The sequence below is a fragment of the Grimontia kaedaensis genome, assembly GCF_023746615.1.
Lineage (GTDB): Bacteria > Pseudomonadota > Gammaproteobacteria > Enterobacterales > Vibrionaceae > Enterovibrio > Enterovibrio kaedaensis.
Window position 1 is genome coordinate 1,669,888 of record NZ_CP082276.1, and the last position, 57,671, is coordinate 1,727,558.

At 49.5% G+C, this 57,671-nt stretch carries 46 protein-coding genes (2 of these 46 only partly in view); 24 read left to right on the forward strand and 22 right to left on the reverse strand.

From position 1 onward, the window contains the following. The 11 genes from K6Q96_RS24505 to K6Q96_RS24555 form a co-directional block, all read left to right on the forward strand. Positions 1 to 144: the final stretch of an ester cyclase gene (locus K6Q96_RS24505; protein ID WP_251882385.1), read on the forward strand. 903 nt of this gene lie to the left of the window's left edge; the window shows 144 of its 1,047 coding nt (coding positions 904–1,047); its start codon lies off the left edge, out of view; it ends in the stop codon at positions 142 to 144. Then, on the forward strand, positions 141 to 911 hold the full coding sequence (locus tag K6Q96_RS24510; protein ID WP_251881069.1) for an SDR family NAD(P)-dependent oxidoreductase: 771 nt from the start codon (positions 141 to 143) through the stop codon (positions 909 to 911). Before K6Q96_RS24505 ends, K6Q96_RS24510 begins: the two co-directional genes overlap by 4 nt. Beyond that, positions 911 to 1,930, forward strand: a complete 1,020-nt coding sequence (locus tag K6Q96_RS24515) for a LacI family DNA-binding transcriptional regulator (protein WP_251881071.1) — start codon at positions 911 to 913, stop codon at positions 1,928 to 1,930. The genes K6Q96_RS24510 and K6Q96_RS24515 overlap by 1 nt, the downstream gene beginning before the upstream one ends. Then, positions 1,927 to 2,895 (forward strand): nuclear transport factor 2 family protein, encoded by a 969-nt coding sequence (locus K6Q96_RS24520; protein WP_251881073.1) that lies wholly within the window; start codon positions 1,927 to 1,929, stop codon positions 2,893 to 2,895. The genes K6Q96_RS24515 and K6Q96_RS24520 overlap by 4 nt, the downstream gene beginning before the upstream one ends. A gap of 37 nt (positions 2,896 to 2,932) precedes the next feature. Continuing rightward, a complete protein-coding gene (locus tag K6Q96_RS24525) occupies positions 2,933 to 3,895 on the forward strand; it encodes a cupin domain-containing protein (protein ID WP_251881075.1) in 963 nt (320 codons plus the stop codon). After that, positions 3,892 to 4,587: an alpha/beta fold hydrolase gene (locus K6Q96_RS24530; RefSeq protein WP_251881078.1), complete on the forward strand. Its 696-nt coding sequence runs from the start codon at positions 3,892 to 3,894 to the stop codon at positions 4,585 to 4,587. Before K6Q96_RS24525 ends, K6Q96_RS24530 begins: the two co-directional genes overlap by 4 nt. Next, a complete protein-coding gene (locus tag K6Q96_RS24535; protein WP_251881080.1) occupies positions 4,587 to 5,282 on the forward strand; it encodes an RraA family protein in 696 nt (231 codons plus the stop codon). The genes K6Q96_RS24530 and K6Q96_RS24535 overlap by 1 nt, the downstream gene beginning before the upstream one ends. 90 nt (positions 5,283 to 5,372) lie before the next feature. Further along, the gene (locus K6Q96_RS24540) at positions 5,373 to 6,356 is read left to right on the forward strand and encodes a TRAP transporter substrate-binding protein (RefSeq protein ID WP_251881082.1); all 984 of its coding nucleotides are present in this window, start codon (positions 5,373 to 5,375) and stop codon (positions 6,354 to 6,356) included. Positions 6,357 to 6,439: 83 nt separating this feature from the next. Further along, the gene (locus tag K6Q96_RS24545) at positions 6,440 to 6,940 is read left to right on the forward strand and encodes a TRAP transporter small permease (RefSeq protein WP_165012585.1); all 501 of its coding nucleotides are present in this window, start codon (positions 6,440 to 6,442) and stop codon (positions 6,938 to 6,940) included. Beyond that, positions 6,937 to 8,235 (forward strand): TRAP transporter large permease, encoded by a 1,299-nt coding sequence (locus K6Q96_RS24550; RefSeq protein WP_251881084.1) that lies wholly within the window; start codon positions 6,937 to 6,939, stop codon positions 8,233 to 8,235. The genes K6Q96_RS24545 and K6Q96_RS24550 overlap by 4 nt, the downstream gene beginning before the upstream one ends. A 275-nt stretch (positions 8,236 to 8,510) precedes the next feature. After that, positions 8,511 to 10,463 (forward strand): LTA synthase family protein, encoded by a 1,953-nt coding sequence (locus K6Q96_RS24555; protein WP_251881086.1) that lies wholly within the window; start codon positions 8,511 to 8,513, stop codon positions 10,461 to 10,463. A gap of 148 nt (positions 10,464 to 10,611) precedes the next feature. On the opposite strand, the gene K6Q96_RS24560 is transcribed toward K6Q96_RS24555, so the two are convergent. Then, positions 10,612 to 11,331, reverse strand: coding sequence for an SDR family oxidoreductase (locus K6Q96_RS24560; protein ID WP_251881088.1), 720 nt, complete (start codon positions 11,329 to 11,331; stop codon positions 10,612 to 10,614). Positions 11,332 to 11,431: 100 nt separating this feature from the next. Here K6Q96_RS24560 and K6Q96_RS24565 point away from each other — a divergent pair, with 100 nt between their 5' ends. Continuing rightward, a complete protein-coding gene (locus K6Q96_RS24565; RefSeq protein WP_251881090.1) occupies positions 11,432 to 12,352 on the forward strand; it encodes a LysR family transcriptional regulator in 921 nt (306 codons plus the stop codon). Here the strand turns inward: K6Q96_RS24565 and K6Q96_RS24570 are convergent. Then, the gene (locus tag K6Q96_RS24570) at positions 12,349 to 12,975 is read right to left on the reverse strand and encodes a putative periplasmic lipoprotein (RefSeq protein ID WP_251881092.1); all 627 of its coding nucleotides are present in this window, start codon (positions 12,973 to 12,975) and stop codon (positions 12,349 to 12,351) included. The two genes, K6Q96_RS24565 and K6Q96_RS24570, sit on opposite strands and share 4 nt — an antisense overlap. A gap of 229 nt (positions 12,976 to 13,204) precedes the next feature. After that, entirely contained in the window at positions 13,205 to 14,116 is a 912-nt protein-coding gene (locus K6Q96_RS24575; protein ID WP_251881094.1) for a DMT family transporter, read from the reverse strand. Positions 14,117 to 14,232: 116 nt separating this feature from the next. Here K6Q96_RS24575 and K6Q96_RS24580 point away from each other — a divergent pair, with 116 nt between their 5' ends. The 3 genes from K6Q96_RS24580 (at position 14,233) to K6Q96_RS24590 (ending at position 18,940) form a co-directional block, all read left to right on the forward strand. Then, positions 14,233 to 15,123: a LysR family transcriptional regulator gene (locus tag K6Q96_RS24580; protein ID WP_251881096.1), complete on the forward strand. Its 891-nt coding sequence runs from the start codon at positions 14,233 to 14,235 to the stop codon at positions 15,121 to 15,123. Positions 15,124 to 15,313: 190 nt separating this feature from the next. Continuing rightward, positions 15,314 to 15,943, forward strand: coding sequence for a hypothetical protein (locus tag K6Q96_RS24585; protein ID WP_251881098.1), 630 nt, complete (start codon positions 15,314 to 15,316; stop codon positions 15,941 to 15,943). Positions 15,944 to 15,949: 6 nt separating this feature from the next. After that, on the forward strand, positions 15,950 to 18,940 hold the full coding sequence (locus tag K6Q96_RS24590) for a methyl-accepting chemotaxis protein (RefSeq protein WP_251881100.1): 2,991 nt from the start codon (positions 15,950 to 15,952) through the stop codon (positions 18,938 to 18,940). Positions 18,941 to 19,051: 111 nt separating this feature from the next. On the opposite strand, the gene K6Q96_RS24595 is transcribed toward K6Q96_RS24590, so the two are convergent. The 4 genes from K6Q96_RS24595 to K6Q96_RS24610 all read right to left on the reverse strand — a co-directional run bounded on the left by K6Q96_RS24595 (position 19,052) and on the right by K6Q96_RS24610 (position 24,020). Next, a complete protein-coding gene (locus tag K6Q96_RS24595) occupies positions 19,052 to 21,484 on the reverse strand; it encodes a methyl-accepting chemotaxis protein (protein ID WP_251881102.1) in 2,433 nt (810 codons plus the stop codon). A 186-nt stretch (positions 21,485 to 21,670) separates the two neighbouring features. Then, positions 21,671 to 22,510, reverse strand: coding sequence for an isopenicillin N synthase family dioxygenase (locus tag K6Q96_RS24600; RefSeq protein WP_251881105.1), 840 nt, complete (start codon positions 22,508 to 22,510; stop codon positions 21,671 to 21,673). 163 nt (positions 22,511 to 22,673) lie between these two features. Next, positions 22,674 to 23,441, reverse strand: coding sequence for an alpha/beta fold hydrolase (locus K6Q96_RS24605; RefSeq protein ID WP_251881106.1), 768 nt, complete (start codon positions 23,439 to 23,441; stop codon positions 22,674 to 22,676). Positions 23,442 to 23,456: 15 nt separating this feature from the next. Next, complete coding sequence (locus K6Q96_RS24610) at positions 23,457 to 24,020, reverse strand: GNAT family N-acetyltransferase (RefSeq protein ID WP_251881109.1); 564 nt, start codon at positions 24,018 to 24,020, stop codon at positions 23,457 to 23,459. A 582-nt stretch (positions 24,021 to 24,602) separates the two neighbouring features. Between K6Q96_RS24610 and K6Q96_RS24615 the strand changes: the two genes are divergently transcribed. Beyond that, on the forward strand, positions 24,603 to 25,016 hold the full coding sequence (locus K6Q96_RS24615; RefSeq protein WP_251881111.1) for a globin family protein: 414 nt from the start codon (positions 24,603 to 24,605) through the stop codon (positions 25,014 to 25,016). Here K6Q96_RS24615 and K6Q96_RS24620 read toward each other — a convergent pair. From K6Q96_RS24620 to K6Q96_RS24640, 5 genes are all read right to left on the reverse strand, one after another. Then, complete coding sequence (locus tag K6Q96_RS24620) at positions 25,013 to 25,693, reverse strand: SOS response-associated peptidase (RefSeq protein ID WP_251881113.1); 681 nt, start codon at positions 25,691 to 25,693, stop codon at positions 25,013 to 25,015. The genes K6Q96_RS24615 and K6Q96_RS24620 overlap by 4 nt on opposite strands. A 279-nt stretch (positions 25,694 to 25,972) precedes the next feature. Then, positions 25,973 to 28,450, reverse strand: coding sequence for a trimethylamine-N-oxide reductase TorA (gene torA / locus K6Q96_RS24625; RefSeq protein ID WP_251881115.1), 2,478 nt, complete (start codon positions 28,448 to 28,450; stop codon positions 25,973 to 25,975). Between the two features lie 13 nt (positions 28,451 to 28,463). After that, positions 28,464 to 29,642, reverse strand: a complete 1,179-nt coding sequence (gene torC / locus K6Q96_RS24630; protein WP_251881117.1) for a pentaheme c-type cytochrome TorC — start codon at positions 29,640 to 29,642, stop codon at positions 28,464 to 28,466. Positions 29,643 to 29,683: 41 nt separating this feature from the next. Continuing rightward, entirely contained in the window at positions 29,684 to 29,863 is a 180-nt protein-coding gene (locus K6Q96_RS24635; protein WP_251881120.1) for a periplasmic nitrate reductase, NapE protein, read from the reverse strand. 265 nt (positions 29,864 to 30,128) lie between these two features. Continuing rightward, positions 30,129 to 31,832 carry a PAS domain S-box protein gene (locus tag K6Q96_RS24640; protein WP_251881122.1) on the reverse strand — a complete coding sequence of 568 codons (1,704 nt, stop codon included), beginning with the start codon at positions 31,830 to 31,832 and terminating at the stop codon, positions 30,129 to 30,131. A gap of 250 nt (positions 31,833 to 32,082) precedes the next feature. On the opposite strand from K6Q96_RS24640, the gene K6Q96_RS24645 reads away from it, so the two are divergent. Both K6Q96_RS24645 and K6Q96_RS24650 read left to right on the forward strand, forming a co-directional pair. Continuing rightward, the gene (locus tag K6Q96_RS24645) at positions 32,083 to 33,699 is read left to right on the forward strand and encodes an alpha-amylase family glycosyl hydrolase (RefSeq protein ID WP_251881124.1); all 1,617 of its coding nucleotides are present in this window, start codon (positions 32,083 to 32,085) and stop codon (positions 33,697 to 33,699) included. A 152-nt stretch (positions 33,700 to 33,851) separates the two neighbouring features. Continuing rightward, positions 33,852 to 35,393 carry a glutamate synthase-related protein gene (locus K6Q96_RS24650; RefSeq protein WP_251881126.1) on the forward strand — a complete coding sequence of 514 codons (1,542 nt, stop codon included), beginning with the start codon at positions 33,852 to 33,854 and terminating at the stop codon, positions 35,391 to 35,393. Between the two features lie 231 nt (positions 35,394 to 35,624). Here the strand turns inward: K6Q96_RS24650 and K6Q96_RS24655 are convergent, their stop codons facing one another. From K6Q96_RS24655 to K6Q96_RS24685, 7 genes are all read right to left on the reverse strand, one after another. Continuing rightward, complete coding sequence (locus K6Q96_RS24655) at positions 35,625 to 36,758, reverse strand: ABC transporter ATP-binding protein (RefSeq protein WP_251881134.1); 1,134 nt, start codon at positions 36,756 to 36,758, stop codon at positions 35,625 to 35,627. Positions 36,759 to 36,775: 17 nt separating this feature from the next. Next, a complete protein-coding gene (locus K6Q96_RS24660; RefSeq protein WP_251881136.1) occupies positions 36,776 to 38,398 on the reverse strand; it encodes an alpha-glucosidase in 1,623 nt (540 codons plus the stop codon). An 8-nt stretch (positions 38,399 to 38,406) separates the two neighbouring features. After that, positions 38,407 to 39,237: a carbohydrate ABC transporter permease gene (locus tag K6Q96_RS24665; protein WP_002542581.1), complete on the reverse strand. Its 831-nt coding sequence runs from the start codon at positions 39,235 to 39,237 to the stop codon at positions 38,407 to 38,409. A gap of 1 nt (position 39,238) precedes the next feature. Next, complete coding sequence (locus K6Q96_RS24670) at positions 39,239 to 40,159, reverse strand: carbohydrate ABC transporter permease (RefSeq protein WP_251881138.1); 921 nt, start codon at positions 40,157 to 40,159, stop codon at positions 39,239 to 39,241. A 60-nt stretch (positions 40,160 to 40,219) separates the two neighbouring features. Then, positions 40,220 to 41,482, reverse strand: a complete 1,263-nt coding sequence (locus K6Q96_RS24675; protein ID WP_251881140.1) for an ABC transporter substrate-binding protein — start codon at positions 41,480 to 41,482, stop codon at positions 40,220 to 40,222. Between the two features lie 29 nt (positions 41,483 to 41,511). Next, on the reverse strand, positions 41,512 to 41,871 hold the full coding sequence (locus K6Q96_RS24680; protein ID WP_251882386.1) for a hypothetical protein: 360 nt from the start codon (positions 41,869 to 41,871) through the stop codon (positions 41,512 to 41,514). Positions 41,872 to 42,284: 413 nt separating this feature from the next. After that, complete coding sequence (locus K6Q96_RS24685) at positions 42,285 to 44,267, reverse strand: replication initiator protein RctB domain-containing protein (RefSeq protein ID WP_251881142.1); 1,983 nt, start codon at positions 44,265 to 44,267, stop codon at positions 42,285 to 42,287. A 1,340-nt stretch (positions 44,268 to 45,607) separates the two neighbouring features. On the opposite strand from K6Q96_RS24685, the gene K6Q96_RS24690 reads away from it, so the two are divergent. The 6 genes from K6Q96_RS24690 to K6Q96_RS24715 all read left to right on the forward strand — a co-directional run bounded on the left by K6Q96_RS24690 (position 45,608) and on the right by K6Q96_RS24715 (position 53,251). Then, positions 45,608 to 46,816, forward strand: coding sequence for an AAA family ATPase (locus tag K6Q96_RS24690; RefSeq protein WP_002542587.1), 1,209 nt, complete (start codon positions 45,608 to 45,610; stop codon positions 46,814 to 46,816). Positions 46,817 to 46,819: 3 nt separating this feature from the next. Further along, positions 46,820 to 47,788 carry a ParB/RepB/Spo0J family partition protein gene (locus K6Q96_RS24695; RefSeq protein ID WP_251881144.1) on the forward strand — a complete coding sequence of 323 codons (969 nt, stop codon included), beginning with the start codon at positions 46,820 to 46,822 and terminating at the stop codon, positions 47,786 to 47,788. Between the two features lie 130 nt (positions 47,789 to 47,918). Next, complete coding sequence (locus K6Q96_RS24700) at positions 47,919 to 49,964, forward strand: GNAT family N-acetyltransferase (RefSeq protein WP_251881147.1); 2,046 nt, start codon at positions 47,919 to 47,921, stop codon at positions 49,962 to 49,964. 9 nt (positions 49,965 to 49,973) lie between these two features. After that, positions 49,974 to 50,744 carry a phosphatase gene (locus K6Q96_RS24705; protein ID WP_251881149.1) on the forward strand — a complete coding sequence of 257 codons (771 nt, stop codon included), beginning with the start codon at positions 49,974 to 49,976 and terminating at the stop codon, positions 50,742 to 50,744. A gap of 174 nt (positions 50,745 to 50,918) precedes the next feature. Further along, positions 50,919 to 51,302, forward strand: a complete 384-nt coding sequence (locus tag K6Q96_RS24710; RefSeq protein ID WP_251881152.1) for a PilZ domain-containing protein — start codon at positions 50,919 to 50,921, stop codon at positions 51,300 to 51,302. Between the two features lie 284 nt (positions 51,303 to 51,586). Further along, the gene (locus K6Q96_RS24715) at positions 51,587 to 53,251 is read left to right on the forward strand and encodes a flagellar assembly protein A (RefSeq protein ID WP_251881154.1); all 1,665 of its coding nucleotides are present in this window, start codon (positions 51,587 to 51,589) and stop codon (positions 53,249 to 53,251) included. Between the two features lie 104 nt (positions 53,252 to 53,355). Here the strand turns inward: K6Q96_RS24715 and K6Q96_RS24720 are convergent, their stop codons facing one another. The 3 genes in view from K6Q96_RS24720 to K6Q96_RS24730 are tightly spaced (at most 6 nt apart) and all read right to left on the reverse strand, a layout consistent with a single transcriptional unit that may run on beyond the window. Continuing rightward, a complete protein-coding gene (locus K6Q96_RS24720; RefSeq protein WP_251881156.1) occupies positions 53,356 to 55,473 on the reverse strand; it encodes a type I secretion system permease/ATPase in 2,118 nt (705 codons plus the stop codon). Next, a complete protein-coding gene (locus tag K6Q96_RS24725; RefSeq protein ID WP_251881158.1) occupies positions 55,466 to 57,397 on the reverse strand; it encodes a bifunctional diguanylate cyclase/phosphodiesterase in 1,932 nt (643 codons plus the stop codon). The genes K6Q96_RS24720 and K6Q96_RS24725 overlap by 8 nt, the downstream gene beginning before the upstream one ends. 6 nt (positions 57,398 to 57,403) lie before the next feature. Continuing rightward, a protein-coding gene (locus K6Q96_RS24730) for a transglutaminase-like cysteine peptidase (protein WP_062663311.1) crosses the window boundary here: on the reverse strand, positions 57,404 to 57,671 show its final stretch. 401 nt of this gene lie beyond the right edge of the window; 268 of the gene's 669 nt are visible here — the last part of the coding sequence; the start codon falls outside the window, past its right edge; its stop codon occupies positions 57,404 to 57,406.

Below are 57,671 nucleotides of genomic sequence, written 5' to 3' on the forward strand. Positions count from 1 at the left end.
GATGGGAAGATCGCTGAAAACTGGGTTTTGGTCGACCTTTTAGATGTTTACGCCCAGCTCGGCGTAGACGTTTTTGGCAGACTGAAGGAATTCAACAAAGCCAGACCGCACCGTGCGGTCGAATTACCAAAGGAAGTATTATGACCATTGCCCTGCCCAAAACCCCTTCATTTGATCTCATTGGCATGCGTGCATTAGTCACGGGCGCGTCGTCAGGTATTGGTCTCGCGTGCGCCACGGCTCTGGCGCGAGCAGGTGCACATGTCACCTTGATGGCACGAAGAAAAGACCAGCTAGTGGCCCTTCAGCAAGCCATGGCTGACGAAGGGTTACATGCAGAAGCGCTGCCCTTGGACATGACAGATCTTGCTGCGCTAGAGCGTGAAATGAACGCCCGCGAGCCTTTTGATGTGGTACTCAACTCAGCAGGCTTGGCCAAGCACTCACCCGCTGTTGATACCCAGTCCGATGACTACGACCAGGTCTTCAACCTCAATGTGAAAGCGGCCTATTTCCTGTTCCAGTTTGCTGCCAAAAAGCTCATTGCCGCGGGCAAGCCGGGCAGCCTGATTTCGATTTCCAGCCAGATGGCACATGTCGGTGGTCTTGATCGCGCCGTTTACTGCGCCAGCAAACATGCCGTCGAAGGGTTTACCAAAGCCATGGCAATCGAGTGGGGTAAAGAAGGCATTCGCGTGAACACCGTTTGCCCCACCTTTATCAAAACCGACCTCACTGCATCGACGTTTGCGGACCCGGAAAAGCGCGCCTGGATAGAAAGCCACATCAAACTCGACCGCGTTGGTGAAGTGGAAGATTTGATGGGCGCTGTGGTTTATCTCGCTTCAAATGCCTCAGCCATGGTGACAGGAACCTCGCTGAAAGTAGACGGAGGTTGGACAGCAGAATAATGGCAAACGATAAAGTGACCTCAACCGACGTCGCCAAACGTGCAGGCGTCAGCCAGTCCGCCGTCAGCCGGGTGTTTACACCGGGCGGTTCGGCGTCGAAAAAAACCATCGAGAAGGTCAAAAAGGCCGCAGAAGAGCTCGGATACAGGCCAAACGTTTTAGCTCGCGCCATGGTCTCGGGCAAAAGCCGGGTCATTGGCTTGGTTGTCGCTTACCTCAATAACCAGTTCTATCCCGAAGCGCTGGAAAAGCTCTCCAATCAGCTACAGGAGCAGGGCTACCATGTCCTGATCTTCATGGCGAACAACTCGGATAGTGTTATCGAGGAAGTCATTGAAGAGATCCTGGATTATCAGGTCGATGGCATCATCGCCGCATCCGTCGATTTATCCTCGGAACTTGCTGCACGCTGTCGCTCAGTGGGTGTACCTATCGTTCTCTTTAACCGCTCTCAACAAGGCGATGATTTCTCTTCTGTCACCTCTGACAATTTCAGTGGCGGCATTGCTGCTGCAGAGTTTCTTGTCGCCGGTGGCCATAAAAAAATTAGCTACATTGCCGGGCTAGATTGCACATCCACCCAACGTGACCGGGAAATTGGCTTCCGTGCCGGATTGCAGCAGGCAGGTATTGATGTTCACTCCCGAGGCGATGGCATGTTCGACATGGACAAAGCTCGTGAAGCAACCCGCGCGATGTTCAAGAACGATCCGCCCGACGCTGTGTTTGTGGCCAATGATCACATGGCCTTGGCCGTCATGGACACCATCCGTTTTGAGCTCGGCCTTCGCGTTCCAGAAGACGTGTCCGTGGTTGGGTTTGACGATGTTCCCGCCGCTTCATGGCCTGCTTACAACCTCACCACACTGGCGCAACGCGCCGACATCATGGTGAGTGAAACCGTCAGAATTTTGCTGCAACAGATCAGCCATGAGAACGATGCACCTCAGAAGGTTGCCATTGGTTCGCCGTTGATCGTCCGCGGCTCAGCCAGATTACCGAAGGGATACACATCATGAAGGGCTTTAACGAAAAGTTTGTCGACTTTCCGGACTACATCATCTCAATAACGCATGAAATTTGGGAAGGGCGCAATCTCGCTTCGCTTCATGATTACTATGGTGAAGACATCATCGTCCGCTCCCCTGCCGGACTGACCATTGGCAACAAAGATGTGATTGCCCAAACGGCTGGCACACTCAATGAATTCCCAGACAGAACCTTGTATGGCGAAGATGTTATTTGGAGCGGAACGCCAGAAGACGGCATGCTCTCATCACACCGTATTTTGTCCGAAGCAACGCACATGGGCGATGGACAATTCGGCGCAGCAACGGGCAAAAAGCTTCGTTACCGCATCATTGCTGACTGCCACGCCATCAACAATCAAATTAACGACGAATGGCTCATCCGGGATCTGGGTGCCATCGTGCGTCAGTTAGGGCACGACCCCAAAACTTTCGCTATTCAGCAAATCGCCGATCAGGGGGGACAAGAACATTGCGCCCGCCCCTTCACGCCCGCGATGGACAAGCAAGGCCCTTATCTCGGTAAGGGTAACGACAACGAATGGGGACAGCGTTATGCCGAGGTGTTAACCCGCATGATGAATGCCGAGTTTTCCTGCATTCCCGATGATTATGACCGCGCTTGTCAGGCGGAATATCCAGGTGGGCTGACAGTCAACTCATGGGGCGCAATCGACCAATTCTGGATTGGCCTTCGCGCCAGCTTCCCCAATGCCACATTCAAGATTGAACACCAGATTGGGCGCGACGACCCAATGATGCCACCCCGCGCGGCGATCCGCTTTTCCCTTCACGGAAAGCATGAGGGTTGGGGCCACTTCGGTCAGCCAAGCGGTGCAGATGTTTACTTGATGGCAGCAGCGCATGTGGAATTTGGCCCTTACGGTATCAGACGCGAATTCGTGTTGTTTGATGAAACGTCTATCTGGAAACAAATCGCCCTGCACACAGATTGAAGTCAGTTATCAGGCTCGCGCCTACAAGGAGAAAATAATGGAACAGCCTCAATGGGTGAGATTCGGCGAATTGATCCCGTGTCGTACAGCCTTTATCGATGCACATACACCGGGTTCCTCCGAAAAGGAGAACTTCACCATTATTGGCGGTGGTGTGTCGGAAAGCCCTGATCAGCACGTACACATCAACGCCACGCCGGGCTTCAATATTGGCGCGGCAGGCCAACCTCCCCGCTGTTTCAACTCTCTGCACTCCCACAATACGGCGGAGGTGTTCTTTGTCTTGAAAGGACGCTGGCGTTTCTTTTGGGGAGAAACAGGCGAAGACGGTGAAGTCATCCTCGAAGAAGGGGACATTTTCAACATTCCTACCCGCTTATTCCGTGGCTTTGAAAACATCGGTAGCGATTACGGAATGATCATGTCGATACTGGGTGGCGATGATGCCGGCGGCGGCGTCATTTGGGCACCGCACGTCCGCGAGGCCGCTCAGGAACATGGCTTAATCCTCAGTGAAACAGGCCGACTTTACGATGCCAAGCGCGGTGAGTCGCTGCCAAGTGGAGAGAATGAAATGCCTCTTCCTCAGCAGGACTGGCTTGACACTCTACTCCGCCCAGATGCGACGACCGTGGTGAAGTATTACGTCGCCCGCTACTGGGACATGATGGCAATGTCTGCCCAAGGCGCTGTGAGTGTCATTGGCGAGCATGGCTTATTGATCGACAAACCGGGTTTTGAAGTCGACTTTCTTTCCCGTCAGTCACCGCTACCCGAAACACTTCACGCAGAAAAAGATGTGGTCCTAATGGTGATGCGAGGACATTGGTCTGTCAGTTGGCAAGACAAGACAGAAATCTTCAATCCTGGTGACACTATTTGGCTTCCCGGAGGCACCGATTACTCACTCAAGGTCACTGCCTCCGGTGAAGCCAGCCTTTTTCGTGTCACGCGCACTGATGACCCTGCTGGCCTGACTTGGACTGGGGAAGACGTATGAATGAGCCATTAGTCCTGCTTCCCGGCATGATGTGCGATCACCGCCTGTTTGAGCATCAGGTTGCTTCATTGGGTGAAGATAGAGAAGTGATCGTGATGAATATCGAAGGTCATGACAGCATGTCAGCGCTCGCAGCGGAAGTATTGGAAAACGCCCCCGAGAAGTTCGCGCTGGGTGGGCTTTCAATGGGCGGCATATTGGCAATGGAAGTCTTCCATCAGGCACCGGAGCGTATCACCCGACTCGCTTTGATGGACACCAACCCCCGCGCTGAGCTCGAAGAAGTGAAAGAGGGCAGAAAAGCGCACCTTGCCCGCACCGCTAACGGTGAAATGTTGGACGTGATGCAGGAGGTCATGATCCCCAAATACGTTCACCGCGACATCCCGCGTCCTGATATCGAAAAGCTATGCCTTGAGATGGCAGCCAACCTCGGTGATACCTGCTTTGTTAACCAGTCCCTCGCCCTTCGCGATCGCCCGGATCAGCAGGACACACTGCGCACGGTAACTGTTCCTACCCTGATACTGATGGGAGAAGACGACCAGCTCTGTCCGAGAGATCGACACGACACCATGAAGTCGCTCATTCCCCATGCTGATTTCATCATTATTCCTTTTGCCGGGCATTTGCCCACACTTGAAAAACCGGAGGCAACCACACGTGTCCTGCACGCTTGGTTGAACGCTTAATGGATAAAAAGCTCTATAAACTCTTACTGAGTGTCGACACACCCACAGTCTGTAATGCAATAGAAGTGGCGCAGGGAGCGCGCGGTTTTGACCAGTTTACACGAGGTACACTGCTTGCTTCCGACCCCACCAGCAAAGCCATGGTCGGCTATGCGAAAACCGCGCAGATTGCCGCCATTGAACCTTCCAGCTTACCGCCGGAAGACGTTAAAGCGCTGCGCATGCAGTACTACAAATATATGTCCGAAGGCCCATTCCCTTCCGTCACTGTGATTGAAGATACGGATTACCCCGACGCTATCGGTGCCTTTTGGGGGGAAATCAATACCAATGTCCACAAAGGCTTTGGCATTTCAGGCGTCTTGACCAATGGCGTGATGCGCGATTTAGGCGATTTACCAGAAGATTTCCCTGTGCTGGCCGGTTCTATCGGCCCCAGCCACGCCTTTGTACATGTTGAATCAATAGCACAACCCGTCAACGTCTTTGGCTTAACGGTCAATGAAGGTGACCTTATCCACGCTGACCGACACGGCGCAGTGGTGATTCCAAAAGACGTGATTCCCAAACTGGAACAAGCCATCCAAACCTTGCTCAAAAACGAACAAATTGTGTTGCAAGCTTCGAAGGAAGACGGCTTCGACTTTGCGCGGTTTGAACAGGCCTGGGCGGAGTTCGAACGGGTCAGAACCTAACACCTTTCAGCTGCGCATTCCGCGTGGCTTTTTCCTCGCGCTTTCATGCGCGTCAATGAATGCGACACGGCTAAAAACAAGGAGTACACCATGAAGTTGTCAATGTTGATCACTGTCATAGCCGGACTTTTTACTGCTAGCGCCTCAATGGCTGATACCACCATCCGAATTGGGCATGCCACACCGGAAGTCTCACCAATTCATCAATCGCTGCTCTATTTTGAAAAGGAAATCGAGAAGCGTTCCAACGGTGACATTGAGGTCGAAATATACCCTGGCGGCCAGCTTGGCGGCGTAAGGGAAATGACGGAGCTCGTGCAATCTGGAAACATCACCATGGCAACCGGCGCGTCCGTGCATTTGTCATCCACCGTTAACGAACTCGCGGTGCTGGATCAGTTCCTGTTGTTTGCTGATGAAGAAACCGCGCGCAACGTGCTGGATGGCAAAGCCGGTGAGTCCCTCGGCAAGGCCATGGAAAAGCAAGGCCTCAAGTCAATGGGCTTTATGGAACTGGGCTTTCGAAGCTTTACCAACAACCGCGCGCCACTGGACAGCTATGAAGCGTTTGAAGGCTTGAGAATGCGTTCAGCGGATAACCCGATTGCGATTAAAGCGTGGCGCTCTGTTGATGCCGTGCCGATTGCGCTGGCATGGGGTGAGATCTACTCATCGCTTCAACAAAACCTCATTTTCGGTCAGGAAAGTGCGTTGTCTTCTATGCTCGTTGAGCGCTTCTTCGAAGTACAGGATTACGTATCTCTCACCAACCACATCTACTGGCCTGAGCTTTGGATGGCAAACCTTGAGTGGTACCAGGATCTCAGCGATAAAGACCGCAAACTCATTGATGAAGTCGCCCGCGAAACCATTTTGCTTCAGCGCGATCTTACCCTGAAAACCAACAATGAAACGCTGGCAGCACTGAAAGAAAAAGGGCTGAAAGTGAATGAGCTTCCTCTTGCTGACCGCGAGCGCTTGGGTAAAACCATGAATGCGGCGATAGAAAGTGACATTCGCGAGAAAGTCGGCAGCGATTTCTACGACGAATTCATGTCCAACCTACAGCAATGATAAGCGCATAGGATCTGTTGACCCTAGGAGTTGGTCAACGCCAGCTCCTTGCTCTGCCCTGCAAAACGTAAAAGGAAGTCTGTATGTTCCGATTTCTGGAAAAGTACTTCGAACCGACCGTGATTGTTGCCAGTCTGGTGACCATCATCATCACTGTGTTCGCTGACGTGATAGCAAGGTTCGCTTTTTCCACCTCTATCGTCGTGGCGAATGAGATTGCAAGGCTGTGCTTTGTGTACCTCATCTACTTTGGCATCAGCTATGCCATCCGTGAACACAGACACATGCGAGTGACCTTCTTCGTGGACAAATTCCCTTCGCAGTTCAAACGCCTCATCTTGTTTGTCAGCGAGTCAATTTTCCTCGTTTACTCTGTGACGGTCTGCGTGCTGGGTGTCGAAATCACACAGCAGGCTATCGCTCGCGGAAAAACACTCTCTGCAACTCAGTGGCCAACATCCATCCTTTACGCCGCGATTATCTTTTCCGGCCTACTGTGCTCACTAAGACTCCTCTACTCCCTTTACCAAATTGGCGTAAAGGGCGACATTTCGCTTTACCAAAATGAGGAGATGCCACAATGACGTCACTGATCCTCTTCCTCAGTTTCTTCGGTATGTTGCTAATAGGTGTGCCCATCGGCATCGCGCTGGGTTCAGCGTCGTTGATAGCCATCATGTACATCCCTTTCCTCAAACCTGATTTGTATGCGCTCGGCCTTGTCAGCGGCATCAACAGCTTCACGCTGATCGCTGTGGTGCTCTTTACACTCGCCGGGAACATCATGAGTAAGGGCGGTATTTCCAAGCGTTTAATCGCAGTCGCTGATACCCTATTTGGCCGTGCGCCGGGGGACTTAGGCACGGTGACCATCATGGCATGCCTGTTCTTCGCCGCCATTTCAGGTACGGGCTCTGCCACTGTGGCAGCAGTCGGGTTAGCCATGATTCCAGCCTTGGTTAAACGTGGCTATGACCGTGCCTATGCCGGTGCCATGGTCGCCAGTGCCGGTGGTTTGGGTGTGATGATCCCACCCTCTGTGGTGATGATTGTGTATGCGGTAGCGGCAGGGGTATCAGTGACCGCCCTATTTATGGCAGGGATCCTGCCGGGGCTTGTTATTGCTTTAACCTTGATGACCTACAACTACCTGTATCGCAAGCAGGCCACACAGGTAACCATGGCAGAGCAACGGCCAGCCGCCACTGGGAAAGAGATTTTCCACGTGCTAAACGAAGCGAAGCTAGCGCTGATTATGCCCGTGGTGATTCTGGGCGGGATCTACGGCGGTATTGTCACCCCCACGGAGTCATCTGCCGTGGCAGTCGTCTATGCCTTGGTGGTGTCTTGTCTGGTTTATCGCGAATTACCGCTCAAAGCACTGCCAAAGATAATGCTGGAATCAGCCATGTTGGTGTCAGCGGTGCTGGTGATCATCGGTGCGTCTGTGGCGTTCGGTCGTATCATCGCGCTGGAGAAAATTCCGACAGAGCTGGCACAGTTTGTTCTTTCAATCACAGAGAACAAATACTTGGTGCTGGTGGCGATTTTGGTCTTACTGCTGATTATCGGTACCTTCCTCGAAACCCTCGCTTCCATTGTCATCCTAACGCCAGTGCTGTTGCCTGTGTTAACCAAGCTACAGGTTGATTTGGTGCACTTTGGTATTGTGATGATCGTGGCGCTCGCCATCGGCTTTGTTACTCCACCCTTGGGGGCAAACCTCTTTATGGCCGCACAGGTTGGGGAAATACCCTTCGAGCGGATAGCCAGGCGTATTTTGCCTTGGGTGGCCGTGTTAATAGGCGCACTGCTTATCATCACCTTTGTACCCGCAATATCGCTGATACTCCCTACGCTCTTTCTCGGGTATGGGTAGCCCATAAGCGATAACAAAATATCTTTAAGAAGCCATCCGTGAAGGTGGCTTTTTTTACGGTTATAGCAACCCTGCCATCTCACTTTGCCCAATTCGACCTCCGCTAAGAAGAGCCCGTCGAGCGCCCAACAAAACCATAGAACGTATTTTCGGTATTTCTAATAACCGCTGACATCTTATTTATGGAGCGTGTGATTCATTCATATCCAAATTATCGTGAATGTATGGTGCGCAGTTTCATTTCTCGCAGTTTATGAAGTGCTATGAGTATTCTGATGAACAAATTCAAAAAGTACCTAGGGCCTTTATACCCCATTGCTGCAACAGCACTCGTCGTTTTATTACTGATGTTCATCTCCAGAATGGCACTCGCAGTCTGGCAGATAGATAGAGTCAATGCAGCACAGGGATGGGGGCACCTTCTGGTAAGCGGACTTCGTATTGATATTTCAAGTGTTTCCTATCTGCTCATCCTGCCTTCACTACTATCTTCGTTACTTTCAGGTGAGCATTTATTGGGGAGGATATGGCATTTCACCCTGCGTATCTGGATCACTGCCGGACTTTGGCTTGTGGTTTACATGGAAGTCGCCACCGTTCCGTTTATCATTGAATATGACCTACGCCCCAACCGCCTCTTTATCGAATATCTGATTTATCCCAAAGAAGTGTTTGGCATGCTTTGGAGTGGCTACAAATTAGAACTCTTCATCGGCTTGGTCGTGTCAGTCTCTACGGTAATACTGGGCTGGCGCTGGTCAAAGCGCTTAGTCAGTCACCTCTCTTATCCCAAATGGTACTGGCGCCCTCTGATAGCGCTTTGTGTGGTTGCTATTGGCGTCATGGGAGCGCGATCCAGCTTCGGACATCGTCCCCTTAATCCAGCCATGGTGTCATTTTCAACCGATCCACTAATCAATGACCTCACACTCAACTCATCCTATTCCCTGATATTTGCCGCCAAACAAATGAGTTCAGAAGCCAATGCATTCAAGTTTTACCCACCAATGGATGAAGAACAAATCATTAGAGAAGTACAACAAAATATGCTGGTGAAGAACGAAGCGTTTATTTCAGCGAATGCCCCTACGCTTACAAAGCGTACGGCTTCCTATCAAGGGAAACCCAAGAACATCGTTATCCTGCTGCTTGAAAGTCATGGTTCCCGATATATCAGCCGTTTAGGAGGCATAAATACGTCACCCTATCTTGACCAACTGATTGATGAGAGTTGGGCGTTCAGCCGTATGTATGCCACTGGCACCCGTTCTGTCAGAGGTATTGAAGCTTTGACAACAGGTTTCTCACCGACACCCGCGCGATCCGTGGTCAAACTAGGAAAAAGTCAGACCAACTTTTTCACTATCGCTGATTTACTAAAATCTCAGGGGTATCACACTCAATTCATCTATGGTGGGGAAAGCCATTTCGACAACATGAAGAACTTTTTCCTAGGAAACGGGTTTACTGATATTCAGGACTTTCCAACATTCGACGCGCCAAAGTTTGTTGGATCTTGGGGGGCTTCAGACGAAGATCTCTATGATAAAGCAGATACTCTGTTTACTCAGTTAGAGGAACAGGACAAACCCTTCTTCAGTTTGGTGTTCTCCTCTTCGAATCACAGCCCTTTTGAGTATCCTGATGGCAAGATAACACCATTTAACAGTCCCAAAAACACGGTGGAGAACGCCGTGAAATATGCAGACTATGCAGTGGGCAAATTTATTGAACGATCCAAAAAGTCAAACTACTGGAACAATACCATCTTCCTGATTGTGGCAGACCATGATGCTAGGGCAACCGGAGATCTGCCAGTCCCCATCGGTCACTTCAGGATCCCCGCTATTATTCTTGGTGGCGGCATTGAGCCAAGGTTTGACTCCCGTTTAACCAGCCAACTTGATCTACCCCCGACACTACTGTCACTCGCTGGTATCAGCAGCATCAATCCAATGATAGGTTACGACCTCACCAAAGACGTTCCTACAAAAAATCAACGTGCCATGATGCAAAGGGGTAAAAATTTCGGTTGGATGACGGCAGATAATAAAGTCGTTGTTCTGAGGCCCGAACTAGGGATATCTACTTATCAGTATCACCCAGAATCAGACACGCTGACTGAAGATTTCGTGGATGAAAAAACGGTAATTTGCGCTCACGCTCATGCTATGTGGGGCAGTTTGGCGTTCAACGAGGACTTCTATCGCGCTCAGCCAACTTACTGAGGAGGGACACACCAATACTCAGGTTCTTTTAAACTCGCACGATATCACTCCAAACTAAGATGAAATCAGCGTTGAAAATCTGCATACCTTCCCCTTTGTATTGATAGCGCCACAATCAGTGGCGCTGCGAAACTCCTAGACTTTCCAGTTAAGGCTGCTGACGGGTAGCGGTGATCACAATCTCACGCACACACACGTTTTGTGGGAAGGAATACGCATAGCAAACGGTGCTGGCGATATCATCTGCAGCCAGAACGCCGCCCATTTCGTCTTTCCAGCTGTCGTAACCTGATTTTATTTCATCGCTGGTGGTATGGGAAAGCAGCTCGGTTTCTACCGCGCCAGGAGCGATGGTGATGACACGAACATTGGCATCCGCTACCTCTTCACGCACATTTTCAGAAATCGCGTGAACCGCAAATTTAGTGCCGCAGTAAGCCGCATGATTCGGGAAGGTTTTACGACCAGCCACTGAGCTGATATTCACAATAGTGCCGCCGTTGCGCGCTTTCATTGGTTCAAGCACTGCCTGCATACCATTTAGCAAGCCAACCACGTTCACGTTGAACATAGTTTGCCACTCTGCTGCGTTCTGTGTCGCGACATCACCCAGCAACATCACACCTGCATTGTTGACCAGCAGATCTACCTCGCCATATTCCGCTTCTGCTTCTTTAATTGCCGCTTCGAATGCGGCTTTGTCAGTCACATCGACTTTACGACACAGAGTGTTCGGCAGGTCCAGCGCTTCCAAGCGATCAACACGGCGAGCAACCAGCAGCAGCGGGTGACCCAGTGCAGACAGTTGTTTTGCAATCGCTTCGCCGATACCTGAACTTGCACCAGTAATAACAGCCAACTTTTTCATGATGTTCTTCCTCAAAGACCTTGTTGTTTTGGTTGAGGCTGCATTCTAAATTTGTCATCATTGTTGATATATATGTCACAATAAAACTCAGTGTTACCAAATGAACACCAATAAAGAAATCCTCGGCGAAAGCCTGAGTGACATCCGTGCCTTTGTTGCTATCGCAGAAACTGGCAGCTTCTCTAAAGCTGCAGAATCGCTGAATGCTTCCCGCGCTCATATGTCTCGCCAGTTAAGCCAATTGGAAGCGAGACTGGGGGTACAGCTAATCATCCGCACTACCCGCTCCCAACGCTTAACCGCGGCAGGAGAAACCTTCTTTAGCCGCTGCCGGGCTGCTCTTTCGCAACTAGATGAGGCGATTACTCTCGCCAGCAACGATGCTGATAAGATGCGCGGCCATATCGCGGTGAACTGTGTTGGCGGTATCTTGGGAGAGTCTTTGATTGGCGATGTGATTCATGCCTTCTGCGCTCGAAACACGGAGATCAGTATCGAGCTTGATTTCAGCTCAGAACGGGTTGATCTGGTGCAGTCCCGTTTTGACTTGGTGCTTCGAATGGGCGCGTTGGCCGACTCACTGTTGATTGGCCGTGAGCTCGGAGAAATTAAGATAGGCACCTACGCTTCACCAGACTATTTCGCACGCAAAGGTAGGCCATCACATCCCAAAGAACTGCAGCAGCATGACTGTCTGACCGGGTCTGTCACCAAGTGGCGATACGTGAAATCCGACGACCCAGAGCAGCATACCGATGTGGAAGTACACGGCCATTTACAATGTAAAAACGGTCACGTGCTTTTGAACGCGGCGCTTCAGGGGAACGGGATATGTCGCTTGCCCGCACTATATTGCACGTCTTATGAAGCAGAAGGAAAACTCGAGTCGGTGTTTACAGAATGGAAGGTGGATAAGGTGCCACTCTATTTGCTGTATCACAGAGACAGGCACCAACCCGCCAGATTGAAAGCGCTCATTAGTTACTTGGTCGCTAACATTCCGGCGAAATTAAAGGATTAGAAGCGGCCTGCGCTCAACTCAATACGTTGGGCTGCGTTGTCTTCATTCAGATCTTCAGGAGTACAAAGGTAAGGGCCTTTGCGGGCAAACACATCAATCGCGGCTTTGGCTTCATCGTCAAACACCGACACAGTGCATAGGCCGTCTTCCAAGCTGAATTTATGGTTCACTGTGTAGCTTTTCCCTTCATCGACGTTGAAGGTAAAGGTGTTCACACAAGACGCACCACCCGCGGCAAAGCTGTTAGCGTGGAAAGACACATTCAACGTTACTTTCTCGCCCCGCGGCATGGTCATGCTCTTGGTGCCCAGACTGTCCATGTTCAGCCCCATCGGGTCTTTACATTCAAGGTGATCGGTAAAGAGGGTGACTTCGTGGTCGCCGTTGGCAATGAACAGCTTCTGTTGATTGGTTTTCTGTGTGGCGTCCCATTCAGGATCGTAATCTTGTGAGTCGTTACTACCCACAAAATACAAAGAAGAAGGTTCAGGCAGTACCTCTCCTTTTTTCACCGCTTCCTGCTCTTTCTCCTGCTGAGCTGCGATATCAAAGGTCGGTTTTTCTGAAGACGAGCAGCCAGCCAAGATCACTGGCAATAACGCTGCGAAGACGTATTTATACATGAGAGATTCCTTTGCCAACCGTGTGAAGGAGTTATCCCTACCCTCACTTTTCTTTTGTTTTACCTCACTTTATTGACTGTCTTCTGGCAGTTCAACCAATCTGCCCGGCATTTCACCTTCCAGTATTCAAATTAAGAAAAATGCATTTCATTTTGCGGCTGGGCATAAAAAAATGCTCCCCCGGTTTTGCAAGCGGGGGAGCGTTTTAGGTTCTCTGTTCTTCGTTCAGTTATGCTGGCTCAGCAATCTCTTCTGGCGCTTTTGCCATTGCAGCCGCTTTGGCTTTGCGGGACTTTCGTTTCTCACGTCCTGCCAGCCAAAGCAGAGGTACAACAATCAGGGTCGTACCCACCACCATCAGCATGTCTGGCACTTCACCGAAGAAAACCAAACCCACACCAACAGCACACACCAAGCCGCTGTATTCGGCGCTGGCAATCTTGTTGCTTTCCGCTGCGCGATACGCAATCACACAGGTTGCAGCGTAGACCAGAATGAAAGCGGTCGAGCCAGCAGCACGCCAGAACAAGTCCAGGCTGAAAGGCATGCCTTCATAAAGTGCCAATGCAAACGCCACTGGAATACCAATCAGGTTATGCAGCAGCAGAGTTTGTGGCACCGTCTGAATGCGCGGGATTTTCGGGATCAACAGGTTGTTGATGGCCAGCGTCACCGCCACAATCAGTGCGGACATTGCCGCCCAGCTAAACTCGGTTGGACGCACCAGAATTAATACACCAATAAACCCCACCACGGCAGCAATGATAGATGCTACTGAGAGTTTCTCTCTCAAAAAGATTGCCGCAAGCGGAAGCATTATCAAGGGTGCCGCATAGAAAATCGCATTCGCTGTTGCCAGTGGCATGGTCGTGAGTGCCACAATCGCAAAGAACACACCAAGCAACCAAATGTGCGCGCGCAGTGCGTGCCATTTCAGTCCCAACGTCAAATTCTTCATAGGTGCCGTCAAACAGAAAGGCAGCAAAATGAGCACGGCAGATACCTGACGAAACAGCGCGAACTGGAAGATGGCACCATCTGGCCCTCCTTCCATGGTTTTGACCAGCGCATCGGAAAACGTTGCGCTGAGGTTTCCTATCACCAACAACGTCATGGCGAAACCTACTGAGATATTGCGCATACCTAAGGCCTCCTTTAAGCGAGAAAAAGCAACGTGGCTCACAGAATCCTCATAGTAGCGGCACTTTTTCATGACGTATAATGATGATTATTCGGGTTCTATGAGTTTTTTAGATAATGAAACTTCCACCGCTCCGAGCCGTTCAATATTTTGAAGCCACTGCGCGCTTAAACAGCTTCTCGCGGGCAGCAGAGTCTTTGAACGTGACCCAAAGTGCCGTCAGCCATCAGATCCGTTTATTGGAAGATTTTCTGGGAGAGTCCCTATTTGAACGCCAGGGACGGAATTTGCATTTAACCCCGGTGGGACAACGTTACTATGACGATATAGGCGATCCGCTCCAGGCGATTGCCCGCGCCAGTCTTCAGGTTCGGGAAGGGGTTTCTGGCAATCTTCGCTTGGCAGTGTTTAGCTCGCTCGCGGTGAAATGGCTCATGCCCCAGCTTTCGGACTTTCGCACCAAGCACCCTGAAATCGATCTTTCCCTTGAGATGTATGCTCACCGCCCGGATCTCTCAGACAAAATGGGCGACTGCTTTATCACCGACTTTGCGCCCGGCAAAAACTACGAATACGAGCTTTTGTATACCGAATACATTTACCCAGTATGCAGCACCAAAATCTGGCAACAAATCAAAGACAAACCCCTACCTGATGTGCTTTGGGAGTACCCTTTATTGTCTGTAAGATCCTTGATGGAAAACGACTGGAAAGAATGGTGCAAGGTCGGGGGTTACTCCCTACCAAGAGACGTGAAAATTCACACCTTCAGCCATATGTTGCTCGCGACAGAAGCAGCGCGCTATTCCCATGGTGTCACCCTGCTCAACCACTACTTTATGAACGAGATTGACCGCGAGCAGTTGGTACGCATTCCCCTGCATGAAATTCCGACGGGCGATAGCCTCTATTTCGTGTACAAAAAGCACCGCGCAAGACAACCTGAAATCCTGAAACTCGGACGCTGGCTACAACAAATCGCTGCGGCTGACGAGGCCGCTTTTTAAAGCGACTTCTTCGTTTCTTCATCCGCACTTATTCATATTTCCCTCACCAGCCCCTCGAACCATTCTGAAACAGGTAGTTAGGTGGTCACCCGCTGCCACACGTTTCGTCATATCGGTCTAGACTTAAATGTGAGTCAAAATCACGATTTCACTCACTTCGTCTCGTTATTGAATCAGGGTAACTGCCATTGTGAAGGATGCTTGGCGCTTATTTATTTCAAAGTCCGGTGACACACTGTCGCCCCGCAGGTCGAAAACATCACTGATAACGGCAGGTTTACTCGCGCTCAATTTCCTTGTTTCGTCTACTGTGGACGCAGAGACACAAGACGCCAAGGCATATGGTTATTCCGACCGCTATGGCGAGCTTACCCCCACAGAAGTCTTCTCACTGGTTAAAAACCTTGATGCCATCCTGATGCATTACGCCTATCGCTATAAACCTCAATTAACGAGCTCCCTGCCCAGAAAGATTATTCCTGTCCAAGGTTACTCACCTGACCGCGTTTTCGTCGCCCTTACTGGCTTATCAAAAAGACTCAATGTGTTAGCCGATGACTACGGTGTTCCAAGAGTGCAGAAGGTCCTGAGAGAGCAAGACAAAGCCATTCCGGCAGAGGTTTTCCTGCTAGCAGGCTATTGTCTGGATACCCTGGCTCACATCCTCTCTGTGATGGAGCCGGAAAACAGTTTTGGCGATTTCTATAACAACCGAACCTATCGCCGTCCGAAAACACCGTCGGATGTCTATGCCTTGGTCGATTTGATTGACCGCAAACTGATTGTGTTGCTTGGTGAACAAGTGCAGCAAATAGAGTGAGCACAGATGAAACACAAAATATTTCGTATCACCATAGGTAAACGCCTGGCCTTCGGCTTCGGGCTTATCCTCGCCATTCTTGTCACGGCAGTGGTTATCTCCAACGACAGGTTGCGGAATCTTCAAAAGCTGGAACTTGAACTGGTCAACTCCACTTTCCCTTCAACGCTGGCTGCCAGTGAACTGGTGGGCGAAATCAACAAGTCACTGGCGATATTGCGTGGCTACCTGGTGCTTGGTGACGAAGAGTTGATCACACAGCGTCAGGATGTTTGGGAAAACATCGATAACCAAATGGTGGTTCTCAAAGAAAACAAACTGAACAATCAACATATCGTGGGTTACGCAGAAAAGCTTTCCGCACTTGATGTCAGCCTGAAGCAATACCGAGGCGCGCAAGATGAAGCAGAGCAGGTTGCCCACACCGAGGACGAGCAACCGGCAATGAAAATGTACAAACAAGACATTGCCCCTATCGTGATGAGCCTTCTGCAAGACATTAATCAACTCGCTCAATTGGAACAATCTCTCCCAGCTACACCGGAGCGGAAAAAGCTTCTGGGCGTATTTGCCAACTCCAGCGCTTCCCTATCACTTGGCCTGGCCTCTGCGCGCTCTTATCTCATCGGCGGGGATGAAAACTACAAAGCAACCTACTTTCAGCATTGGACCACCAACAGCAGCGCGTTCTATGAAATCGAAAGCAAACGCCACCTTCTGACACGTGAGCAACGTGAACTCTTTGACAGCTACTCATCGGTGCGTGATCGCTTTGCCAATGAAGTCGAAAAAATGTTTAAGCTGCGTGAGTCCAAACGCTGGAACATGTCGCAATACCTCCTTGGAACAAAGGCTGCACCGCTTTCTGTTTTGTCACTGCAACTGGTTCAGGACCTCGATGCCTTACAACGCGCACAACTGAAAAAAGAAGTGGCTCAGTTAGATGAAATGAATGCTTCCATCTCCGAAGTGCTGAAGCTCACCGGTATTATTGGCATCTTCGTGGGTATATTTATTGCGTTCATCATTACCCGTTCGGTGACACGCCCTATTATTGGGATGACACGCAGCCTAAAAAGTGTCGCGCGGGAAGGTGACTACTCTATTCGCCTCCCCGTGAGAGGGTCTGATGAAGTATGTCAGTCAGCCATTGCTTTCAACAACCTGATGTCAGAGACCCAAAACGCGCTCAACGAGATTAACCAGGTCATGGAGCGTATTGCCGAGGGAGATCTGAGCCTTCGTATCAACGGCGATTACAAGGGCGATCTGCTATCGATTAAAGAGTCGACAAACGCTTCACTCATTAACGCCGAAAAGGCTGAGTATGTGAAGCAGTCTTTCCAAAACGAAGCACGAAGAGTGGCTGAAGAAAATGCCCGTGTCAGACAAGCTTTGGATAGCGTTTCCAACAACATCATGATGGCCAATAGCGAGCAACAGGTCATCTACATCAACAATGCAGCACAAGAGATGCTGATTAACGCGAAGGAGGATTTCAAACAAGAACTCCCCCACTTCGATCCAGAGGATGTGGTTGGCCACTCTATCGATTTGTTCCACAAAGACCCTCACCATCAACGTCAGATCTTAGAAGGCATAACAGAATCTTTCACCAGTGAGTTCTTTGTCGGCAATAAGGTTATGGCAATCAATGCCCAGCCCATGTTTGACAATGAAGGAGAGCGTATTGGCACTGTCATTGAGTGGATGGATCGTACCGATGAAGTGGCCATTGAACGGGAAATAGATAACGTGATTTCCTCTGCCGCTCACGGCGATTTCAGCACACGCATTGAAATGGAAGGAAAACAAGGTTTCTTTTATAACCTCGCCGAAGGCCTAAATACCCTCACCAGCAACATTGACCATTCGTTGGCTGATATGCAGCGGATTCTTGCTGCCATGGCGAAAGGCGATCTGACTGAACGCATGGAGAAAAACTACGCTGGTAGATTGGGCCTTCTCAAACAAGACACCAACCAGACAATTGATAAGCTTACAGATGTTATCCGACGAATCCGCGAAACCGCTTCAACGGTCTCTGTCTCCTCAAGGGAAATCGTATCCGGCAACCAGGATCTCAGCATGCGCACTGACGAGCAGGCAACTTCGCTGCAAGCGACTGCAACCAGTATGGAGGAGATGACAAGCACGGTGAAACAGAGCGCCGAAAACGCCTTCTCCACCAAGCTGGTCAGCATGAAAGCACGGGCAAAAGCCAGAGAAGGTGGTGAGGCTATCACACGCACGATCAACGCCATGGAAGACATCAGCACGGCCAGCAGCGAGATTGGGGAAATCATAGGCGTGATCGACGAAATAGCATTCCAGACCAATCTTCTTGCCCTGAATGCCGCCGTTGAAGCTGCACGTGCGGGTGAGCAGGGGCGTGGCTTTGCCGTCGTCGCTGGGGAAGTAAGAAGCCTCGCTCAACGCTCAGCCAGCGCAGCAAAAGAGATTAAAGAACTGATTGAAGCCAGCAACAAGAAAGTGGCTGTCGGGGCAGAATATGTCAGCAATTCAGGCAAAACACTGGCAGAGATTGTCTCTATGGTTGAAGAGATGGGTGGCAAAATGGCTGAAATTTCCGATGCGGCTCAGGAGCAAAGCATTGGTATCGAGCAGGTAAACCTTTCCATCACCAAAATGGACACTGTCACCCAGAAAAACGCTGTGTTGGTAGAAGAAGTGACCACAGCCAGCGAAGGCATGTGGAGCCTTTCTCAAGACATGACAGAGATGGTCGCCTTTTTTAACCTTAGCGAGGAAGACGACACGGACCTCATCGCTCAAGGTGCATCTCAAGACCTTAATGACGATGAATTCCTCGAATTCAGCGATGACAGCTATCGCGACCCGAATGACGGTATCGAGGAGGCGCAAAGCCCATCTGAAAAACCAAAGTTCCAGTTTGCATCTAAGAAAAAAGACGATTTGGAAGACGATGACGACGACATTGAATTCGAGTTCTATGATGGCGATAACGACAAATAAACGTTGGGACCACTAGATGCAGAGAGCATCGACAAACTGGACTCGTCAATCAACTGCCAGCCAATAAAAAAGCCGGACATAAGTCCGGCTTTTATCGTGATGAACAAAAGGTCAGGCAGTACGGGTTTTAAAGAAGCTTACCAGTTCCTGTAGGTTTTCCGCTTCAACCAACATATTTTCACTGGCAGCCGTGGCTTCTTCAGCAAGGCCAGCGTTTTGCTGGGTCATGTTGTCCATTTCGGTGATCACACGATTGATTTCACCAATACCCTGTGACTGTTCCTGTGTCGCTATGCTCATGTCATCAATCATGGAAGAGACACTGCGAATCGAATCCACAATCTCTACCAGATTCTCACCAGATTCGCGCACCAACTGGGTACCATCTTTCACCTTGTTAACGCTGGTATTGATAAGGTCTTTGATCTCAACTGATGCTTTGGCACTTCGCTGGGCCAGATTGCGGACCTCACCCGCTACTACGGCAAAACCACGCCCTTGTTCTCCGGCTCTCGCTGCCTCTACCGCTGCATTCAGTGCCAGTAGATTGGTCTGGAAAGCAATCTCATTAATTACGCCGATAATGTCTGATATCTGCTTACTGGACTCTTCGATTTCCGCCATCGAGTTGACCGCTTCCACCACTACTGTTCCTCCACGCTCCGCCCTCTTGGTCGCTTCGCTCGCCTGCTTTACTGCGCTTTGCGAGGTATCGGCATTTTGTTCAACCGTGGACGTCATTTCCTGCATGCTAGCCGCGGTTTCTTCGAGACTACTGGCTTGAGTTTCAGTGCGGTCGCTCAAATCACTGGTGCCCGTTCTGATCTCGCGGGCAGTATTGCTGACTGACGTTGCTGTGCGGTTGATATCCACCACCAGCTCATTCAGGCGCTCGATGGTGGAGTTCATCGCCTCTCTTACCGGCTCAAACTCATCATCCAGCTTCTCTGTCAGCGCGACGCTCAAATCCCCTTTCGACAACGACACCAGACAATCGCTGATTTTGGCTACAGCGCGTTTCTTAGCCGTAATGTCTGTCGCGTATTTCACGACTTTGAACGGCCTACCGTTTGCATCACAAATAGGGTTGTAGGACGCCTGAATCCAGACCTCCCGACCACCTTTTGCAAAGCGCAAAAATTCCGCAGATTCAAATTCGCCGCGATTCAGCTTCTCCCAGAAGGCTTTGTACTCATCTGAGTTTTTATAATCGGGGTCGACAAAAATCGAATGATGTCGCCCTTTCACTTCGCTCAATGAGTAGCCCATTGCATTCAGGAAGTTGTCATTAGCGTTGCGAATAGTGCCGTTCATATTGAATTCAATCACTGCCTGAGATTTACCAATTGCTTCAATCTGTCCTTCGTAGTCGGCATTTTTCAGTTTTTGATCAGTGATATCAGAGGCGTACTTCACGACTTTGAATGGCTTACCGTTGAGATCAAAAATGGGGTTGTAAGAGGCCTGAATCCAGATTTGGCGACCGCCTTTTCCGACGCGCTCAAATTCTCCGGAAAAGAATTCACCCGCAGCAAGCGATTTCCAGAATTCTTTGTATTCATGTGAATTTTTTAGCTCTGTCGTAGCAAAAATGGAATGATGCTTGCCCTTCACTTCTTCGAGGGTGTAACCAACGGTATTCAGAAAGTTTTCGTTAGCAGTGCGAATAGTGCCATCCAATTCAAACTCAATCACTGCCTGCGACTTACCGATGGCCCGGATTTGACCCGCAAAATTAGCATTACGCATTTTCTGTTCGGTCACGTCAGTCGCGAATTTCACGACTTTAAATGGCTTTCCGTTGTCATCGAAAATAGGATTGTACGATGCGCTGATCCAAATCTCTCTGCCACCTCTAGCGACGCGCTTGTAAACCGCGCTTTGATGTTCACCTTTGGCCAGTTTCTCCCAAAATGCTTTGTATTCACCAGACTGCGCCATTGCGGGCTCAACGAAAATAGAATGGTGCTTTCCCACCACTTCTTTTTCGTCGTAACCCATGACACCAAGAAAATTTTCATTCGCGCGAAGGATATTGCCTTTGAGGTCAAATTCGATCACCGCCTGGCTGCGGTTAATGGCATTAACTTGCCCAGTGGTATCGAGATTTTTGTTTTTGTCCTGAGTAATATCAGTCGCAAATTTCACCACTTTCTTAATGCCACCTTGAGGCGAATACACGGGGTTGTATGTTGCCTGAATCCAGACATCGATACCGTTTTTACCAATTCGCTTGAACTCACCGGACACAGACTTACCGTTGGCTAATCTTGCCCAAAAATCTCTGTACTCGCTGGAATTGACAAATGCCTTTTCCACGAACAGAGAGTGATGCTTACCGATGATTTCATCAGGGGCGTAACCCATGACCTTAAGAAAATTCTCGTTGGCCGAGAGAATATTACCTTTGGTATCAAATTCAATGATGGCCAGAGACCTATCCAAGGCGGCGATCTTGGCGTTCGCCTCCGCTTCTAGTTCTGCGTCGAAGCCAAAAATACTCCTGATGGCTCGTTTCAGTGGTGACATGAAAGAGTTTTGCATTTTTGAGACTCCTGTTCCTCTCATAGAATACTAGTTGAATAATCTCATTATTTCTCTTGTGGCATGCTAGTGATCGAAAAGGCTAACTTTATGGTTTCTTGAAGAAAGCAGCCTGATCTGGAGTAACAAAAAAGCCGGTGCACGAATCGTGTCACCGGCTTAGAGTTTCCCCGTTAAAAAGGAGGGCTATATCAAGCCCAACTCGCGCAGACGTTCCATAAGATAGCTGTTGGCCGTATAACGCTCAGACAACACCACTTCTGGCTTTGGATGCAGGAACAATGGAAGTGAAATACGCGATTTGGTCATATCCGCGCCATCAGGATTCACAACGCGGTGCGTGGTCGATGGAAAATAGCCACCAGATGCCTCTTGCAGCATGTCGCCAATGTTGACTATCAGGTAGCCAAAATCACATGGCACATCCAACCACTCGCCGTCTTTACCCATTACTTGTAGGCCAGGTTCATTAGCCGCAGGAAGGATAGTCAGCAGGTTGATGTCTTCATGAGCTGCAGCACGAATAGCGCCCGGGTCTTCATCACCTTTCATTGGTGGGTAATGCAGCACGCGAAGCAAAGTCTGCTCACTGCCATCCACCATGCTCGACAAGGATTGCGAGTACAGTGACGACACGTTTTCCGGCGAACGCTCTTCTACCCAGCCCAGTAGGGTTTTCGCCAGACCGTTTGCTTCGTCATAGTAGCCTTGCAGCTGATCTCTTAGATAATCTGGACACTGACCCCAAGGGTAGTAATGGAAAAACTCTTTGATGTCTCTCTTCTTGTGGCCTTTCGCCACCTCAGACACATTTGCCGGGAACAACCCGTCCTGTGTTTCTGGCTTAAATCGATATTGCATTTTATCTTCGCTATCGAAAAAGCCTTGCCAGTTCTCATACACTGACGACACCAGATCCTGACTGATTGGGTGATTTTTCAGGACACCAAATCCTGTTGAGCGTAGGGATTCAACAAAACGTTCAGCCGCGTCTGGCGCGTTGAAGTCGACTGCTTCCAATTTCATGGTGACTCTCTTGGTTTCTTTTTTTGTTTGGGTAGATACCCAAACAACGTGAAGATGCAGTATTCAGGTCGTTTGGGTATATATCGCACTTTCTTTGAAATGCGTTGCCAGAATACTAGCAGTTGAGTGAAGTAGAACAATCTTAAGGGGCGAGAAAGGTGCGCTAGGTTCGTTTAACCAACCAATGACCAAGTACTTCATTGAACTCAGTCGGCTTTTCAAGCGGAACAAGATGTCTTGCATTAGGAAGACAAGCAAATTCCCCATCAGGATAAAGGTAAGCGAGCACTTTTTTCGACGCGACAGGGGTGTAGTCAAACTCTGAGGTCAACATAAACAGCGGACATTTCAGCTTGGAAAGTTTGTTCAATGCGTCCCAGTTCACCACGGCATTAAAGGCCGCAATGTAGCTTTCCCTGTGGTTTTTCGACCAGCGACTGATCACCTCATCTCGGGTTTGAGCAAGAGCATCACCCGGTAGGAGTTGCTTTGCCATCAGCTTAGCAATGTTTTCCACACTGACAAACTTAAGCAGGAAGCGGCGGGAGCCGAGCATCCACCACTCATTGAGCTTTCTTGGACGACATTCTGCGAGCGCATTCACCACACATAGCCCCGCAACATACTTAGGAAATCGGGCTGCCAACTCAATACCGACCATACCGCCCATTGATACCCCCACGACCAACACATCGCGAAGTTCCAGTGTCTCAATCAGTGAAGCAATAATGACCGCGCAGTGCGGCAAACTGAAGGTATCAATATCGCCCGGTGAGGTACCGTGCAGCGGGAAGTCGGGCGCAATCACATCAAACCGGTCGCTGAATGCATCGATTTGATGCTGCCAATCTTCACTGCTCGAACCCAAGCCATGAAGAAGCAGGAGCGGTCTCCCCTGACCTTTGCGCAGATAGTGAATATGAGATTCCATGTTTACAGTGTAAAGCTAACCAACACAGCGAAGTGTTTTATCGCCTTTACTTTGCGCCTGCCACTCTTCGCGAAGCACGCCATAACGAAGCGAATCGTAATATTTCCCCTCAAAGAAACGTACGCTTCGAATCCTACCTTCTTCTTGCATGCCCAGTGCTTCGGCGCACTTCATCATGCGGGGATTGCCTGACCAGGTAGTCAGGCCAATACGGGCAACATCATAACGCTCAAAAAGATGGGTAATCCAAAGGGTCAGCGCTTTGCGTCCGAGTTTTTTGCCCCAGTATTGGGAGGTGAAAAGTGTGATTCCAACTTCTAGCCAGCGAGTAGATTGGTCTTCCCAATAACAAGAGAGATATCCAATAGCTTCACCGTTGTAGTCAATCACCATCGCGGTTTGTGCTTCTTTGAGGCGCTTGAAAAGATTGCGCCGGAATTGAAAGCGAGATTGGTGCTCGAGCGGAAAATAGGGAGCATCATGTGCCTTCCACTCGTTTTGTACATAAATGAAATGCCACAGATGATCGCGTTCATCATTCCTGGCTGGTCGCAAGCAAATATCTTCAAGCTTTAACATGCCTCTCCTTTTTCATGTCGCCGCATTTACGCAGTATTTTCTTTCTGTTTGTTCGAGAGTCAGAGTCAACTGACCCCAGTAATCAAGCTACAGCAGCCCTAAAAGGATAGCCAACAGAAAACGTTATTATTGATTATTATCAGCAGTAAACTGTGCTTCCCGACCCAAATACGCACCGTGTTTTATTTTATAGGCGATGTGATTCATTGAGACAGTTATCAATTGGACATGTGAGCAGGCTTTTCTAAGCTTGTTTATATGAATAAAGATCCATAGAAAATGCACCATCACTTTTAAAGGTCCGAGGGTCTGTTGACCTTTGGTGGTTAAATTTTGTTCTCGCCATAAGCGTTTTAGGCGCGGCGAGGTGTGTGCCGCCTAGTCATTCTATGCAAATACACCTCAACAAAGCATAAAACGTTTAGGGCAGAACCCTTCGGGTAGCGTTTGTTGGGAATTTATGCTGCGTTATCGGCTTCTCATGTAGGCTAGCTACACATCGAAGCCTCTGCCTTGCATAACATCCCCACAAACTGCTGCAAAAATCATCACCAAAGGTCAACAGACCCTGGGGATACTGCAATGTCGCTAACACAACAACAAATCAAACTGATCCAAACCAGTTTTAGCAAGGTGGAACCTATTTCTCTCAAAGCAGCAGAAATTTTCTACGATACCCTCTTTTCATATGACCCCTCTTTAAAAGCGCTGTTTAAAGGAGACATGAAACAACAGGGAAGAAAATTGATGGCAATGCTGAGTGCAGCCGTAAAAGGCTTGAACGATCTAGAGTCTTTAGTACCTGTACTTCACCAACTTGCACAGCGGCACGAAGGTTATGGCGTGAAAAAGAGCCATTTCACACCTGTCGGTAATGCACTACTGCGCACCCTCAAGGTGGGTCTGGGCGACGAATTTACGCCCGAGGTACGTGCTGCATGGGTCGCGCTGCTACACATTGTGGCAGATACCATGAAATCAAAAATGGCGGCCTAATCGGCCGCTAAGTGAACGCTTTCACCTATCGCGTTTCGCACTGACGCCTTTTCAATAGGTGTTACACTCAGTGGCAGCGGTAATTGCGGCGAAAGCATCTCTTCTAATTCCCCCACATTTGTTGCTGGGCAGTCTAGCCATTTCCTCTGCACTTCAGGATTGAGCGGCAGTATTAACGGCATCGACTTCGCATGGTACGGCTCGATTTTGGGATGCGGCGGCAAAGTAACGATTGAACATGACAGGACTTCTTCTCCCGTTGTTTCTTCGATCCAGCGCCGGAACAAACCGCCAAACGCTATCGCACTCCCGACAGGCTCCATCGCATAGGCATTGCCTTGTTGGGTTTCGACAAAACCTGACACCGGAATAATGCAGCGCGTCTGGCGAAAAGCGTCAAAGCCCGCGCTACCTTTGACATTGAGTTTATCGCTACGGGTATTGAAGCTGGCGTATTTGGTAAGTGGTCGAATGCATCCGTCTTCTTGATGCATCAACAGCCACCAGCAGGCGTTTTTCAATACCATCTCTTCCCCATTCGACACCACGATGCTGACCGTATCGGTTGGTGCAATGTTGTTGCTTGCCCTAATCGGCAGCCGACCTAAATCCACACCCAAGCTGTCTAACAGCAAATGCATGTAAGGATCATCGGTGACGTTAAAACGTCCGCACATTGCATATCCTTTACCTTTCAGTATTCAATAAAGTGTATACCCAAATAACCTGAAGATGCTCGAATTCAGAGGCCATCAATTCGTTCAATTCGAGGCAAATTTCGTGAGGAATAGTGGTTCTATTTCCGTGTGATTTAACAAAGAAGTAGGCGCATTGAGGGCCTCCCTTTGGGCGAGTTGAATCCTGCATCTGCAAGTCGTTTGGGTATATACAACAGTCAGACCGCACATAAAAAAAGAGCCGCAATTGCGGCTCTTCAGACAATTAATAAATCAAGGTTACAGAGAAACAATCTCTGGGCCTGAGAACGCATTTACGGCTGGCGCCTCGCCTTTGAACTTCTCATAGTCCACCACACAAGTGTATGCGCTACAAGCCTGTGCAAGCTCAGAGGTGCCCACATCCAGCGTCACGGTGTTCGGGTCACCGTAGGTGTCAATCGCACCGATTTCAGAGCCTGTCGGGCCATACCACGCCCCTTCCTGGATACGAATAACACCCGGTGGGTAATCGTCCGACACCACGGCGCCGGCGATCAGCTGTCCACGGTCATTAAACACACGGATAAGATCGCCATCTTTCACGCCACGCGCTTTAGCATCTTCAGGGTTGATATAGGCAGGCTCTCGTCCCTGGACTGTGTAGGTTTCACGAAGCGCTGGCGATTCACACATCTGTGAGTGTAGGCGCTTGTCCGGGTGGCAGGATTGCAGCCAAATCGGGAATTTCTCTGATCCCGGGCCACCGTGAGAACGCTCGGCTTTCTCAAACCACATCGGGTGTTCCTGACAATATTCGTAACCAAATCCGCCGATTTTGCGGCTGGTAATTTCGATAAAGCCGGAAGGCGTACCCAATGGATTGAGCTCAGGGTCTTCACGGAACAAGGCGTGACGGACAAAAGTGCTGCCCTTACCAAAACCGACATAACCATCTTTCCAGAAGGTTTCAAAGTCAGGCATTTCAAAGTTGCCCTTGTTGGCTGTTACACACTCGTTGTAAAGCTTTTCTACCCACTGCATCTCGGTCATTTCCTGCGCGTACTCTTTGTCTTTATTCAGACCAAAGCGAGCAGTCAAACCTTTGAAAATCTCAAAGTCTGTGCGGGATTGATAGAGCGGATCGACCAGCTTGTGCATAGCAAGTACACCTGTCGCTGAATATGCACCATAGAGGTCGATATCGTTACGCTCAAACTGAGTACAGGCTGGCAGTACAATATCAGAGAAGCGGCAGGTCGCTGTCCAAGCAAAGTCGATGGTGATGGCCGTTTCAATGTTGTGGTAGGCCTTTTTCATCCGGTTATGATCCTGATGGTGGTGCCAAGGGTTGTTACCACTCACAATCACCATTTTAATCGGCGGCAGTTTCACCTTGTTCCCGTTGTGATTGATCACCTTACCGGGATTTTCAATAGCCTCTATCCATCGCGCCACCGGAATGGTACTCGCATAGCCTTTGAAGTCACTATTGTTGTATTTAGGCTCCATACCAGGGTCGAGGTTTCGAGGGAAACCACCAGGGCCAGCTGCGCCTGTCGCAGGCTCACCAATACCGCTGTAGTGGTGCGCGTAAGAAACACCTGCGCCCGGAAGACCAATACCGCCGAGCATACTCGCCAGTACAGCCCCCATCCAATAAGGCTGCTCGCCGTGTTGCTGGCGCTGCACACACCAGCCGAACATCAATTGAGTGCGTTCGCTAGCCAACATGCGGGCGAATTCGCGGATGCGATCAGCTTCTACGCCGCATATCTTAGACGCCCACTCAGGCGTTTTCTCGACCTTGTCTTTGGTTTTACCCATGACGTAATCGATGAAAGGTTCAAAGCCGAGGCAGTAAATCTTGATGAATTCTTTGTCGTACAAATCCTCTTTGTAGAGGGTGTGCGCCAGTGCAAGCATAAACGGCACATCGGTTTGAGGATTGATGTATTGATGCTCACAGCCAAGAAATTTCTGGGTTTTGCTGACTACAGGGTCAACCGAGATCACCTTGATATCACCGTTGGCAACTTTGTCTTTCAATTGATCGAAGTAGCCATACACATCATGGGTTGGACACTGCCAGCCAACCTGCGCGTTTTTCACCGGATCGTTCGCCCAAATCACAATCTGCTTGGCGTTATCCAGCACCAACTGCCATGAGGTTTGCTGCGCGTATACTTCGGTTGAACCGAGCACATAAGGCATGATGGTTTGTCCCGCACCCGTCGAGTAATCCCCGATTTTCTTCACGAAGAAGCCATGCATCGCCATCGCACGCTGCATGTGAGTCGTGCAACTGTGGAATTGACCTGTCTGGCGCCAACCGGTTTGTCCTGCCAGTATGCCTGACGGACCATAAGTGTTCTGCACGCGCTCAAGTTCGCTGTAGAAGAGATCAAGCGCCTGATCCCAGGTCACACGAACAAAACGGTTATCACCACGTGTGGTGTTCCAGCCTTCGGTACGTTTCAACCAATCAAGGCGCACCATGGGGTAGCGCACACGGGATGGGTTATAGATAAGGCCTTTCACCCCTTCCAACATTTCAGTGGGGTGTTTGTCGTGATTGAACGCCACCACCTCGGCGACTTCACCGCCGACGATGCGGGCGCGGAATGCGCCCCAGTGAGAACCAGAGGTACGCCAAGTGCCCTCCAGCAGTTCTGAATTGGCATGTGCGTCTGTAGCAACGAGAAGGCTGGGACCAATGACTGCCGTTGCACTGACAGACAACATGCCTTTAAGGAAAGTTCGTCTATTGATTGTCATGCTGTTATCCCTCTCAGTGTGGTGCAAAGGTGCTGGAATGTTTCTGCAGGTACTTGAGCACCAATGCCTGAGTTGCCTGATCAAAGTTGACGAAGCCCATCATGCCGTCAAACATTCCCGGCCAGGTGTTTGCATCAAAATGCGCCACATCAGGCTGGGTATGACAAAGGCTACAGTTGGTGTCGTAAGCCTGTTTTGCTTCGGTCCAGATAGGGTCGATAGTGTCGAGGAAGTCTGCTTTTTTCACCCAAAGATCCACTTCAACACGCTGCCAGGTCAAGCCGGTCAAGTCGTCTTCTTTGGTTTCAAAAGTGCGGATATCGGTCTGGCTTTGCGCCACTTCTTTAGATAATGCAGCGGAGGCGATATTAAGGCCAAAGTCTTCGTAAATCACACGACCAAAACCTTTCATCTTACGCCAGCCGGTCAGAGTGACTTTCGCCGCCTTGTCGTCCTCTTCCAGAATGGTCACCATGGAGGCGGGTTCAAGCACACCACCGTCCTGTTTCAGGTCTTTATCAACGTACATTTCTAGGAAATTGATGCTGTAAATCGGCGCACCTTTGTTGAAGTCAGTGCTGTGAGAGCGGGAAATCAACTTACCGAGCAAGCCACCGGTTGAGTCCATTTCTGCAGGCAGTTCGTGAGCGATCCCTTTGTGGCAGTCGATACAGCTTTGATCAGTTTGCGCCGCGTGCTGCATTTGGAAGCGCGAGGTTGGCCTCATCTTGTCAAACTGCATGCTGGCATAATTGTGGCAGGCCTTACATTCTTTCGAGCCGTTGGCACTGAATCTTGCCCATTCGTGTTGTGCCAATTCCAGCCGCTTGTCTAGGAACTTCTCTCTGGTTCCAATCACACCGAAAACCTGAGCAAAGACTTCTTTACTAGCCTGCATTTTACGGGCGATTTTGTCCGTCCAGTTGTGCGGTACGTGACAATCAGGACAGGTCGCACGTACACCGGAACGGTTTGACCAGTGAATAGTTTTCTGCAGTTCCGGGTAAACGTTGTCTCGCATAGAGTGGCAGGAAATACAGAATTGTTCGGTGTTGGTCAGCTCCAGCGCGGTATTGAATCCACCCCAGAAAATGACACCCGCTATAAAGCCCCCGAGTGTCAGGGTCCCAAGACTGATTTTGGTTGCTGGGCGCTTCATGGTTGCCCAGAGTTTTCTGATAAATTCTTTCATGATCATGTGCTCTTAATTGGTTCAGAGAATGTAAATCGCCGTTAGCCGTGTCCCGGAGGACCAAAAAAGAACACCTGACTCATCCAGATAAGGAAGCCGTACCCTCCGATGAGGACGACACTAAGAATGGGGAAGAGGAATACGGCAATAAAGAAAAACGCTCGCCATTCGAACGTTCCCTTTTCACCATCTCTCACAATATCTGCTTCGCTTTTGTCCATGACGTTGTCCTCGTTTTCCCGGCCTCTTATATCGAGCTGAGCCGGATTGATAAGTATGTCCACACCAAGTCTAGGAGAACCTCGCTGGTGACATGTCTCTTTATTGACCCATCGAGGAACACAAAGTCTTTGTTTACAGTACGCTAGAGGGTATATAACTGGTAGGAAGAAGCTATTTCATTGTTGAGAATGGGCGTATCTTGTCTCTAAGTTGCACATTACGGTCTGAAGATGCCGTAGGCGACACCTTCAGACCGCCTTAAAACTACTGTCCAGTCGCCGTTTTCAAGACTTCAGACAGCTCGGTTAGCAGCTTTTGGGTATCGTCAGAAAGACGGTTAATTTCGCTGGTCGATTCAGAAGATCGCGTCGCCAGTTGACGAACTTCGTCCGCTACCACAGCAAACCCGCGTCCATGTTCACCAGCGCGTGCAGCTTCAATGGCTGCGTTAAGTGCCAGCAGATTCGTCTGCTCTGAAATACCGTCGATGACCTTGGCGATATTTGAAATCTCTGAGCTGGATTTTGCCACCCCGTCCATGATTTCACCCATACCATCACGTTGTTCAACCTGGGCGGTTACATCTTTCACAAACGCGGTATATAAGGTTTTTCCATCGATCTTTACTTTCGAAAGAGACAGCAGACCGTAGTAAACCTGACCATCTTTCCTATGAATCGGCACTTCCCGACTGGAGCCAACAATTTTGTCTTTCCCAGTCGTACGGTTTGAGTTCACGAGCGCATCATGGTTTGACTGAATGTCCGGCGGTACCAGTAACTTCACATTCTGGCCAATCACCTCTTCTGCTGAGTAACCCCAGAGCATTTCAGCTGCCGGATTAAAGAAGGTGACAATGTTGTTTTCATCGATGGTAACCACGGCATCAAGTGCTTGTGACAAAGTTTGATTAATCGATTCCTGTGCCGTGCGCTGCTCCGAGATATCACGCACAAATGCGGTGTAACCAATATTGCCGCCGATATCGACTTTTGATAGTGAGAAATTTACCCAGATACGGCTGCCGTCTTTACGCTGCATTTCCAGTTCGCGCGCGTTGCCGACGATCTTATCTTTCCCCGTGCGGCGGTTATTGTTTACGTAGTTATCATGGTTGGCCTGAAACTCATCTGGCACCAGCATGCGTACGTTATTACCGACCACTTCATCCGCCGAGTATCCCCAAAGCTCCTCGGCTGCAGGGTTAAAGAAGGTCACGTTATTGTCGGCATCAATACTGACCACAGCATCAATAGCCTGACGAAGTACCTGTTCCGTCTCCTCACTGGCAAGCTTCTCTTTGGTGATATCCCGGGCAAATGCGGTATAACCCACTTCGCCCCCGACTTCGACACGCGACAGGGAGAGATTCGCCCAAATCCGGCTACCATCGCGGCGCTCTAACTCGATATCCCGGCTCGTACCAACAATGATGTCTACACGGCTCTGACGGTTGGTGTTCACGTAGGTATCGTGAAACTGCTGGATTTCCTTTGGCACCAACATCTTCACGTTCTTTCCAACAACTTCATCTGCGCTGTATCCCCATAGGGCTTCTGCTGCAGGGTTCATATAGGTGACATTGTTCTGACCATCGATCGACACCACCGCATTCACAGATTGCTCCAGCATTTGCTCGTTGCGCTGACGTTCACCGTATTCCTTGGAAATATCTTTAACAAAAACCGATAAGCCTTTGCCGCCAGACACTGCAATTTCGGAGACATTCACTTCTACCCAAACTTGACCATTGAGCTGGGTTTGAAATGAACCTGCATTCAGGCTTCCAAGATTGAATGAGGAGACATCTTTCCCCTTCGCATCTTTTGCAGACATATTGAAAAGCCGTTCTGCCGCTGCGTTGATGTAGCTCACACGGTTTTTGCTATCAGTGTAAAGCACTGCATCGTTGGCTTTGTCCAGTACTTGCTTGATGACGCTGTCGTTGCTGTTTCCGAAAAGTCCCATGTCTCTATCCTACTTTGAGTATTGGAAGTCAAAAGCTCACATTTGTGACTAATACTCAAATCTTAGACACCGTTTGAAATAACCCCAAATGTCCTCAGTTTGTTTTTGCAACTTGGTGATAATTAAGTGCTAATAAAAATGCAGGGACCGACACACATTATTTACAGTGTAAAGCGTGGCAACTCACTAGAAACACTCAGAATTGCACTACGCTGAAAAGGTTAACCTGTTAAGGAATATAAGAAAAACGATGAAATCCAACACATCACCTATCCTCTACCACGTCTATGTACGCAGCTTTTTCGACAGCAACGGTGATGGCATCGGCGATCTTCAGGGCGTCATCAATAAGCTCGACTATTTCGTCTGGCTGGGTGTCGATGGCATATTACTTTCCCCAATCTTTGAGTCTCCCTTAAGTGATTTTGGATACGACATCACCAACCTTCGCGGACTCAACCCGGAATATGGTGACATGGCAACCTTCACCACGCTGGTGGAGGAAGCCAAACAACGCGGCCTCTCAGTAATGCTGGATTTTGTTGCCAATCACACCTCGAGCAAACATCCTTGGTTTATTGAAAGCAGTGCCGGCGCAACCTCAACGAAAGCGGATTGGTATGTCTGGTCACCCGCAAAAGCCGATGGCACGCCGCCAAACAACTGGCTAACCATATTCGGCGAATCCGCTTGGCGATGGCACCCTACGCGCGGGCAATACTATTTACACAACACGTTAAGCAACCAGCCCGACCTTAATTACCGAAATGCTGATGTAGTGCGGGAGTTGAATCAAAGTGTACGGTTTTGGCTGGATACCGGCGTGAGCGGTCTTCGTTTGGATTCCGTGAATCTGTTCCTCCATGACGACAAGCTACGCAACAACCCGCCACGCCATCTGGGCTGGCAGGATGATGCCCGCGCCGACCCCTATCGCTATCAAAGTCAGCGTTACAACATCAGCAGACCGGAAAACATCCACTTGCTCAAGCAGCTTCGGGTCATCATTGATGGCTACGAGGAAAAGAAATGGCTTCTAGGTTCGCTAAGTGATCCTTCCCCATACGCTACGATTGACCGCTACACCAGTGAAGGAGATGCGTTGGACGCTGCCAATGTATTCGAATCGTTGAGTTTGTGTCACAGCGTTGGCCAGGTGGGTGAACAACTCGATGATTTCATGAAGGCCGTTCACCCCGGTATTGGTTGTTGGAGCACAGGAAACCACGACATTGCCAGAACAGTTAGTCGCTGGCAGGACGCCAACAACCAACCCGAGGCTGCAAAACTATTGCTGACCATGCTGATGTCGCTACAGGGGGTTATCAGCCTGTTTCAGGGGGAGGAGCTGGGTCTACCTGAAGCCGATGTCCCGCCGTCTCAGCGTAGGGATTTATTTGGTAAGCAGGTAATCGCCAACTATGTTGGCCGCGACGGATGCCGCACACCAATGCCTTGGCGAAGCAGCGAAGAGAACCTTGGCTTCAGCACGTCATCTCCTTGGCTGCCCGCCGATCCTAAGCACTCAGAATATGCTATCGATAAACAGCAGCAGGATGATAACTCTGTGTTGAACTTTACCCGCACCCTGCTTCAATGGCGCAAACAACATGTCGCGATGCAGGACGGTGCCTGCCGGGTTCTTGCCTATAACCAGACTCTGATGGTGTTAGAGCGTCACCATGCAGACCAAACCCTCATCATTGCGCTCAATGCCTCAAACAATGAAGCAACAGTGAGGCTCAACCTGCCCTCTGAGGCAAAACCCCTTTCGCTTCCGCACATGGCTGATGCAGTGCCCGAAAATCATGGGGTGCTGAAGCTTCTCCCCTGGCAAGCATGGGTCGGTGAATTGGTTCGCAGCTAACTAATTTAGGTTTGCCTCATACTTGTTGCGCATTAGGTATTGAAAAACAGGCCATACTTACCTCTGACGATCTTCGACACTATTACTAAATGGGCGTGAATAACGCCAATCATGTTGATCGTCTGAAGCAATGTCGCTTAAAGGAGTAAGTCATGACAGACCCTGTTGTATCCAATAACAAACCCATTAAAGTCGAGCTCGAAAAAGGTAAAGAATATTACTACTGCCGCTGCGGACGCTCGAAGAAACAGCCCTATTGTGACGGCTCCCATGCCGGGACGGAATTCACGCCGCTGGCCTATAAGGCGGACAAAGATGGCGAAGCTTGGTTTTGCGCCTGCAAACACACCGGAAACGAGCCTTTCTGCGATGGCACCCATACCCGCTATGCGGATACGGATGTCGGAAAAGAAATGCCGCCAGTTCAAAGAGAAAGCGCTTCCCCAACGCCAAAAGCGACCAAAGAAGAGCCTTATGTAGAGCTGATCCATCAGCTCGCGAAGGAAGGACTGGAGAAATTTGGCCACCACGGCCCAATGACTTCTATGGGGGTGCCTCGCTACCAGCTACCTACCTGGGACGATATCCAGATCATGGTGGCGCAAATGGCGACGAAACCGCTCTTAGATGATGCCTCCGTTGGCACTGAACTTATCGTTGGCCCACGTGCGAAGAAGCCACTGAAACTCGACACGCCACTGTTTGTGTCTGACATGAGTTTTGGTGCGCTGTCAGAAGAAGCCAAAGTTGCGCTTGCAACCGGTGCTGAAAAAGCGGGGACAGGCATCTGTTCGGGTGAAGGCGGCATGCTGCCCGAAGAACACGCTGCGAACAGCCACTATTTCTATGAACTGGCAAGTGCCAAGTTTGGTTTTGAGCTTTCCAAAGTGCGCGATGTTCAGGCCTTTCATTTCAAAGGTGGTCAGGGTGCAAAAACCGGTACAGGTGGTCACCTGCCGGGCATCAAAAACCATGGAAAGATTTCACAGGTGCGCGGGATTCCAGAAGGGAAAGATGCCATTTCGCCATCCACCTTCCCTGATCTGAAAACGCCCGCGGATTTTGCGCGTATCGCAGACGAAGTACGCCGTGAAAGTGGCGGCATTCCTATTGGGTTCAAACTGAGTGCCAACCATATCGAAGCCGATATCGGCTTTGCACTGGATGCAGGTGCCGATTACATCATTTTGGACGGGCGTGGCGGCGGCACAGGTGCGGCGCCGACACTGTTCCGGGACCATATCAGTGTGCCAACCATTCCGGCACTGGCACGCGCAAGGCGCTTCCTTGATGCACAGGGAGTGAATGACGTTACCTTGATCATTACTGGCGGGCTTCGCGTGCCGAGTGACTTTGTGAAAGCGTTGGCTCTCGGCGCGGACGGTATTGCCCTCTCCAACAGTGCGATGCAAGCGATTGGTTGCGTCGGTGCGCGCATGTGTAATTCCAACATGTGTCCAGCGGGTATTGCGACGCAAGATCCAGAACTTCGCAAGCGTCTGAATGTGGAGGCGGCTTCTGAGCGACTCTACAACTTCTTCACCGCATCAACCCATCTAATGCAGGTGATGGCACGCGCTTGTGGCCACGATCATTTGAGTAAATTCACTCACAGCGATCTGGCGACGTTCAATAAAGAAATGGCAGAACTTTCCGGTATCCACTACTCCGGTACAGGCCCTTCAACGCTCTGATTCGCAAATGATACCAATCACAGTAAGTAGGTGATCAGAAATAGCGCAGGAAAAATGCTCGAGAACAAGGCGAAAAATGTCGATAAGTAGTTCTTCTACACTCAAATTTTTCAACGCAGTGATCGAGCATTTTAACAAGCTAGGATGAGCAGATATTGACTAGGATTGGCATAATAAAGAGGCAGGACTAAAAGTCCTGCCTCTTTCGCGTTTTAAGCCTTTATCCGGCTATTACGGCGTCACAACCAGTGACGGTTTGGTTTCGCCCACCACTGAGCGTTTGAACGCATTTCCGTCGCGATCAAACAGATGGCAATAATCCGCAGGGAACTCGATACAACGTTTATCACCTGCACGGATATTGGTTTGCCCTTCGGTGCGAATCACCACTGGCTCGGCACTTTGTGGCGTATTGAAGTACATCAGGCACTCGTTACCTAGCTGCTCGACAACACTCAACGCCACACCACCTTCCTGGATCGCATCTTTCTCGCCGAAACGAATATGCTCAGGACGGATCCCAATCACGCAAGGATCGCCGACGCTGGCGCCGATCGTATTGGCTGAGACTTCCACTTCCTGACCACGGTGGATCTGGACGCGGGTCGTCATCTCACCGGTTTCCACGATATCCGCCGTCAGGAAGTTCATCTTTGGTGAACCGATAAAGCCCGCCACAAACGTATTCGCTGGGTGATTGTATAGCTCAAGCGGTGAACCCACCTGCTCAACACGGCCAGCATCCAGCACCACGATCTTGGTCGCGAGTGTCATCGCTTCCACCTGATCGTGAGTCACATAGATCATGGTTGCGCCAAGGCGTTCGTGCAGACGGGCGATTTCCATGCGCATTTGTACGCGGAGCGACGCATCCAGATTCGACAGTGGCTCATCGAATAGGAAGACTTTTGGCTCCCGCACAATCGCGCGGCCGATCGCCACACGCTGACGCTGACCACCGGAAAGCTCTTTCGGCTTGCGTTCCAGCAAGGGTTCCAGTTGCAGCGCCGCTGCCACTTCGCGCACTTTCTCATCCACGGTTTTGGCTTCGGTTTTCGCCAGTTGCAGGCCAAACGCCATGTTCTCGTAAACCGTCATGTGTGGATACAGAGCGTAAGACTGGAACACCATGCCGATACCACGCTCCGGTGGCGGCAGATCGTTACAGACCTGGCCATCGATCTTCAGATCGCCCGAGGTGATATCTTCAAGACCCGCTATCAAGCGAAGCAGGGTCGATTTACCACAGCCTGACGGGCCAACGAACACCACAAAGTCGCCTTTGTCGATATGCAGATCCACATCCTTGGTGACATGTACCTTACCAAACTTCTTATTAACTTTATTTAAAATGACCTCAGCCATATTGTGTCCTTACCCTGTTACGTCGTTGCAAATGCCGCCTGATAAGGCGGGAGGGTGACCGATCCATTTTCCAGCCTGAATGCGAAACCATGACCTTCCAGTGCCTGCCAGTTTCCTTCCGGCAGGGAAATAGTCATGTCTGAATCGGACAGGTTAAAGGCCACCAGCAGACGTTGCTCGTCGTTGTAGCGGACGAATCTGAGCCCCTGCGCATTGGACTGCACATCACCCAACTCGCCATTCACCAGCGCGGCAAACTGTTTACGCCAGCGAAGGTAGGTGCGGTAATGGGCCAACATGCTGTCGCTTTGCTGCTCTTGCTTATCCACCGCCAGTGCATTGTGGCGTGGGTCAACGGGCAGCCAAGGTTCTGCGGAGCTGAAACCTGCGTTACCTTCATCACCGACCCAAGGCACTGGGGTACGGCAACCGTCCCGGCCTTTGTATTCCGGCCAGAAAGGAATCCCATATGGGTCCTGAATTTTCTCAAACGGTATTTCCGCTTCAGGCAATCCAAGCTCTTCACCCTGATACAGGCACACACTGCCACGAAGCGAGGTGACCAAAGCCAACAGCACTTTGCCGTAAGCGACTTGGTCTGCTTCTTCTGCCCCCCAACGGGTGATACAACGCACCACGTCGTGGTTTGACAGCGCCCAACACGCCCAGCCATCGTTGATGGCGCCTTCGATTTTTTCAATCACGGACGCCAGGTAATCCGGCTTGCGGTGAATGTTCAGCAAATCAAAGGTGTAAGCCATGTGCAGCTTGTCGTTGTCTGCCGTGTACTCAGCCATCAGCGCCAGAGGGTTATCGTCGCCGATCTCCCCGACTGTGGTGATGTCATCGTACTGATCGAGCAATGCACGCAGCTTTTTCAGAAAACCGAGGTTTTCCGGCTGCGAAATGTCGTACTGGTGTTTTTGCATCGAATACGGGTTGGTTCCCGGTACGCCGAGCGATTTGCTGTCTCCTGCCGACAACCCTGGGTTGTCACGCAACTGACGGTCATGCATGTAGAAATTGACCGTGTCGAGACGGAAACCGTCGACGCCCAAATCGAGCCAGAATTTCACCGTATCCAACAGGTGTTCCACGACCTCTGGGTTGTGGAAGTTCAAATCAGGCTGGCTGACGAGGAAGTTGTGCAGATAATACTGCTGACGCCGGCTTTCCCACTGCCAGGCACAGCCACCAAAAATGGAGAGCCAGTTGTTTGGTGGCGTACCGTCAGGCTTAGGATCAGCCCAGACATACCAGTCGGATTTCGGGTTGTCGCGACTCACGCGACTTTCCTGAAACCAGGTATGTTCATCCGAGGTATGGCTGAGAACCTGATCGATCATTACCTTCAGACCCAGTTCATGCGCAACCTGCACCAGTTGCTTAAAGTCATCCAGTGTGCCGAACAGCGGATCGACATCGCGGTAATCAGATACGTCGTAGCCGAAGTCTTTCATGGGCGATTTGAAAAAGGGCGACAGCCAGATGGCATCTACGCCGAGCGCCGCCACATAAGGCAGTTGCTGGGTGATCCCCGGCAAGTCACCGATCCCGTCCTGATTGGCATCGTAAAAGCTGCGTGGGTAGATTTGGTAAATAACCGCGCCGCGCCACCAGGTTGATTCTTGTTGTCTCATGTTTCTGATTATCCCTTAACTGCACCGGCAGTGAGGCCGGAGACGATTCGACGTTGGAAGACCAGCACCATAACGATGAGCGGCACAGTCACAATGACGGAAGCCGCCATGATGGTGCCCCACGGCAGTTCGTATTGACCGGCACCGGAAATCAGTGCGATCGCCACAGGAACCGTGCGTTGTTCATTGGTCAGGGTGAAAGTCAGGGCAAAGAGGAACTCGTTCCACGCGGCGATGAACGCCAGCAGACCAGTGGTCACCAGAGCAGGCCATAGCAGCGGCATCAGCACTTTGGTGATGATCTGCCATGGGGTTGCACCATCCACAATCGCAGCTTCTTCCAGTTCAAGAGGGAGTTGCTGCATGAAGGTGGTGAGTACCCAAACCGTAAACGGCAGCGTGAAGATCATGTAGGCGAGCGCCAGACCCGGCATGGAGTTATAAAGCCCAAACGCGCGAATGAGCTCAAACAGGCCGGAAAGTACCGCCACCTGTGGGAACATCGACACCCCAAGGATTGTCAGCAGCACGATATTGCGACCGCGGAAGCGGATCCGTCCTAGCGCATAGGACGCCGTCACACCCAGCAGCAGTGAAATGGCCACCACCACGGTCGACACCAGCACAGAGTTCAAGAGATTGCGTTCAAACACGCCGCCGGAAAACACCGAGGCGTAATTGCTCCAGTCAAACGATGAAGGCAAATACTCCACCTGAAACAATGCCGAACCCGATTTGAACGAGGTGACAATGGCGTAATAAAACGGGAACACCGAAAACACCACAATCACAGCAACCAAGAGGTAGAAGCCTACCTGCAAATACCATTTCTTGGACATATCAGTTACCCTCGTTCATGCTTTTTCGCCCAACGTAGAGATAGGCAATGGTACAGAGCGCGACGATCAGGAACAGTAGCGTAGACGCTGCTGAGCCGTAACCGACGTCCTGAAAGTCTACGAGGTTCTGTCTTGCGTACACAGACATCGACATGGTGGCTTCGTTGGAAGGTGTGAGCACATAGATAAGGTCGAACACCCTCAGCGCATCAAGGGCACGGAAAACCACAGCAACCATAACCGCAGGCATAATGAGTGGCAGAGTGACTTTGAAGAAGACTTTGACCGGATGGATACCGTCAATCTTGGCTGCTTCGTAGCAATCAGAAGGCAGCATCTGCAAAGCAGCCAGCACCAGCAGGGCCATAAACGGTGTGGTCTTCCAAACGTCTACCGCGATCACCACGTTGAGCGAGAGATCAGAATCCGCCGTCCAGGCAAGTGGCGCAGCAATCAACCCCAAGGTCATCAGAAAGTCATTGATGATCCCGAACTGATCGTGAAGCATCCAGCCCCACATTTTGGCAGAGACAATCGTTGGGATCGCCCACGGTACTAGTACCGCTGCACGGACCAATCCTTGTCCTTTGAACTTGGTATTGAGCACCAGAGCGACCACGATCCCGAATACTGTCTCCAGGCTCACAGACACGATGGTGAAATACAGGGTATTCCACACCGCCTGCCACCAGGTGGGATCAAACAAGATGCCGTAAAATTCGCCGTCTTCGTAGATAAAGTAGTTATCGAAGCCAATGAATTCCGCTACCCCACTGCCATCCAAAGTGGCATTGGTCATACTGAACCAGAATGTTCTCAGTAACGGCCACCCTGCCACCATGGCAAGAGTGATCATCATTGGCGTCAGAAACCACCAGGCGGCGCGAACGCGCTTACGCGTGAGTGCGCTGGTCTGTTCCATACATTTTTCCTCTGGAAGCGGCTGTCAGGCGCTTAGGGAGCATGACAGCCAGATCAACACTTACCAACGACCGTTGCGACTGATGCGCTTAAGATCTTTGTTGAGCTTGGTCAGCGCAGCATCCGCATCTTTGTTGCCGGAGAGCACGCTATGTGTTGCGTTCCAGAAGGCGTTAGAAACCTGATTGTACTTGGCACCGGTTGCCGTTGATGGACGCGGCGTACCATTAGCAAAGGTATTGTAGAGACTGCCAAAGAAAGGAACGGCAGTAAGCACCTCTTTGTCTTCGTACAAGGCTTCAATCGTAGGGTTATAAGAGCCTTTGATTGCGCGGCGTTTCTGCTCTTCAAAGGAGGTCAAGTGCATCACGAGATCTGCTGCAAGCTCGGGGTGTTCAGAATACTTTGACACCGCAAGTTGCCAGCCGCCAAGGGTACCGGCATGGCTGCCATCTTCCCCACCTTTAGGCAAGGCTACAACACCGATTTTCCCCTTCACCGGCGAATCTTCGCTGTTACCTAGCGACCAGGCATACGGCCAGTTACGCATGAAGACCGCATTTCCGGTCTGGAATACGCCGCGCGCTTCTTCTTCACCATAGTTCAGTACGCCCGGAGGAGAAATGGTGTCAACCCAGCCAGCCGCTGTGGTTAGCGCTTTCTTGGCGTTGTCATTATTAATGGTGATCTTGCCGTTTTCATCAACGATGGTGCCGCCGTTATAGGAGGCGACCCATTCCAGAGCATCGCAGGTCAGGCCTTCATAAGCACGGCCCTGCCAAACGAAGCCCCACATTTTGTCGTTGCCGGCTTCCCGCTCGCCTTTCTGGATTTTTTCAGCAGTCGACGTGAGCTGCTCCCAGGTTATCGGTGGCTGCTCACCATATTTTTCGAGAAGATCAGAACGGTAGTAAAGCACGCCTGCATCGGTGAACCATGGCATAGCCACCAGTCGATCTTTCACTGTGTTATTGGAAACGATCGACGGGAAGTGCGCCTCCTCAGCACCGTTAGAATACTCTTTCAAATCGATAAAGTGATTGCCAAGGATACCCGGCCAGATAACATCAATCTGAAACACATCGATGTCTTTAGCACCGGCGGCAAGCAGTTGCTGGTAAAGTGCCAAACGTTCAGTGGTAGAGTTGGGGGTAGTAACAATTTTTACCGTGTGGCCAGTTTCCTTCTCCCATGCGGAAACACCTTCCTGGCAAAGCTCCAGTTCCTGTCCGACAGCGCCACAGGAAATGGAAATGGTTTCTGCGTAAGCACTAACACTTAGCAAGCTTGAAGCAACAACGGCTCCGAAGATAGCACGTTTCATGGATAACTCCCTGTCATGTCACCCCGGTATTACCCGTGTTTTTCTCCCTGCCAGCGAGAGGTCGGCACTTCTAATTCATTTGGTTTAGCAGAAGGCGCGGCGTCATTGGTCGAAGAAAAATCTGGGTAGGATTTTCTGCCAATCAACCATCCAACGGGAACAGAAGTGTACAGTGAGTTATCAAGCAATACGCGCTGTGTCGTCGAAGTATCACCCTGCAAAAGGGCTTGCGCAGACCGCTCGGCAATTTTCAGGACCTGATGCCAGTTATCAAAACCATGCTTACGCGCAACCACATCCAGCGCCTGCATATGAGAACAATGAAGCTGACGTTTTTGTGATTTCGCCTGTCGCTTGAAAGCTTTGATGTCTGAGTCAGTCAGAATCATGGATGTCACTGTGTCCCTTAGGATCGTTGATCGGTGAAAATACGCACGCGACGGCCCACTCGTAGCCCGCATCCCTTCAGGGTGACAACCAATTTCTTAGAAGTATTTAAGGAAGTAGATATTGCGTTAGCTTTGCCATCGTGGGCGGCAAGCCGATATCTGCGGCTGATATTTAAACGCTATCACCGCGATTACATATTTGCAACATCTGGAAATGTGACTGTGCGTGCATTCCTGAACACTGCCGAAATGCTGGACAAAAAAAACGAGCCGGGAGGCTCGTCAAAGGGTTAGCAAATCAATGCATCGGGCGAACCCAGATGCCAATAGGACAAAGGTATCTATTCGTAAATAATCCTAGTAGATATCTGGGCTTGGCATGTCAGAATTTTGTCAATATAGAGTGAGTTTTTCTATACACCGGATGCAACTTCGTCCAAAACCGCAAGCACAGTGCTGTCTAAATGACCGTCATAAACTTGACGACAAACCTTGCGGCGAACCGCCAGGCCAGAGATCAGGCGCTCGATCGATAGGTGCTTGTCATCTTGTTGGCTGTTGTAAAACTCGATCGTTTTACTGAGTGTCTCATATGAGAGGATTTCGCCATCTACGCGTAAATAGTCCAGCTTATCCATGTAAGACTGGCATTCTTCCGCGATCGTCGCGGCCGGATGACCTGTCATGGCTGATAAAGCCGTTATCCCGCGCTGCATTGCTTCCTGTGATGTGTACTTGGATAAGGTGATCGTCAGTTCATCGGCATTGATTTCTACCAAGTGCTTACGCAGCTTCACACGACGTCCCAAACGACCGCCACGCTTTTCCTTACGCTGAATTGGTTCGAACTCCCCGTCAATAATCTCGGAAAGCTGATCAAGGTCCTGCTTAGGCAAGATCTCATTACGCAACGGGTTAGGCATGGTTGGTGCGAGAGATCGTTTACCTTCATTGTAAGTTTTGGCACGCGAGAAACGGATCACTTCATCGACGTTACACTTGATGTCAATGCGATAGTCCGGGTGCTTCTTGTCGTCATCCAGGCGATAGAGTGTGAGGTGATAACCGTAGAGATTAACGGCAAATACGCCATCTGCTACCGTTTCCTTCTTCGCCATCTTGCGAAGCTCTCGGATCAGATCACTCGAAAAACGGCGCCATTCGATGTTTCTCGCCATTTTCTGGTTCAGATCGCTCAATGTCATGGAATCTTCTAATCGACGCGACATACGGCTTCTGAAGAGGCTGTAAAGCTGGAATACCAGCGTATGCTGACGCAAGATCTCAGGCGGGAATAAGAAAAAGTAATCCCGGGTCATCAGTTCTTCAAAGAAAGAAGGCTCCCAAACCATGATGTAGAGGTTGGGTTTGATGCGGATCTCACCATCTTCCCCTTCTCTTGGCGCTTCTTCCGATGCTGTGATCGTGCGAGCGATAAAACGGAAGCGATCACTCTTGAAGCCTTCTGGCATGTTCTCACTCAGCCAACGGCCAGTCAGTTCATGCAGTTGAAAATCGGTAAACTCGATACGATCGATACTTTCACGAATGGAATCACGCGCCGGCCCACTGTCTTTTTTACCGCGCAAAGACAAGATATCCGTGATGTAAACGGGGGTTTTGTTACCCACTTTCTGGGTCTGTAATTCATAATTTGGCAGATGATGATCATGGTACTGCACTGTCAGCGTGAATAATGCAAACAGCGTCATCAGATCATCTACCGTCATGATCGACTTGGAAGATCGCGTTTCGATGATCGCCTTAGTACCACTTATCGCCACCATGGACTTCTGATAGCTTTTTTTGGTGCGTGGTGGTGCCAAAGCCTGGTCAATGATGCCTGCCCAGCTGGTGGGGGAAATCAAGATCTGATCCTTTTCATCTGGCATCATTGGAGGCGTTCCTAAACCATGCTCATGCAGTAACTGCTTGTTCACGTGGTTTTGTGCCAATGCCTTAGAACGCTTTTGCTTGGCGATCACTTTGGTTTTCTCGGATTGCAGTCCTGCGGAGCCCAAAACGGAAATCAGCTGGCTCGGGTTCACAAATCGGTGGAGCATAGTTTTACCCGCCAAGCCCTCTTCAAACCGAACACCCTGTTGCGTGAACAGGCCTATTTGAACCGCGGCACGTAAACGCTGCTGGATAGCGGCCCGTGTCAGTTGTCCGTCAGTTGCTTCAACAAGTTCGGTTGTGGAAACTAAACCGTCTTTTGAAGAGAAGCCACGTAGAGAGATAAGGTTTAGTAACTCAAGTATACTTTTAGTGACGCCTCTGAAGTGTTCATACTGAGGAAGCCAGTCAACCAGTTGGGCATGTACTTCAAACAAATGCCCGTCTTTGTGAGATCGAGGGGCTGTGATCAGGATTTTTTCAGAGGGACTTGAGGCCATTCGCCACAGCTCCTTGTTAAGCCAAAGTGTTATAAGAATACAGATGTCCGTAATTACGCCATCTTTCCGAAAAGATTAAAAGAAAAAATCAAAGAAAGAAAGATCTTTTTGTTGAGCCTTTTAAACTGATCTTTTTGATTTAAATAGATCTTATTGATTAGTTGATCTTATGATCCGAACGGAGTGAGTGGTTTAACTGTCTGTTTTATAATATATTAATTTTAACTCGATCCGAAACGATGATCAGGGCAAGCATGGAAAGATGATCAATAATGTATTGAAAGCATGATCATTATAAGGCCGAAACGATGATCATCAGAACACTGAAAACGTGATCATCGAACCCTCAAAAGCATGATCATGGTACTTTCACAACTTATCCACAGTCGTTTTATCGCGTCCTTCGATAACACAACGCTTTTAGCCTCTAAACTCCGCATTTCTTCTTGGAAAGATGATCAGGGAAGTGCCTTTTCAATATTTTTCCGTGCTGTTCTTGGCCTTCCACACGTATGCTGAGCACCAAACATACTGGGTATCTGTTCAGTTGAACTGACACTAGACGTATTTTAGCCGTTCCTATATATGTGTCCGGTAATCGAAACGATGATCAAGTGAGTGTTTGTGCATTTTGAATGAGAGTGGGTTGCGCCCTGATGCTTTCCATTTAAGGCTTAACGTCATTGATTTTTTGGACAACGCCAGTATTGAAAAGGCATCAGCCGTAATTTGGCGCTATGTTGTCATCGTTCCGGTGCTTCCTCCTTATGATCAATACACTGGCTGTTACTTGATCATCTTTTCGAAAAATGATGATCCAATCATCCTGCTATTTGGCGAATTATTCCTCTGTTTTTCACCTTGATCATTTTTCCTAATCAGTGGTTTGCGGTAGAAAGCATGATCAAGGATGACGAGAAGATTTACATCTTTCCAATAACGTTTCCGTCTTCAACTTGATCATGCTTCCGAAACGATGATCAAGAAGAGATGAGATAGCGTGACTCTATTGCCCAGTATGAAGTATTCAATCTGAAATCTATGAACACTAATGTTGAAATAACACCTGCCGTAATTTGGACGTCTCTTTTCAGCGTTCCGGTGTTTTTCTCTTCTTTTGCTTTTTATTTCTAGTTTACATTGTAAAAAGGTGACACTGTAACACTTAAAATCTGAATGTTCAGGCCTGTCATAAGTCACAATTTATTTGTGCGATTTTTCATCATCTTGACATAAAGTGAGCAAGATCTTAATTATTTTGCAGTATGTTCAGCTATTTATTGTGCGTGACGTATTTTGCTGTACAATTTGTTTAATTCTCTTTTATGGCGAAAAGAAAAATGAATAGGGAAAAGACAATAGAAAACCTGCAAACTATTGCAGAGCAAACCAAGCAGGTTCAAGCAGACCGTATTGAAATCGTGATGGAGGAGCGTCACGATCAACTGTTCCCACCGATGTCAAAAGCATTGATGGAAACACGTTCAGGTTTGACACGTCGTAAATTGGATGAAGCCATCGGCCGTATGGAAGAGTCTGGCCATCAGTTCACTAAAAATAACGCTAACCACTACTCCATCACACTGGATGAAGCTCATCAGATCATGGAAGCCGCTAAAATCCCTGCTTTCCATGAAGGCAAGGGCGCGGGCTATAAACCTTGGGTTATCAACATCCAAAACCAGAAGGGTGGTACCGGTAAGTCAATGAGTGCCGTTCATATGGCTGCGTGCATGGCGCTGAACCTTGAAAAGCGCTACCGCATCTGTCTGATTGACCTGGACCCACAAGGTTCGCTTCGTCTTTTCCTGAACCCTCAAATCAGTATTACCGAGCAGGAAGGCATCTATTCTGCGGTTGATGTGATGTTAGACAATACGCCACAGACACCAGATAAAGAATTCATGATGAAGAACGTGCTGCTTCCGACGCAGTACCCTAACCTGAAAACCATCGCGGCTTTCCCTGAAGATGCCATGTTTAATGCCGAAGCTTGGCAAAGCCTAGCTACCAATGGCTCTCTGGATATTGTTCAATTGCTGAAAGAGAAAGTGATCGATGTCATTGCTGATGAGTTTGACGTCATCATGATTGATACTGGTCCACATATTGACCCGCTGGTCTGGAATGCTATGTATGCCTCAAATGCGCTGCTGATCCCATGTGCAGCAAAGCGTCTGGACTGGGCTTCTACCGTTAACTTCTTCCAGCATTTGCCAACTGTGTACGAAATGTTCCCCGAGGATTGGCCGGGTCTTGAGTTTGTCCGCCTGGTGCCTACTATGTTTGAAGATGACAACAAGAAGCAGGTCTCGGTGCTCACAGAAATGAACTATCTGCTTGGTGATCAGGTGATGATGGCGACGATTCCACGTAGCCGTGCATTTGAAACCTGTGCCGATACTTACAGCACAGTATTTGATCTCACTGCCCAAGACTTTGAAGGCGGTAAAAAGACCTTATCAACGGCGCAGGAAGCGGTTCATCGTGCCGGGCTGGAGCTGGAGCGGGTGCTTCACAGTCATTGGTCACAGCGAAATCAGGAGTGATAAATGGCCATTAAAACGTCAGAACTGAATGCGCGTCTGTTTGGTAAAGCGGATAAACGTCGTGCTACCTCCGCACAGGAAGCGCAGAAAGCCGCTTCTGATAAAGCAGCGGTGATCGAACTTTCTGTTGCCGGTGAAGCCATTGTGGAATTTGAACTGGTGCGCGTGGCAGCAGGGGATGTCGCTAAACGCACATCCGTGTTCTCGGAAAATGCCCGTGAGCAATCTTTCCTCAATGAACTCGCCCTACAAGATATTCTCACCACATTGAAAGATCGCGGTCAGCAATATCCTGCTGTCGGTCGTTGGCTGGAAGGCGATAAGATTGAAGTGCTGGACGGTAGCCGCCGTCGTATGTCTTGTATCATTGCCAAGCAGGACTTCCTGATTTATGTCGCTAAAGGCATCAACAGTAAGCACGCAAAATTTCTTTCGGATGTGGCGAATGCGCACAAACCTTTGTCGCTATATGAGCGCGGCAAAGAGATGCAAGCCATGCTAGATCGTGGAGATGTGCTTGATCAAAAAGAATTGGCAAAGGTGTGTCAGTGCAGCGAAGCTTTGGTGAGTGGTGCTTTGAAAGCGGCAGCGCTTCCTTTGTCACTGTTGCAAGCTTATCCAAGCGTTGCTGAGCTGGGTCGTCCAACGATCGTTAAGTTGCACAAGCTTTACTTCTCTTTGACGGATGACGAGAAAGTGGCCCTGGATGCGAAGTTCGAAGGGAGTCCAATTTGGCAAACCGTTGATGCCACTGGTGTTAGTCGTATTACCCGTGAAGTGACACTGGTTCTTGAGCAATGGTGTGATTCACTCAAACCTAAGGTGACAAAACCTGAGGCTCCCTCTATTGATTTGATTAAAGGTCGCGCTAGCTACCGCCGCAAAGGCGATGCTATTTCGATTAATCTTAAGAAACTCAACGATGAAGATGCGGATGCCATTCTGGCATTTATAAAATCCATATTAGCTTGATCTGACCACTTAAAACGCGCCACTCGGCGCGTTTTTTTTATGCCTACTTAGATCGCCGATATTTTAAGTCTCTCTCCACGATCGTATTTCCGTTATCATTGTTAGGTACTCATTGATAGACGAAAAGACTGTGATTACGTACCCTCTTGAATTGCTACAGACACTGAAAGACAAGGCTAGATTAGGCTTTGTTCGATATCCCGTTTTTGTTTCCGGTGACGATGCTTTTTTAAAGAGCATGATTTCTGCCACCGACGTTGAATCAGTCATAAGTGATGAGCTGGAGGGTGATAACGTTCTCCCATGGAACAAAGCCCGTCAATTACTCGGGAAGGAATCCGGGTCATTGGCGCTAGACCTTCGAACAGGCTTGGACGTCGATAAGCTCTGCGCAGCGGCTGGTTGTATTAAAGGCGGTGCCTTACTTGTTCTGATTGTGGACGAAAACAGACGCCAGGAAAGCCGTTTCTATCAGCGCTTCCTTCGCTTTGGACAGCACTCGGCAGCGGCGTTTATTCGTCAGCACGGTGAATCGTCTTTGCCGACGATGGACGTGATTGAAGTGAGAGGAGAACGGATTGATAGGGAAGCTGGTACAACCCAATCCCAACAATCTGCCATTGAAGCGATTAAGAGAGTGTTGAGCGGTCACCGTCGTCGTCCTGTTCTTCTTGTCGCAGACCGAGGCCGCGGAAAGTCATCTGCCATGGGCATTGCTGCTGCTGAATTGATGTGCCAATCTAACAAAAAGATTGCCGTGACTTCTCCACGCTTTTCGAATGTTGAAACCTTATTTACTCATGCTGCGGCCAGGGGCGTTTTATCAAAGAAAGGGCGTCTTTCGCTAACAGCAGATAATGGTAGCGAGCTCTTCTTTGTAGCGCCTGATGCTTTGTTGAGGGATGAACCTTCTTTTGACCTTCTCCTTGTTGACGAAGCGGCAGCGATTCCCCTTGCAATGTTGTCGAAAGTGCTTAGGGTCTACAGCAGGGTTGTATTTTCGTCTACCGAGCACGGCTATGAAGGAACAGGGCGCGCCTTCAGTACCCGATTCCGAGCCATGCTTAATGAAGAGGCTAAAGGCTGGCGCGAAGTCAGTCTGACTGAGCCCGTGCGCTGGGCCGATAGTGATCCTTTGGAAGCTTGGCTGTTTAGCGCCTTTTTATTCGATGCCGAGCCTTCAACACCTGTAACCTCTGACGCCGCTATCACCATAAAGGCTATTGACCCAAAAACACTCCCCAATGACGAAGTTGTGCTAACGCAGCTGTTTTCTCTTTTGGTAACGGCGCATTATCAAACATCTCCCAATGATTTAGTGCAGCTTTTAGATGGGCAAGGACTTCGCTTACTCGGCGCATATTGTGGTGAAGTTTTGGTTGGGGCGCTATTGGCATCGAAAGAAGGTGGCTTCGAGCGCGAGCTAGCTGAGGCAGTCGTTGAAGGAAAGCGCCGTATTAAAGGTCATCTTCTTGCCCAGAGCCTTGCCGCTCATACGGGTAACGACGCTGTGTTGGCTGATCCCCTACTTAGGATTGTCCGTATCGCAGTGTTGCCAGCATTTCGTAAAAAAGGTATTGGGAGGCAATTAGTCAGAGCATTGGAAACAGTGGCCGATCTAGAAAATATTAACGTAGTAGGAACCAGCTTCGGTGCAAACAGTGAACTTTGGCGATTCTGGTCTTCGTTGGGGTACCTGCCTTTGCGCTTAGGGGTTCAACGGGATGCTGCTAGTGGTACTTACTCACTTCAGCTGGGTAAAGCAATTCAACGGAAACCTGATTGGTTTGATTCTCTACAAGCGTTGCTCTATCTCAACTTGAATTACCAGTTAGCAGAACAGTTTTTTGACATGGAAACTGAATTGGTCGCCGAGCTGTTAACTGACTCGAACGCGGCTATCGCTCCTTCTCCCGCTGCACTTCATCAGGTCAGCCTTTTTGCTCAAGGCAACCTGGGATACGATTTAGTCACTGGAAGCTTATGGCAGTGGTTTATTCATTGGCTTGCCACAAAAAGTACACAGAATGCAGTAGATGAAATGTGTTCGTTAATGATCGCCCGACTTCTTCAACGCCAGTCATGGTCGACTGTCTCTGTGAAATACGGCTTTCGCGGACGTAAAGACACAGAAGCCGCAATGCGTGATTGGACTCGCCAGCAGTTGCCCAAATAAGGATATGCAATGAAACTTGTCGCTGATACCCACACTCACACTGTTGCCAGTGGTCATGCTTACAGCACAATTATGGAGAATGCAGTGCAGGCAAAATCTGCTGGTCTAAGCTATCTCTGTGTGACTGACCACGCCAGCACCATGCCAGGGGCACCTCATCATTGGCACTTCGTTAACCAACGTGTGATCCCCGACTTTCTCAGCGGTGTCCGTATTGTTCGCGGTGTTGAGGCAAACATCATGAATTCTAATGGCGATCTAGATATGCCGGCTTACGTGTACGCCAGTATGGAGTGGGTTAATGCCAGCTTACATGAAGCGGTTTTTCGTGCCCAAACTGAAGAAGCACATACGCAAGCGATGATTGGTGCGATGGAAACTCAACTGATTGATGCTATTGCTCATCCAGGTAACCCAAACTATCCAATAGATGCAGAAGCTGTCGTCACAGCAGCAGCTAAACACGGTGTTGCCATTGAGCTCAATAATTCTTCATTGAATGGCTCTCGTAAAGGGAGCGAGCCATACTGTTTGTCCATTGCAGCATTGGCGAAAGAAAAGGGCGCGTTTGTTACAACAGGGTCTGATGCGCATTTCGCCATAGACATTGGCAACCTCTCTAGTGTACTTACCATGATAAAAAAGGTGGGACTTTCTGAAGAACAGGTCATCACCTCAAGTTCTGATCGCTTTCAATCTTTCCAAGGTTATCGATTTGCAGTTCGAAAGAAACGTGTCGAAGAGCTCTCTCGAAAAAGCGTAAATTTACACTGTAAATGAACATGGAAGTTTGCAGAGAATTGGATAAGAATTATCTAACATTCAATACATCCAATTTGTTGAATCATAAATATACTTTTATCTCTTATGTGTAGAGGAAAAAGGTGCTATTACGACTGTGCGTAGTTAGCTATCGCAGGTCAAGGGAAAAGCATTTGTCGGGGAGGCAGTACAATGAATGATTACGAAAAGTTCTGCGATACCCTGATTGCAAAGTCAGGGGGAGAAAATGAGTGCAAACGCTTTCAAGCGAGAATAGAACTTGGTACCGGGGGGATCCTCGCGCGTTTGTATGCCACTTCTTCCCCGATGCTTGAGAGCGAAGAAGAAGGCTTCGGACATCCTGTTGTTATTCACGATATCAGTCGCAGTGGTATGGCATTACTTACGATGGAAAGTATTGATTTAGAAGCAAATTATTTTCTTAAGGTCGTTGATATTCCTTCCCTGAAAGGGACATTGATCTACTGTAATGATCAGCCCGATGGTAAGTTTCGCTATGGATTCTGTTTGGATGAATGGCTTTCTGATGAAGAACACCAAAAGCTATCGCCCTAGAGATGGATTAAGTTAACTTCCTGATTTAAAAGCACACTGAATAGATGTGCTTTTTTGTATTTCACAACCTTGGACTAAACTTTGTTGTGAGGGGAGCATAATAGTCAAAACTCTCTATAATTCATTTATATGACACGCGTATCTTAAATGAGTCGGTGGTCAATAATTAAATGAGATCTGATTCTAACTTGAGTGTTGTGGTGTTTCTTTCGAAGTGTCTCATCTATGTAGAATACGAATGTGACATTCGTTCGTAGTTTTAGTGTATTTATTTAGGGGATTACATGCTGCAACAGCTTTTGCGGCTATCTAACGATGGTCGCAGGGTCTACATGACTGTGGTACCTAAGGCAGACCAAGACGCGCCCCATATCGAAAAAAAGCACATTGTTGATTGGCTGGTACAACATAAAGTAGCCAGCTTTTTCCGCTTTGAAGAAACCATTGAAGCGGTGCTTGTGAAAATCAATGCTTCCAACGACGAGTGGAAGGGGGAGCCGGACGATGTTGTTGTCGCTGAACGCCGAGATGCTTCGGTCAGCGCGCGTTTTGACGACGAAAAAATGACAGCCTTCCTTCGTGTCAATGGTGCCTGTGGCGGCAATCCCATTAAGGGCAACGATCTCCTTGCTGCGCTCAAAGCGTCTCAGATCGTGCGTGGCGTAAAGAAACAAACCTTGCAGAAACTCCTTACCGCGTCCGCGCGCTTAAAACCTGGTGAGTACCTCGAAGTGCCTATCGCCAGTGGAAAATGGCCTATCCCTGGTGAAGATTCCAAGCTTGCTTACCTTGTTCAAGACAGTAAATCCCGTGTACTCCGCCCGCAAGAGCGCGAGGACGGTACCGTCGATATGCGTGATTTGGGCAAAATGATCACGGTTCAGGAAGGTCAGCCGCTTGCGAAACGAATCCCGCCGACAAAAGGGATCGAAGGATTCCGTGTGACGGGGGAAATCCTTCCAACGACTCCCGGTAGTGACGTTCCATTAAGACTTTATCCAGGCAGTAAATTCAGCAATAACGATGAGAATGTGATTGTCGCAGAAGTGGCTGGATTACCAATCCTGCAACCGGATGGTGTCGAAGTCGACAATGCTTTGTGCATGAAGGCGGTAACTGTGGCTACTGGCCATGTTGATTTTGAAGGCAGTGTGGTGATTAACGGTGACGTTAACGCCGGTATGAAAGTGAACGCTACTGGTTCAATTACCGTTGGTGGTGTCGTGGAGTCAGCAACATTAACAGCTGGCGGTGACATCATTATTCACAATGGCATTCTTGGAAGGCAGGTTCAGTCTGAACAGGAAATTACCACCAGCTTGAAAGCTAAAGGGTCAGTGGTTGCTAAATTCGCACAGTATGCGCGTATCGAAGCCAAAGGCGACATCAACATTAGCCAGCACGCGATGCATTGCCGCACCTTCACTGAAAACCACTTGGTTGTGTGTGATGATAACAAACGTACGGGTACCTTGACTGGTGGTACACATGTTGCGCAGTGTGGTGTCAGAGCAGTCACCCTAGGGGCAGCATCTGGTGTTCACACAAATGTTCACGCATTTACTGGCCTCAGTGAATTAATGGAAGACACGATTAACCTATCGAAAGAGCTAGATCATGAACATGAACAGCTTATGAAGATAAAAGACGCTGAGATGAAGCTACTGCAACAGCCCGCGAACAAGCGCCCTGAGGAGCTAATAGAACGCTTGGCGTGGACTAAAACACACCACTTTGAGCGTATCGCTCAGATCAAGGCAAAGATGGAGCATAGCTCCTCTGAGCTCAGCTCGCTATATCGCCGTTACGTGATTGAAGTTTACAAAAATTGCTTTCCTGGTGTTTACTGCCAGATAGGAGATACCTCAATTAATCTGGTCAATGAGTACGGGGCATGTAAATTTGTCACCAACGGAAAAGAAGTCACCATTGAAAAATCTTCCTCCTAACGTTTCCCTTAAATACAGGTTACCGTCATTTACACTGTAAAGTGACAGGTATAAAAAAAGCACCGTTGAGGTGCTTTTCTTTTGCTTAAAAGGGCTGGCTTGTATCAGCCTACCTTCTGAACTTTTCCATCTTTCAAAGCCTGCAATACAGCCAGTTTTGGCCCATCTGCCACGATGCTTCCTTGTTCGACCACTATGATACGGTCAACGACATCCAGCATACCGGTTTTGTGTGTATTGATGATCAGTGTCTCGTCGCGACGAAGCGATGACATTTGCTGCTTAATATACTGCTCAGAGCGATTATCCATTGCACTGGTCGGCTCATCCATTAAAAGCACTGGTGGGCGGCCAAGCATTGCACGGGCAATCGCGATGGACTGACGTTGTCCACCTGACAGCTGGTTGCCTCCTTCACCGACCTGGCGCTCAAGACCTGCCGGGTCGCGCTGCGTAAACGTCGTGACTCCGGAGCGGTTAGCGGCATCCAGAATATCGCGATCGTCTGCCAATGGACGTCCCAAAGTGATGTTGTCGCGGATGGATCCGAAGAACAGAATAGGGTCTTGCGGTACGCAGCCTATATTACGTCGTATATCTATGTTATGGATTTGGCTGATGTCGGTCTCATCGATACGTACAGAGCCTTCCGTCGGACGATACAGACCCATTAGTAGTCTGCTAAGAGTTGTCTTGCCTGAACCGATACGTCCGATGATAGCCACTTTCTCTCCAGGAAGGATAGTGAAAGAAATATCACGGAGTGCTGCCATTTCTGAATTGGGGTAGTTAAAGTTCACGCGATCGAACTCAATCTTGCCACGGATGATAGGGCGGTGAATGTAGCGTTTCCCTTCTTCCTGTTCGGATGGCATGTCCATTAGTTGACTGATGATCTCCATCGCTGATTTAGCCTGATTGTAGCGCGTTGAAAGCAGTGATAGCTGAACCATGGGGCCTACGGCGCGGGAGCTCAACATGGTAGCGGCTATCAATCCACCCATGGTCAGGTCACCCGCTGAAATCAGATAAACACCAAATACTATCATTGCAACATTCACAAACTGCTGGATAAAGCCTGCGGCGTTTTGAACGGAATCGGTAAGACGGCGAGTTTTGATACCCCAGTTCGCCATATGTGCGACCGCTTCTTCCCAGCGGTATTGGAACTGGCTTTCTGCACCAAATAGCTTGATGGTTTCCAAGCCAGCTAGACTTTCAATCAGATTGGCGTTTTTCTGAGAAGAGAGGCGGGAGCCCTCTTCAATGGTGTGACGTAGTGGCTTTTGGATGATGGCTGCGTGGATCATCAGAATCAGCACGGCGGCGATAGGGACGATGACCAATGGTCCTGCCACAATCCAGATGATAAACAGGAAGAAGAAGGCAAAAGGTAAATCAATCAATGCGGAGACAGATGCAGAGGTAAAGAAATCCCTTATGGATTCGAATTCCTGCATGTGGCGCGCGAAAGCACCGACGGAGGGCGGTCGTGCCTCCATACGTATGCCCATGACCTTCTCGAAAATCCGCGACGAGATCAGTAAGTCAGACTTCTTTCCCGAAATATCGATGAAGTAACTTCGCAACATCTTGAGTACAAGATCGAAAATGAAGATGACGAAGACACCCGTGGCCAAAACCCAAAGGGAGTCGAACGCCAAATTAGGTACGATTTTGTCGTAAACCAGACGGGAGAAAAGTGGGGTAGCGATAGCAAAAGTATTGATAAAAATGGAAGCTATCAGCACATCGCGGTAAATCGAACGCGACTCCCAAAGCGTGCTCCAAAACCAGTGGCCTTGTCGCTCTTTGAGAATCTCCGGAGAGCGCTCATCGTAGCGAAAGTGTTTTTTCAGTAAGAAAACTCGCCCAAGGTAGTCTTCTTCCAGTTCGCTGATAGGGCGGACTGCAGGCGTAGTATCGGTGAGCGGCTCAACCACTTCCGCTTCACCGGTTTCGTGGTTAATGCTCTGAAGCACACATGCCTGATTGTCTTTGAGCAATAAAACACAAGGACAGAGCATGGGAGACAAGTCTTTGAGTGCCTGTCGGCTCTCTTTAGCATCAATTCCCGCCCGCTCTGCAGCGCGAGGAAATAGAAACGGGGAAAGGAATCCGTCAGAAATTGGCAGGCCGGATACCAGAGCATCCGGCGAATTTGATTGGCCGAAGTATCGACTGACGTAAACCAAAGATTGCAGCAGGGGGTCTTTAACCATGATTCTCTGATTTCTTCTCGAAAATAAAGCCCTGGAAGCCATTTACGAACAACTCTGACAGCTTGTTGAGCTGAGCTTCCGTTTCTACACGTGTTGCGATCGTCGTTATGTTCAGGTTGTGTGCCGTACGACATATTGAGGCTAGCACATGGCTCTGTGACTCGTCGTCGAGATTACTGGTGTAAGCAAAATCAATCTTCACATATGAAGGCTTGAATTTGTTGAGGTAATCCAGCGATTGGAAGTTACGGCCATAGTTGTCGACACCAAATCCGAAGTTAAATCGGTGTGCTTGCTCGGTCAGTAAGCTGACGTGATCCGGGAAGCGGACGAACACACTTTCTGGTAATTCAAAGAACAGTCGACCAGCCATGTTGCGGTGCTTTTGCATGGTCGTCGTAAGCCAGCGAATGAAGGACGCATTGGTGACACTATTCTGAGTCAGGTTGATAGCAACCGGGCCAAGGTTTGCGTCGTCACTCAGGCGTTGAATCATGTGGCTTACCACGTAGCGGTCAAACGATTCGCCGAGGTCTAACTGCTCCACAGCTCCGAGGAAGTGCGCTGCGCCGTAATAGTCGTCACCTTTTTCAATCGCAGAAAAGACTTCCTGATGGATGACAGTTTGGTCGCTGGTCGAAGCCGATTGGAGTTTGAACTTGAACCAGTCGTGAGCCATGGCATCTAGTATGAGTGATTTCCACTGTTGTTTACCCATTGACGCATCATTGTCGGTCTGGTCAATCATAGAAATCGGATGATTTGGCGTATTGCGTGCTTGGGTCAGGGCATTGTCCGCCTGCGCTAGCAGCACGCTGGCATCTCTGTTATCAGTACTATTTACGGCAAGACCGATCGCCAACCTCGGTGGTGTAATCCCCATTGGGTCATGCTGCATATCGTTGACAATCGCCATGATGCTCTCACCGATGATTTGCAGATCTTCACCTGTGCTATTTGGCGCCAGCACCACAAACTCATCTTTGGAGATACGCGACGCCGTGCAATCAGCATCAGTGAGGGTGGTGTTCAGTTTCTTGGCAAACTGACCAACAATGGTGTCACCTTGGGCAAAACCCTGATTGCGATAGGTGTCGGTGATCAGATCAACTTTCACCATCACCAGGCCACCAACAGCGGATTCGGCAAGCCAAGATTTAAGTTGACCGACGAAGAAGCTTCGGTTGCCCAAACCTGACACTGTGTCGCGGAAAGCGTGTTCGCGCAAGCGGTCCGCTTCTTTAGCTTGTTGTTCAAAATAAGCTTCAAGCTGGCTGCTCATTTGGTTAATGGCACGTACCACGGTTTTGAGTTCGCGGGTTGGTGGTAGTGGAATTGGGTCACCAAATTTGTTGCGGGCAATTTCTTTTGCTCGGTTAGTAATGGTGTCGAGCGGACGAAGAGAGCGGCTAAGCTGAACCGCAATAATCAACATGGCAATCACGAACAGAATACCAATCCAGATACCGAGCTGGATGGTGGAACGCCACATTTCCTTGTAAGCATAACCAGGGTGCGAGACGACAGTCACCTCGGCTAGCTGAAGCCATCCACTGGTAAATGTGCGCTCTTCGGTGATCACAGGGAAGAGGTCAAGACTGGTATACCAATTGGGTACCCCTTCCACACGTATTGGATATTCTCGAACAATTTCACTGCCATCAGAAAGCATTTTAAGGCGCACTTCCTGATAAAAACCGCCGTCAAACAGTGCGTTGATCACTGATTCTACGGCGACTTTATCATCGTCTTCAAGATAAGGCGCGAGGGCTAGGCCCATCGAGTTAATGGTATTATTTACCTCAGCCGATTGCTGAGTCAGCAGAAAATTACGAGTGGTGTTTAGCTCAATACCTGTTACTGCCAGAATCAGCAGGAAGAATATCGCCAACATCCATGTAAATAATTGCCGGTATAAAGTCATAGACGTTTACCCATCATAGTTTTTGATCGGTCTGTTCAGCTTCACAGACCCCATGCGCGCCCGGAGATCGTTCCACAATCCCAGTCGCGATGATTTGCCTGCAAGCTCACCTTTACCGCGTTCTTTCATGAGCCATAGCCTGCTACCGTTGAAGCTGTAAACAGGCAGGAGGTCTCTTCGCTTTGAGGCCTTTTTAATTTCTGGGTCAATGTTATCCAGTAGAACTGGCTCGGAGGAAGCAGTAGGATAGTAAGCAACAACCATGTGGAATTGA

Coding starts and splice junctions, on each gene's coding strand:
- K6Q96_RS24510 (WP_251881069.1), top strand. CDS start 141: ATGACCATTGCCCTGCCCAAAACCCCTTCATTTGATCTCATTGGCATG.
- K6Q96_RS24515 (WP_251881071.1), top strand. CDS start 911: ATGGCAAACGATAAAGTGACCTCAACCGACGTCGCCAAACGTGCAGGC.
- K6Q96_RS24520 (WP_251881073.1), top strand. CDS start 1,927: ATGAAGGGCTTTAACGAAAAGTTTGTCGACTTTCCGGACTACATCATC.
- K6Q96_RS24525 (WP_251881075.1), top strand. CDS start 2,933: ATGGAACAGCCTCAATGGGTGAGATTCGGCGAATTGATCCCGTGTCGT.
- K6Q96_RS24530 (WP_251881078.1), top strand. CDS start 3,892: ATGAATGAGCCATTAGTCCTGCTTCCCGGCATGATGTGCGATCACCGC.
- K6Q96_RS24535 (WP_251881080.1), top strand. CDS start 4,587: ATGGATAAAAAGCTCTATAAACTCTTACTGAGTGTCGACACACCCACA.
- K6Q96_RS24540 (WP_251881082.1), top strand. CDS start 5,373: ATGAAGTTGTCAATGTTGATCACTGTCATAGCCGGACTTTTTACTGCT.
- K6Q96_RS24545 (WP_165012585.1), top strand. CDS start 6,440: ATGTTCCGATTTCTGGAAAAGTACTTCGAACCGACCGTGATTGTTGCC.
- K6Q96_RS24550 (WP_251881084.1), top strand. CDS start 6,937: ATGACGTCACTGATCCTCTTCCTCAGTTTCTTCGGTATGTTGCTAATA.
- K6Q96_RS24555 (WP_251881086.1), top strand. CDS start 8,511: ATGAACAAATTCAAAAAGTACCTAGGGCCTTTATACCCCATTGCTGCA.
- K6Q96_RS24560 (WP_251881088.1), bottom strand. CDS start 11,331: ATGAAAAAGTTGGCTGTTATTACTGGTGCAAGTTCAGGTATCGGCGAA.
- K6Q96_RS24565 (WP_251881090.1), top strand. CDS start 11,432: ATGAACACCAATAAAGAAATCCTCGGCGAAAGCCTGAGTGACATCCGT.
- K6Q96_RS24570 (WP_251881092.1), bottom strand. CDS start 12,975: ATGTATAAATACGTCTTCGCAGCGTTATTGCCAGTGATCTTGGCTGGC.
- K6Q96_RS24575 (WP_251881094.1), bottom strand. CDS start 14,116: ATGCGCAATATCTCAGTAGGTTTCGCCATGACGTTGTTGGTGATAGGA.
- K6Q96_RS24580 (WP_251881096.1), top strand. CDS start 14,233: ATGAAACTTCCACCGCTCCGAGCCGTTCAATATTTTGAAGCCACTGCG.
- K6Q96_RS24590 (WP_251881100.1), top strand. CDS start 15,950: ATGAAACACAAAATATTTCGTATCACCATAGGTAAACGCCTGGCCTTC.
- K6Q96_RS24595 (WP_251881102.1), bottom strand. CDS start 21,484: ATGCAAAACTCTTTCATGTCACCACTGAAACGAGCCATCAGGAGTATT.
- K6Q96_RS24600 (WP_251881105.1), bottom strand. CDS start 22,510: ATGAAATTGGAAGCAGTCGACTTCAACGCGCCAGACGCGGCTGAACGT.
- K6Q96_RS24605 (WP_251881106.1), bottom strand. CDS start 23,441: ATGGAATCTCATATTCACTATCTGCGCAAAGGTCAGGGGAGACCGCTC.
- K6Q96_RS24610 (WP_251881109.1), bottom strand. CDS start 24,020: ATGTTAAAGCTTGAAGATATTTGCTTGCGACCAGCCAGGAATGATGAA.
- K6Q96_RS24615 (WP_251881111.1), top strand. CDS start 24,603: ATGTCGCTAACACAACAACAAATCAAACTGATCCAAACCAGTTTTAGC.
- K6Q96_RS24620 (WP_251881113.1), bottom strand. CDS start 25,693: ATGTGCGGACGTTTTAACGTCACCGATGATCCTTACATGCATTTGCTG.
- torA (WP_251881115.1), bottom strand. CDS start 28,450: ATGACAATCAATAGACGAACTTTCCTTAAAGGCATGTTGTCTGTCAGT.
- torC (WP_251881117.1), bottom strand. CDS start 29,642: ATGAAAGAATTTATCAGAAAACTCTGGGCAACCATGAAGCGCCCAGCA.
- K6Q96_RS24635 (WP_251881120.1), bottom strand. CDS start 29,863: ATGGACAAAAGCGAAGCAGATATTGTGAGAGATGGTGAAAAGGGAACG.
- K6Q96_RS24640 (WP_251881122.1), bottom strand. CDS start 31,832: ATGGGACTTTTCGGAAACAGCAACGACAGCGTCATCAAGCAAGTACTG.
- K6Q96_RS24645 (WP_251881124.1), top strand. CDS start 32,083: ATGAAATCCAACACATCACCTATCCTCTACCACGTCTATGTACGCAGC.
- K6Q96_RS24650 (WP_251881126.1), top strand. CDS start 33,852: ATGACAGACCCTGTTGTATCCAATAACAAACCCATTAAAGTCGAGCTC.
- K6Q96_RS24655 (WP_251881134.1), bottom strand. CDS start 36,758: ATGGCTGAGGTCATTTTAAATAAAGTTAATAAGAAGTTTGGTAAGGTA.
- K6Q96_RS24660 (WP_251881136.1), bottom strand. CDS start 38,398: ATGAGACAACAAGAATCAACCTGGTGGCGCGGCGCGGTTATTTACCAA.
- K6Q96_RS24665 (WP_002542581.1), bottom strand. CDS start 39,237: ATGTCCAAGAAATGGTATTTGCAGGTAGGCTTCTACCTCTTGGTTGCT.
- K6Q96_RS24670 (WP_251881138.1), bottom strand. CDS start 40,159: ATGGAACAGACCAGCGCACTCACGCGTAAGCGCGTTCGCGCCGCCTGG.
- K6Q96_RS24675 (WP_251881140.1), bottom strand. CDS start 41,482: ATGAAACGTGCTATCTTCGGAGCCGTTGTTGCTTCAAGCTTGCTAAGT.
- K6Q96_RS24680 (WP_251882386.1), bottom strand. CDS start 41,871: ATGATTCTGACTGACTCAGACATCAAAGCTTTCAAGCGACAGGCGAAA.
- K6Q96_RS24685 (WP_251881142.1), bottom strand. CDS start 44,267: ATGGCCTCAAGTCCCTCTGAAAAAATCCTGATCACAGCCCCTCGATCT.
- K6Q96_RS24690 (WP_002542587.1), top strand. CDS start 45,608: ATGAATAGGGAAAAGACAATAGAAAACCTGCAAACTATTGCAGAGCAA.
- K6Q96_RS24695 (WP_251881144.1), top strand. CDS start 46,820: ATGGCCATTAAAACGTCAGAACTGAATGCGCGTCTGTTTGGTAAAGCG.
- K6Q96_RS24705 (WP_251881149.1), top strand. CDS start 49,974: ATGAAACTTGTCGCTGATACCCACACTCACACTGTTGCCAGTGGTCAT.
- K6Q96_RS24710 (WP_251881152.1), top strand. CDS start 50,919: ATGAATGATTACGAAAAGTTCTGCGATACCCTGATTGCAAAGTCAGGG.
- K6Q96_RS24715 (WP_251881154.1), top strand. CDS start 51,587: ATGCTGCAACAGCTTTTGCGGCTATCTAACGATGGTCGCAGGGTCTAC.
- K6Q96_RS24720 (WP_251881156.1), bottom strand. CDS start 55,473: ATGGTTAAAGACCCCCTGCTGCAATCTTTGGTTTACGTCAGTCGATAC.
- K6Q96_RS24725 (WP_251881158.1), bottom strand. CDS start 57,397: ATGACTTTATACCGGCAATTATTTACATGGATGTTGGCGATATTCTTC.